We start from the raw sequence: 56,874 nt of genomic DNA, 5'->3' as shown, positions 1-56,874 counted from the left end.
GTACCTCGCATGCGGCTATCGTGAGCCGCGAGCTGGGGCTGCCCGCCATCGTCGGTGCGAGCAAGGCCACGCATCTGCTCCACGACGAGCAAGAGGTGACGGTGTCCTGCGCAGAGGGCCGGGAGGGTTTCGTCTACGAAGGCATCGCCGACTACGAAGTCGAGGAGATCGACTTCGACAGCATTCCCACCACTACCACCAAGGTCATGCTCAACCTCGCGAACCCGGCAGCAGCATTTCGCTGGTGGCGGATCCCGGCTGACGGTGTCGGGCTCGCGCGGATGGAATTCGTCGTCAGCAATCACATCAAGATCCATCCGATGGCTCTCGCGCGCTACGACTCGCTCAAGGACGATGCGGCAAAGCGGACCATCGACGAGTTGACCGCAGGCTACGACGACCGCACCGAGTATTTCGTGGACCGGCTCGCACGCGGCCTGGGACGAATCGCGGCGGTGCAGTATCCGCATCCGGTGGTGGTTCGCATGAGCGACTTCAAGACCAACGAATACGCCAATCTGATTGGCGGAACCGAATTCGAGCCGAAGGAAGAGAACCCCATGCTCGGCTTTCGTGGTGCGTCGCGCTACTACTCGCCGCGCTACCGGGAAGGCTTTGCGCTCGAATGCCGGGCGATTCGCCGTTTGCGCGACGAGATGGGCTTCAGGAACGTGGTCGTGATGATCCCGTTCTGCCGCTCGACCAAAGAGGCGGACCGAGTACTCGCCGTCATGGCCGAGAACGGCATCAAGCGCGGCGAAGACGGGCTCGAGGTCTATGTCATGTGCGAAATCCCGTCGAACGTGATTCTGGCGAAGGCCTTCGCTCGGCGCTTCGATGGTTTTTCGATCGGCAGCAACGACCTGACGCAGTTGACGCTCGGCGTGGATCGCGACTCCGCGGAACTCGCCGAGCTGTTCGACGAACAGGACGAAGCCGTTCGCTGGATGATCGAGAGTGTCATCATGGAGGCCCACAAGGCCGGCGCCGACGTCGGTATATGCGGGCAGGCGCCGAGCGATCATCCGGAGTTCGCCGGCTTCCTCGTCGAATGCGGGATTGATTCCCTGTCCGTCAGCCCCGACAGCTTCATCGCCGTCAAGCGCCGCGTCGCAGTCGCCGAGCAGACCGTACTGTCCGACATCTCCGAGTAGCCCCCCCTTTTGCAGCAGGCCACTAACAGGACCGACCATGACCGATATCGTGACAGTGACGCTGAATCCCGCGGTGGACGTTGCCACTTCTGTCGAGCAGATCACCGACACCCGCAAGCTCAGATGCAATGCCGCGCGCCGTGACCCGGGCGGCGGCGGGATCAACGTGGCACGCGTGGTGCAACGCCTGGGTGGCGACTGCGTCGCGCTCTATCTGTGCGGAGGCGCAACTGGTCATATGCTGCGGCAATTGCTTGATGCGGAGGGTGCGGCAGGTGTTGGCATCGAGATTGCGGGCGAAACACGCGAAAATTTCTCGGTTCAGGAAACCTCGACCGGGCGCGAGTACCGTTTCGTGTTGCCGGGTCCGACGGTCACGGAAAGCGACTGGCAGCGCTGCATCGACCACATCGACGCGTTGGGGGCGCCGCCGCGCTATCTGGTGATGAGCGGCAGCTTGCCCCCCGGTGCGCCCGCCGACGTCTATGCACGCATCGCGCGCTCGACTTGCGCGCCCGGTACACGTGTCGTGCTGGACACGTCGGGCCCCGCGCTTACCGCAGCACTTGAGGCCGGTGTCTGGCTGGTCAAGCCCAGCCTGAATGAATTGCGCGGTCTGACGGGCCAGCCTCTTGTCAGCGAGCCTGAGTGGATCGCCGCAGCGGAGGAACTCATCCGCGACGGCCGTGCGCAGATTGTCGTGCTCACGCTCGGCGAACTCGGCGCACTGCTGATGACGGCTGACCAGATCTTGCGGGCACCAGGGCTACGCGTTCGGGTGTCCAGTTCTATAGGCGCTGGCGACAGCTTCCTGGCTGCGATGGTTTGGGCACTGGCTCGCGATGCGAGTCTAGATGAAGCTTTCCACTATGGAATGGCTGCTGCATCGGCGACACTACTCAGTCCTGGCACGGGCCTTTGCCAGCGAACCGACGTCGAACGGTTCTACCGTGAAGTGTCGAGCCGCTGAGATGACTGGTCAGGGATCGGCTTAGGGAACGATATTCACAATCATGCGAAACAGCTTGTCGAGGTCCTCCTCGAGTTCGACGTCCTCGAAGGGATCTCGATTCGCGCCGAATGCCGCATCGATCTCCACCCAGTCTTCTGCGGTTAGCACGCGCAGCGCAACGGGTAAGATTATCTCTTCTTCGATCTGACGGTGGTTGGCGTAAAAACTTGCGTACTGCTCAACCAGGCTACGAAAATCCTGGAGTGCCCAGTCCCCCGCCAATTCGTAACGCGTCAACTCATGCTCGAGATCCCGGACCCTGGCTTCGCCTTCGGCATGCTGTCGGTTCAGATCGTCTAAAACCTTGTCGATCTCATGGGTTCGCGCTCGTATCCGCGTGAATAGATACTGCTCTTCTTTAGGATGATGAATCCTTTCTGGATATTCGCGGATGTAATAGAGCATCGAACGAAAAACCACGAAACTCGGCGTAACGTCACCTTTTTCGCGGAGTCGGACGAACTGCAGCATCGCACCGATCACTGTCGTCAGTTGCTGATGCTCCTTGAGGATGATACTGATCGCATCTCTGCGTCCCCAGGCGGTCATGAAAAGCTCCATCAGGCAGATCGTCTTCGTGGATCGCACCGGTGAGGCGGCCTTCGCCATCCAGGACAGGTGCGCCGCTCCTATGGTTGTTGGTCAGATTAGACTTCGAATGCGGGCACCGGTTTGACCTGGATCAATCGGTGGCTGACGGAGAGCGATAGATTGAAGCCGTGGTCATGCACGCTGTCATCGCGATGACCGAGTTCGTTTCTTGTTTCCCCGATCCGGGATATCGATGCAGCCGATTATCGAAACACATGAACTGATGCGCCGATTCGGCAACCTTACCGCCGTCGATGCGCTGACGCTCTCCATTCAGCCCGGGGAAGTCTTCGGGCTGCTTGGTCGCAACGGCGCGGGCAAGACGACCGTCATCAAAATGCTCACGACCTTGCTGCCGCCAAGCGGCGGATCAGCGACAGTCGGCGGCTTCGACATCGTGCGGCAAGCCGCAGCGGTCAGGCGCATCATTGGCTACGTGCCGCAGGCGCTTTCCGCCGACGGCGATCTGACCGGCTACGAGAATCTGCTGGTATTCGCGAAGCTCTACGACATTCCGCACGCCCAGCGAGAAGCTCGCATTCGCGACGCACTGGCCTTCATGGGCCTGAGCGGGTTCAGCGACCGGCTCGTCAAGACTTATTCTGGCGGTATGATTCGCCGCCTGGAAATCGCACAGTCCACGCTGCACCGCCCGCGCCTGCTGTTTCTCGATGAGCCGACAGTTGGACTCGATCCGGTTGCTCGCATTTCCGTGTGGGAACAGGTGGAGCGGCTGCAATCCCGCTTTGGCAGCGCGATACTGTTGACGACGCACTATCTGGAAGAGGCGGAGCGCTTGTGCGATCGCGTCGCCATTATGAATCGCGGCGCGATCGCCGCAATCGGTGCGCCCCAGGAATTGCAGAGCGCGCTGGGAATGAATGCCACGTTCGAAGACGTATTCGAGCGATACACGAGTGACGAAGCCGTGACCCAAGGGGCTTACGATGAAACCTCCCAGACCCGCCGTGCAGCCCATCGGCTTGGCTGACCCTGCGCCGCAGGAGCGGACGCAGCCACAGGCGCACCGCTGGCCGTTAGCCGGCTCTCTGCTCAAGACGATCGCCATTGCGGATATGGAAGTGCGCAAGTTGCGCCACGATCCAACCGAATTGCTGACCCGAGCGGTACAACCCGCGCTCTGGCTGCTGATATTCGGCCAGGTGATGAGCCGGGCCCGGGCAATCGATACAGCCGGCTTGCCTTACCTCGACTTCCTCACACCTGGCATCCTTGCGCAGAGCGTGCTGTTCATTGCAATTTTCAACGGCATTTCGATCATTTGGGAGCGGGACCTGGGGATCGTCCACAAATTCCTCGCCAGCCCGACGCCGCGCGCATCCCTGGTATTGGGCAAGGCGTTGGGCGGCGGCGTGCGCGCGTTGGTCCAGACCGCGGTAGTGATGGGTCTCGCGGCGGCGCTGGGTGTCAGAATGAGGGGCGATCCGCTTGCACTGGCGGGGGTCGTGCTGGTGGTCGTGCTCGGGGCGGCGGTATTTTCGAGTTTCTCGCTAATCATCGCGTGCCTCGTCAAAACCCGCGAGCGCTTTATGGGGGTTGGCCAGTTGCTGACCATGCCGCTCTTTTTTGCCAGCAACGCGATCTATCCGACCGCCATGATGCCACGCCCCCTGCAGATCGTCTCTCATCTGAACCCGCTGACCTATCAGGTCGATGCACTCAGGTTGCTGTTGCTGCCGGGATTCGCAGCAACACCACACCTGGGTCTGGGCATCGATGTGCTCGTGCTCACTGTGGTGCTTGCCGCGCTGGTTACGCTCAGTGCAAGACTCTATCCGCACATTGCGCAGTGATCGGGTTATCCCTGTGGGTCCACTGCGGTCGCAGGTAGCGGCACAGAGCCGGCCCGAAAGGTGAGCGCGATGGATATGAGGCAACCCCGTGGCCTACTCCTTTGCCTCGTCACGGCCGAAGGTTCGCGTCCGGTCGTCGTAGGTGAAGAGTTCTGCGTAACGCCCCCAGTCAATCGCGGTACGCAAGGTATTCTCGGCGTCCTTCCCGTTCAGATGGTCCTGCAGTTCGAGTTCGAAGCGTTCCCGCGGTGCGCGGTGCTCCTCGCGCTCGTCGAGGACCTGGTGGATATGCGCGACGAGCGGCACGAAGCGCAGCAGGTGTTCCTTGAAGAGGCGCTTGCGCTCGTCCATTTCGCTCTGCACGAACACGCGCCCAGCCGGCGTGAGCTTGATCGCGCCCTCCTTGACATCGGCAAACTCCAGGATTTGCAGCGCTACTGCAATCGGAAACACGTCGCTGCTTTTCAGGCCGAGCGGCGCGGCGATCTTCGCCAGTTCCGCTTGGCCGGCATACGCGGACGAGGCAAGGTTCTCCATAAATCCGCCGATCCGGTTGACCGACACATCAGGCAAATGCAGCGCCAGGCCCCCGTGAATCTGACTTTGCCGGTCAATCGCTTCAGCCATGCGCGAAGTCAGAATCGAGTAGATCTCGTTGACGATCGCAAGAAACGACGCATCGAGCCGGTTGCGCGGCTGAGGCAACGGAACCAGGATTTCGGCCGCAATGTGGCCGGGATTCACACCGAGGACCAGAATCCGGTCGCACATCATGACCGCCTCCTCGATGTTATGCGTCACCATCAGCACCGCCTGGGTGGAGAGTTGATGTTCGGTCCAGAGATCGAGGAAATCGGTGCGCAGGGTTTCAGCCGTCAGCACGTCCAATGCCGAAAACGGTTCGTCCATCAGAAGCAGCGTCGGCTCGCTGACGATAGCGCGCGCGAAGCCAACCCGCTGGCGCATGCCGCCAGAGAGCTCGCGTGGGAAGGCAGACTGGAAACCGTCGAGCCCGATCAGGTCGATGGCAGCCATCGCGCGGCGGCGCACTTCGTCCGCTGGCAGCGCGAGCGCATCGAGACCGAACTCGACATTCTCCAGCACGGTTAGCCACGGATACAGCGCGAACGTCTGGAACACGACCGCGATGCCCTCCGCTGGCCCCGTCAGCGGCACGCCGTGATAGAGCGCCTGCCCAGAGGTCGGTTTGATCAGCCCCGCAGCGATGCGCAGCAGGGTCGACTTGCCCGACCCCGAGCGTCCAAGCAGGCCGAGAATCTCGCCTTCGCGTACGGCCAGGTCGATATTCGCCAGCACCGGCAGCGGCTCGCCCGAAGGTCTGGCAAAAGCCATAGAGACCTTGTCGAACGCAATGGTCGGTGCGTGGATGACCGCAGGTGCGATTCTGTCCATGGGTTGCCTCTCAATCGAGTCGTGTGCGGCGTTCCGCAAAGGCGTACAGCGGGCGCCACAGCAGCCTGTTGGTGGCGATGACGAGCACCGACATCATCACGATGCCGAGCCCGATACGGGGAAAGTCCCCGGCCTCCGTCATTTGCGCGATGTAGGCGCCAAGGCCGCCGGCGTTGAGCTTCGTCGGCCCCCAACTGACTACCTCGGAAACGATGCTCGCATTCCATGCACCGCCCGATGCGGTGATCGCGCCGGTCACGTAGTAAGGAAAGATGCCGGGGAGCATCACATCGCGCCACCAGCGCCAGGGGCGCACGCGAAAGCTGGTGGCCGCTTCGCGCAAGTCGCTCGGAAAAGCACTGGCGCCGGCAATGACGTTGAACAGGATGTACCACTGCGTGCCGAGGATCATCAGCGGAACCAGCCAGATCCTGGGCGCGAGCCCAAAGCGTACGATGAAATAAACGAACACCGGAAACAGCAGGTTGGCGGGAAAGGCTGCCAAAAACTGCGCAACGGGCTGGACCCGGGCGGTCAACCGGGGCCGCAAGCCGACGGCCACACCGATCGGCACCCAGACCACGGAGGCGAGCAGCACGAGGAACGCGACGCGCGCGAGGGTAATCGCCCCGTTGCTCGCGACCATGCGTAGGTCAGCCCACGAAAGCGAGCCGCGCGCGAGTCCTGCGAGTCGCCATACAACGTAGGCTGCCACTGCGAGGATCGCTGCCAGCCAGAGCGCGTCCGTCACGCGGCGAGGCGCGGACCAGCGAGTCAGGTGAACGGAATGGGGCAACGCCAGCCTTGCGCGTGCCGCCCTCTGCATCCCTGCTGCAACAGGCCCCGCGAGCTGACCGGCAAGTCTCGAGCGGCGAAACAGATCGAGCATCCAGCTGCGCGGCACGGTTTGCGTGGCCGTATCCTCGGCGCGGAACTTGTCGGCCCAGGCGACCATCGGCCGGAACAGCAACTGGTCGTACAGCACGATGGCGATGGTCATCGCGAGGATCGCCCAGCCCACGGCCGCGAGGCTGCGTTGCTGGATCGCGATTGCGACGTACGACCCCACACCGGGAAGCGCGATCTGCAGGTTGCCGACGGAGATCGCTTCAGCGGCGACGACAAAAAACCAGCCGCCCGATATGGACATCATCATGTTCCAGATCAGCCCCGGCATGGCGAAAGGCACCTCGAGCCGCCAGAAGCGCTGCCAGACCGACAGGCGGAAACTGCGGCTCGCTTCGTCGAGGCTGATAGGGATCGTCTTGAGCGACTGGTAGAAACTGAACGCCATGTTCCAGGCCTGGCTGGTGAAAATCGCAAAGATCGCAGCGAGTTCCGGGCCCAGCACGTTGCCGGGAAACAGCGAGACAAAGAACACCACCGTAAAGGACAGATAGCCAAGAATAGGCACCGATTGCAGGACGTCGAGAAGCGGGATCAGGACCATCTCAGCGCGGCAGCTTTTGGCGGCGAGCGTGGCGTAAGTGAACGTGAAGAGCAACGAGGCGACAAGCGCGGCGAGCATCCGCGTGACGGTACGCAGCGTATACAACGGTAGCGCCGCGGGAGAGAGTGAAATGCCGGGCTGATGGGTAATCACGAGCGGGGCCACCATCTGCCGCGCACCCACACCCAGCAGGATCACCATGCCCAGCACCAGCAGCACCGCGGCAAGATCATGCCAACCTGAAGTGTGCCGGTACCATGTTCCCCCGCGCAAAACCTCGGCGTGATGCTCCATACCGTTACCTCATTCGAATCGGCACCTTGAGTATCGTGTCCGACTTCGGTACCTCCCGCTTGACCTGCATCAACCGGGACGGTACTACCCGGCCACCGGGTCCTTTACGGCGCCCGCAAGCGGGCGAGCCGTGCACAGAGATCGCCCAATGGTTCAACGACCCTGCGCACCGCACCTCGGTAGATTGCGCCGTCGTTGCCTTCGAGGGTCACTTCCTCGCCTTCGTGCATCACCACATCGCCGAGCTGCAGCGTGCGCTGCGCCTCGTCGAGGCGCAACGCCGTGCATCCCACCAGACACACCTTGCTCAACTGCCGCGCTACCACCGCCGCGTGCGAGGTGCTCGCCCCTCGTTGAGTAAGCAAACCGGTGGCGGCTTCCAGCGCGGCGATGTCGTCCGTCTCGGCGTCACGACGCACCAGCACCACCGCCGCACCCGCGGCGTGGCGTGCGCGCGCACGCGCTTCGTCGAACGCGATTTCGCCCACCGCGACGCCGTAACGCCACCAACAACAGAGCAAACTGCCGGATAAAATTGGGTCTGCGCATTTCAAGGGAGTGCCTGGCGCCGTGGTCCAGAAGCTGTTCCAAGGTTGATGTGGACCTCGTCCTTGAGACGGTCGCTCCCGCTGACAGGAAGGTGCAGCGATGACCCGAGGACGTAAAAAATGGCGCGTACGTCTGGCCTTTGAGCCGAACCGCTACGCCCAGGAACAGTTGCAAAAGGCGTACGAACAGATCAGTCCGATCGAAGCACGCGCAACGGCACAGCCGTCCGCTACGCGGCGCGCAGCGGCGAGGAAGGCGACCATCAAGCGAGGTGGACGATGAGCAAAGCTGCGATGGTTGCGCTCTATGCGCGGGTATCCTCCGAACAGCAGAACAAACGCGGCACCATTGAAAGCCAGATCGCTGCACTGAGGGAGCGTATTTCGGCTGACGGGGCGCAGATCGTCGACGACATGTGTTTCGTTGACGCTGGCGTGAGCGGCGCGACACTGATCAGGCCACAGCTGGAGCGACTCAGAGACTGTGCCGCGCTCGGTGCGATCGATCATCTGTACATCCTGTCACCGGACCGGCTGGCGCGCAAATATGCACACCAGGCGCTGCTGATGGAAGAGTTCACGGCCTGTGGCATCCAGGTGGTGTTCCTCAATCACGCAATCGGTACGACGCCGGAAGAGTCGCTGCTATTGCAGATGCAGGGCATGATCGCAGAATACGAGCGGGCGAAGATCGCCGAGCGTCACCGTCGTGGCAAGCTTCACGGCGCAAAACGCGGCAGCGTCAATGTACTGTCCGGGGCCCCCTACGGCTACCGCTACATTCGCCGGCAGCTCGACGGCACGCCGGCCCGGTACGTTATCGAACTGCCCCAGGCAGCGACGGTCCGGGCGATCTTCCAGTGGGTGGGGATGGACCGCCTGAGCATAGGGGAAGTGGTACGTCGCCTCACCGAGTCGGGTACGGTGACGGCGTCGGGCAAGCCGTACTGGGACCGCAGTGTGGTATGGGGCATATTGCGCAATCCTGCGTACATGGGGCGGGCTGCGTTCGGCAAGACGCAGTCGCGCGATCACCTGCAGGTACGCGTGCGTGCCCAGCGTCACAGTTCCGACGTACCCAGAAAACCGCACTCGACAACCCGCACCGACCCGCAAGACTGGATCGAGATTCCGGTGCCGGCCATCATCAGCGAGGCGCTGTTCCAGTCGGCTCAGGAACAGCTTGCCGAGAACCGCAAGCTGGCACGCCAGAGGCGCGAGACTGTGCCGCTACGCCTGCTACAAGGATTGACGGTCTGCGGCCAGTGCCGTTACGCCTACTACGCGAAGAAGGTTAGCAAGGCTGCGGCGAAGGGGCATCAGCGGGACTACGCCTATTACCGCTGTGTTGGAACCGACGCCTATCGCTTCGGCGGCCAACGTATCTGTGACAATCTGCAGGTACGAACGGACCGGCTCGATGATCTGGTATGGCAGCAGGTCGTGGAATTGCTAAGGCATCCAGAACGACTGAAGAGCGAATATGAGCGTCGACTGGATATGATGGAGCGCCATGAGACGCGTGGCTTTGACATGAGCAACCTTGAAAAGCAGCGGCTGCAGCTGGAAAAGGGCAAGTCCCGGCTGATCGACAGCTATTCAGACGGTATCATCGATAAGACCGACTTCGCCCCGAAGATGCAGCAACTGAAGAATCGGCTTGAGCAGATTGACCAGCAGATCCTTGAGTCCAGGCAGCAAGGGGCGGTGCAAAGTGAGCTGTATCTGGTGATAAACCGGCTCGAAGAATTTGCGAGCGCCGTCACCGAAAAACTGGATACGATTGATCTTGAAACGAAGCGCAAGATCGTGTTGGGTCTGGTCAAGCGTGTCGAAATCCACAAGGATGAAATCGTGGTTGTGTTCAGGATCGATCCACACCCGGGGGCTCTCGCCAACGAAAATCCGAATGATTCAGACGACGGAGTGAAAAGTATGCAACATTGTAGGCGGAGTAATTACTCGCACTCGCGGCGTGCGCCAGCGGTTTCAGCAGCTCGTTGTCAGTCGCGGCGAGCCGGACCCGCACCAAATCCGCCGACTGCAACGCTGCAGTGCGTTCGCGCGCGACCTCCGCACCGATCAGCCCCTCATCGAGCAGGTCCAGCGCGATGCGTGCGGTTGCTTGCGGCGTGCGCTTGCCATTACGGGTCTGCAACATGTACAGGCGGGCATCCCGCACTGTGAATTCGAAATCCTGCATGTCACCGAAGGCCTGTTCGAGCCGTGCAGCCGCTTCCTGCAGTGCTTCCCAGATGCAGGCATGGCGCGCGCAAGCGCCTCGTGCCCGCGCGCGCTGCGCCGGCCTGAGACGACATCTTCGCCTTGCGCATTAAAGAGAAAGTCGACCCAAAGCGCCGGCTCGCCGCTGACAGGGTCGCGCGTAAAACCGACTCCCGCGCCCGAGCGGCCACCTGCGTTGCCGAAAACCATCGCCTGGACGGTCACGGCCGTACCGATCGCATCGTTGATATCGCACTGACGCCGGTACGCGCAGGCCTTGGGGGACTGCCAGCTTGCGAGCACCGCCGCTATCGCCCCGCTCAGTTGAATCTGCGGATCTTGCGGGAATGGCTGGCCGGCGGAACGTTCATATGCGGCGAGGCAACGGTGTGTCAATTCGCGCAGTTCGGCAAAATCCAGCTCATGTTCGTAGCGTGTACCGGCCAGCGCGGCGCATTCGGCTTCGAAAGCTTGCGCAGGCACCCCGGCAACCAGTTCGCCATAGGTCGCAACGAGACGGCGATACGTGTCCCACACGAGGCGCGGATTGCCGGTCTGGCGTAGCATGCCTGGGAGTGTTGCATCGCACAGGCCCACGTTGAGCAAGGTGCCCATCATCCCCGGCATCGACACCGGCGCGCCCGAGCGCACCGACAGCAACAGCGGTCGTCGCACGTCGCCGAAGCGCGGCCCGGTGGTACGTTCCAGTTCCTGGAGCGCAGGCCCCCACACCATACTCGTGGTCGCTGCGGCACGCGCGTCGCCATCGCGGCAATAGTGCGTGCCGAGCACGAAAGCGGGCGGCACCGGCAGACCGAGAGCCGCCATGCGCAGCAGATTCCAGGCCTTGAACCCCACGGTTTGCGCCGACACTTTCGCCTCCTCTCGACTGGCTCCCACCGTGGGGCCGCATCCGATCACGTATACCTCGTCGGGCCAGGCTTGTACCAACGCTTCCTGAAGGCTGTTCATGGGCGTATTCCCTCTGCACCGAAGGCGACGTCGCGCAGCGCATAGCCGGCCACCAGCAAGCGGTCCGAGGCGAGCTCGAGCGTCCCCGCGAGATTGTCCGCAAGCATCAGCGCGGGTGCGTCGCGCACGGCGGCAAGGATTGCGCGACGCGCCGCGCGTAGTAATTCGTCGCACTGCCGCTCGGCATGCAGCACATTCCATGATGCCGCGAGGAAGGCGTCGCTGTCGGCCGTGTCGCTGGCGGTGCCGAGACAGCGCGCAATCGCAAGCGCCTTGACGTGCTCCTGGGTGGCCATCAGCACAGTTTGCGCGAGACGCGACAGTGATTCGTGAACCATCATATCCCACCCCTGCTGATGGTTGTTGGCGATCAGGCTCATCAGGAAGGTGGCTTCCTCGAGTGCGTCGGCAATGTCGTCGGACAGTTCGAGCAGATGCTCGAAGGGTTGCCAGCGCGGCTGGCGCAGGGCCTGCTCACGCGCTCGCATGACTAGGTGGTCCGCCTGCCGCTCCCACACCTTGGCCCGCACAGCCAGTTGTTGTGCCGGGGCAGACCCCGGGGGTGACGCGCTCATGATGTCGTGTGTCAGACCGTCGCTAACCGCTTGCGCGAGCGCATGGCAGTAGGCGGCGTGTTCGTCCAGCAGATCGAATTCGCTGCTGCGCTGACACACGCGCCGCGCGAGCAGCAGACGTACCTCATCGGCGACCAGTGCATCGGGCTGACCGGCGCGGCGCGCCTTGCTGGCGAACTGCAACACTTCAACCAGGAAGCCTCGCGCATCGGCTGCGCCAGCACATCGTCGAGGCGATCCCCGATTCGAAACGCGCCTTGCCCGGCCACCTGCATCGCTGCGTAGACAAGCTGCTCGCCGCCCGCTTTCAACCACGCCACGTGCCCCGCATCGCGCTGGGCCGCGATGTTCAGCACTTCGATGGCATCGCTCCTGCCGACGAACGGGAGCAGGCGCTTGCGCGCGCGATTCCAGTCGATCAGGAACACGATGCACGAGCAGATCCCTTCGAGGGTCGCGTCGAGCGTCTGCTCGTCGGCGCACTCGAAGCGCGCCGTGCCGAAGGTGAAGGCGCCGCCGTCATTGAGTGCCGCGCTGACCTTGGCTTCCAGTTCCGACCACTGCGCGCCGTACGGCGCCAGCAGCGACTGGAAGAACTCGAAGCGTGCGCGATGCAGGTCCGAATCACTCAGCGTGATCGTGCGGCCCTCGATCTGGATCACCAGCACGTGGGCGTCGTTGGTGCCAATGTCGTTCTGCGGGAGCAAACGTTCGCCATCGCGTGTCGCAGCGGTGTCGAGCCCCGGGTGATCGAACTTTAGCGGCGCGGTGCGGTTTAGCCCGCGCATGAACGCGGTCACGCGCGCACGGTCCGGCGGCTGCAATTGCCAGACATGGGCGCCATCGATCTCCTCGCTCGACAACTCTCCAGCCAACCGGTTGAGCTGGCGATGCAGGTCCATCACCAGCAGATGCAGACTGTCAGCGCCGCCCGTGCACTGGCCGCGGGTAAACGCCTGCAATTGCGCGGCCACTAGACGCTCACCATGCAGGGCGTGCAGCCAGTCCAGCCAGTACTTGACGCGCTCCCCTAGGGCGTCGGCATGGTGACCCGCATCGAGCAACGGCTTGGCCATCGTCTTGAGGTCGGCGGCAAGGTGCTCGATGAGAAACTCCAGGTTCGGCACCAGTAGGGTGCCGTCGACCAGCGACGCGTTGGCGGACAACTCCCGCAACCACGACGCTTCGGCGCGCGCGGCGCCCAGTTCTCCGCTCAGGTCGAGCGCCTCGGCTTCCCGATGTTCGGCATGCGCAAAGGCGGTTTGCAACACGCTCAGGTAAAGCTTGAGCCGGTCGTTGGCGGACAGCGCCGCCTTGATCCATGCCGGCAGCAGCAGGCTGCGCTGGCCCATCGATTCAACGGCTTCGGTCTTTTGCATCGGGGGCGTCCGGTGGCCTGGTGGATAGCCCCAGTGTTCGCAGGCCGTGTGTCACGGCGTTGACAAGTACCGCGTGGCTCGCGACATTGCTTGATATGTATCAAGCGGGCGTCGATTCGGGACGGGCAGGCTTCTCTCGTGGCTGGCCGATGTAGCAGTGCAATTCGCCTCCCGCGCCAATCTCTGCAACATCGTCCGGCGAACCTGTCGCTACGCCAGTGATGCTATGCGATATATCCGCTTCATCGCCGCTAATCAGTTTCAGCAAAGTCGCGTGGTCGATCACTTCGCATTCGAGCAGCCGCTTCGCGATGCGGTCCAATTGCACACGCTGCTCACCAAGCGTCCGCATGACCCGCTCGTGAGCGTCGGCGAGCACATGACGCACTTCATCGTCGATGACCTTCGCCGTGCTCTCGCTGTAGCGCTCGCCGCGACCGAAGCCTGGGAAATATCCCGCTCGCGGCTCGTCGTCACCCAACGTCACCAGCCCCATCTCGTCACTCATGCCATAGCGCGTCACCATGTGCCGGACCAACGCGGTCGCGCGCTCCAGATCGTTTTCCGCACCGGTCGAGACGTCACCGAAAGCGATTTCCTCGGCCACGCGTCCACCGAGATATGCATCGAGCCGATCCAGCAGCTCACTCTTGCGCAGTACATAGCGGTCCTCGGTCGGCACCTGCTGGGTATAGCCGAGCGCTGCCACACCACGCGGAATGATCGATACTTTCTTGACCGGATCGCAATGGGCCCGGCTCTGGGCCACAAGCGCATGACCAGCCTCGTGGTAGGCAATCGTGATTTTTTCCTGTTCGTTCATCACACGGCTCTTGCGTTCCATTCCGGCCATTGCACGATCGATAGCCTCGTCGAAATCCGCCATGGCAACCGCCGATTTGTCCAGTTCGGCTGCATGCAGCGCTGCCTCGTTGACGACATTGGCCAGATCCGCTCCGGCGAAACCGGGTGTGCGCGAAGCAATTTCCCCAAGGTCGACATCGTCCGCTAGCGGCACGTGTTTCACATGAACCAGAAGAATCTGCCGGCGTCCCGCGAGATCCGGACGATCGATCGCAATATGCCGGTCGAAGCGGCCAGGGCGCAGCAATGCCGGGTCGAGAATCTCGGGACGATTCGTTGCCGCCATGATTATGACACCCGAATTCGCGCGAAATCCGTCCATTTCCACCAGTAGCTGATTGAGGGTCTGTTCGCGTTCGTCATTGCCTGATGTCGCGCCTGCACCGCGCACCTTGCCGAGCGCATCCAGTTCGTCGATGAACACAATGCACGGCGCCTTCTTCTGTGCCTGCTCGAAGAGATCGCGAACCCGCGCCGCCCCAACGCCGACGAACATTTCGACAAAGGCCGAACCGCTGATCGAGAAGAACGGCACCGCCGCCTCTCCGGCTACGGCCTTGGCGAGCAGCGTCTTGCCGGTACCCGGCGCGCCGACGATCAACACCCCCTTCGGGATCTTGCCGCCAAGGCGGCGATAGCGCTCAGGGTTGCAGAGGAACTCGACGATCTGCTTGAGTTCCGCCTTGGCTTCGTCGATGCCGGCAATATCGTCGAACGTGACTTCGGTTTCCTGTGGCACGTAGAGCTGCGGCTTGCTCTTGCCGATACCGCTGAAGTCACGCAGGCTGCCGCCAGAGCGCCGCATGAAAACACTCCAGACGACCGCGAGCATCAACAGCGGGACAATCCATCCCAGCAGCGTGGAAACCCACGTGGTGTCCGCCAGACCTGTATAGCGCACGCCCGCCGCGGCCAGATCTTCCGTCAGATGATCGTCAGTGACACGCACGGTCGAAAAGCGCCACGGCGCTCCGTGGCCGGCGAGTTCACTTGCGGCGGACGCCGGCAGCAAGGGAGCGGCAGCTGGCATCTGGATGCTGCCTGATATCTGTTCGGAACCGATCTCAAGGTTGTCCAACTGCCGTGCGACAAGCAACTTGTGAAAGTCGCTGTACGCGATCGTTTCAGACGGCACCCGATACAGGAAAAGCTGCGCGGCCATCAGCGTTATGAAGCCGATTACGATCAGAACGCTGGTTAAACTGGATTTTTCGTTCATGGTCGAGAGCGTGGATCATTGGGGAACCGGCAACACCGATAATCCTGGACATGCGCACAGCATAGGGATGCCCGTCTGGCCTTTCATGATCCAGATCAAGTGAACAACACCGGCATGCCGCGAGGCACTATACGTGGATGGTGTTTGCTCGCTTAAGCTCGATCCACACCATCCCTTCCCGCAATCCCTCGAGGACCGCTTCGCGTTCCGTTGCGAATACCCTGCTGTGCTTGAATTCGTGTGCAAAGACGCCTTTCGGCGTGCGATGACTGACCCGAATCCGGCAGTCGAAGCCGCCAGCGGCCTCGTAGACCTCGGTGGAAACGGACCAGTCGGCTTCACTAACGTTGCCTGAGATTGTCATGAAGAATGCCTCGACATGCAGTAAATGCGCCTATACTTCGCCCGATATGCCGCGCGTGGGGCGCAAGGCCACGCACGGCTGGCGTTCGCACACTACCCGATCGTGAGATTGTCGACGACCGCGTGCACCCCGGGCGCCGACCATGCCGCTCCCCTTGCGGCCAATCGCTCCGCATACGAGCCCACCTTGCCGGTCAGGGTGACGATACCCTCATGCGCGGTGACCCCGACGTGATTCGCTTCGCGCTCGGCATGGCGTTTCAAAGCCTGGCTGATCTTCTCGCCAATGTCGTCTGCCGCCACCTCGCCGCCCACGTCGATCAGATTCGTGACACCCACGACGCCGCGCATGTGGTTGATCGTGCGTGTTGCCACGTGCCGCTGGAACGCCCTGTCGACTTCTCCGCGCAAGGTTACCCAGCCCTTCTCGACCTGGACCTGAACCGAGGCTTCTGGCAGTCCGACGGTCCATTTGAGGATCGAGCGAACCGCGTTGGCAACTTCTTCGTCGGTTCGTGTGTCGCCGTGCGGCAGCCGAACGCTCATTTCAACGACCACCGCCTTGACGCCGGCGACCCGTTGCGCCGCCTTCTCCGCCGCCAGCTTTTCCGCATAGCTGGCCGGATGCCCCGACAGCGTGACCACCCGCTCCTTCACTTCGACGCCGATATCCGTCCCGGTAACCGCTGAATCCCACGCGAGCTCATCCTCGACTTCCTGCTGCAATTGCTGATCGGTCTTCATAACCCTCTCCTTTCATGTCCATGGTCACGTCATTTGCGTCGCAGCTCAGCGCCAGCGCTTTCGCATGATCTAAGTTATCGCTGCAGCCGGGCGACTGACTGATATGGGTCAAGGTTTTGCGCTCCAGCAGCGATAGGGTGAGGAAACCTGTCCACCGAGGGAACCGGTCATCATGACGTTTACACTGATTGCGATAAATATCGTCGCGTTCTTCCTCGAACAGCGCGATCCAAACCTGCTCATCGGCCTACTCGCGCTCTGGCCGCCGTCGCCCGCCGTTGCGGCCGACGAACCTGTCTTTCACTTCTGGCAGTTGCTGACTTACAGCGCCCTGCACGCGAACCTCACGCACCTTCTGTTCAACATGTTCGGCCTATACGTGTTTGGCCGTGAAGTCGAACGGACCATCGGACACCTGCGCGTGGCTGCACTGTATGTCGCCAGCGTTGTGAGCGGAGCGCTCGTGCAAATCGCCGTATCGTTTGCCAGCACGCACAGCTATCCGACAATCGGCGCCTCGGCCGGCGTGTTCGGGTTGCTGGTGAGCTACGCGATACTGTTCCCGCACCGCCGCGTGGTCTTGCTGTTCCCGCCCATTCCGATGCCGGCGTGGGTGTTCGCGACAGGTTACGGTGTGCTCGAACTCTTTATGGGCGCGAGCGGCGAAGAAGCAGACGTCGCTCACTTTGCACACATAGGCGGCATGCTCGGCGCCATCGCACTCATGGCCTATTGGTGGCGATCCCGGCACCACTCGTGGATTGACTGAGATCAACAGGTGCGCTAGCGCGCGAACTATCGTGAAGATGACGCCGCACCGGCGCGGATACGTGTAACGTTGAGAGGAGTCTGAGATGCCTGAGATGCTATTTTTGACCTACGAAGCGTTGCCTGATGCAGAGCCCGAATCGGCCGAAGGCGCTGCGCCAAAAACCATCGCACTGCCGCAGCCCGACCAGCGTTCGGGTCTGCCGCTGATGACGGCGCTGTCGTTTCGAGCAAGTACTCGCGAGTTCGCACCGACCCCGCTGTCGATGGACTCGCTCGGCGAATTGCTGTGGGCTGCGGACGGCGTCAACCGGCCGATCAGCGGCGGGCGCACCGCACCATCGCCGCATGCTTTCAACGAAATCGACATCTATGTGGCGCTGCCCAATGGGGTCTATCGGTACGATGCGCCCAACCATCAACTACTGCTCAAGCACGCGATCGATGCGCGCAATCTGACCGGCTATCAGGATTTCGTCGGCAAGGCGCCGCTCGACCTGGTGTATGTGGTCCGCACCTCCAGTCTTCTGGAGATGCCGCAGCAGCAGCGCGAACGGTTCTCAGCCGTCACAGCCGGTGCGATCGCGCAAAACGTCGGGCTCTATTGCGCGTCAGCCGGGCTCGTCAACGTGATCCGGGGCTGGATCAATCATCGGCTGCTCGCCGACGCGTTGCGGCTCAATGAAGATGAACTGCCGATCCTCGCGCAAACCGTGGGTCTGCCGAAGCAACAGCCTGCTTGAGATTGAGGCTTGAGATTGAGACCGGGAGGCGGTCATGGCAGGATGCGCAACCCCAAAGCGCATGCTCCCCCGGTTCGCGTTGAGAACGTACATTCGCCATCGCCGAGGATCAACATGTATCGACATATTCTAGCCGCCATCGACGGCAGTGAAACATCCACAAGAGCGTTCGAGGCCGCCCTCCAACTCGCCCGCGAGTCCAGCGCTGAGTTACAGCCACTTTACGTCGTCGACGTGCCGATAATGGCTTACGACTCCCCCGGCTACGATTCGAGCATCGTGCGCGACGCGCTCCTCGAGGAAAGCAGGCATCTGGCCGACTACGCACTCGAGCGGATGAAGCAAGAGAGCGTCCAGGGGGCGCCCCGGATCGTCGAGACCAATCCGGTTGGCGATGATTTCGATGTTGCTCACTGCATCCTTCACGCGGCCGCGGATCTGAAAGCGGATCTCGTCGTGATGGGTACGCACGGCCGGCGCGGCGTTCGGCGGCTTGTGCTCGGGAGCGTCGCAGAGCGCTTTTTGCGGATTGCGCAATGTCCGGTCCTGATGATCTCGGCGCACGGCGTTCCCGATGTCGCCACTGACACTACTGGCACAGCCGAAAACGAGAAAGCGTCGACGTGACCCGCCGGACCCGGGTCATGCATATTGGCCACAGCGCCCATGGAAATGCTCGTGCCAAGTTTGCACTCCATCCGGATCAGGCTTTGCCCGGCGGTGGCCTCGCCGTCCCTGACGATGCGGCGAGGCGTTACTGCGATCTCCCACGGCGACTGGGCCGTCACGGCTGATCCTGCCGCGTACATTGAGGTTGTGGTCCAGGCAGCGATCCAGCACCTCGCGGACGTGTAGGAATCGCCCTACACGCCTTCCAAGCCACCTACCTGAACTTCATTCGCCGCCGATTTCATTTTGAGACGGCGCCGCCGATACTTCCCTTCACCAACACCAATACCGACTATGGCACACCATGCCGGAGAAGGTTGGCGCGGCACGCAACACGATAGAGCAGATTGCCCGCGAGCGTCTCGCCGGCGCCCATCCATGAACTGGAGCAAGCCATGTCGGATGTCCTCGATTACCCCGCCGTTATCCCTGTTGCGATTCCTGCGCCGCACGCCCTCAAACCAACGCACCCGGCCGCGCCGGCTCGTCCAGCCGTCCGTTGTTCCAGTTGTGCGATGCACGCGATCTGCATGCCGCAAGGACTCACGCCATTCCAGGCGGCGCGCCTCGACTCATTGATCTGCTCTACACGCATGGTCAAACAGGGCGAAGCGCTATACCGCACCAATGATCAATTCCAGAGCATCTACGAAGTGCGGGCAGGCTCGTTCAAGACGGTCCTGATGCACCGCGACGGTCGTGAACAGGTTACCGGCTTTCATCTCGCGGGCGATTCGCTCGGTCTGGACGGGATCGGCCCAAGCCGACATAGTTGCGATGCGATCGCCATTGAAGACAGCAACGTATGCATCATCCCGTTCAGTCTGCTTGAAGCGATGTGCCGCGAAGTCAAGCCAGTCCAGCAACATGTGCACCGTATGATGGGCAGCGAGATCGTCCGTGAATCCGCGCTGATGATGCTGCTCGGCACGATGTCAGCGGAGCAGCGCGTCGCCTCGTTCCTGCTCAATCTATCGGAACGTCTCAAGGCGCGCGGCTATTCGCCGGCGGAATTCAACCTGCGGATGACTCGGGAAGAAATCGGCAGCTATCTCGGGATGAAGCTCGAGACCGTCAGCCGCATGTTCTCGAAGTTCCAGCGTGATGGCCTCATCGATGCCTGCGGCAAGCAGATTCGCATTCTCGACCTGGACGGGCTCGCCCGCGTCTAGGCGCCGCAGGATCCGCTGGCCAGCAGCGGGACAAAATCAGGACGAAGCTCAACGGATCGGTTGTTCAGTCCGTGGACGTCTCGCCAAGAATGGACTGCACGCATTCGTCGACACTTAACTCCCTCAACGCATCGCGAGGCAGCGACTCATTGGCAGCCCGCTCGAGCACGGCCAGCGCGCGCGGCTTGAGCCGTACGAGCAGCAGCCGTTGTCCGCGTGACTTCAGTTCCGCAGCAAATATGCACAATGCCTCGATAGCCGAACTATCGACATCCGGCGTTTCCTCGAGGCTCAGCATCACCGTATGCGCCGGCGTTGGCTCCCCGCGCAACATCGCGCGCACCTTGCTCAGCACGCGCTCGGCATTGGCAAAGAAGAGCGGCACCTCCGGCCGCACGATCGCGATGCCTGGAATAAGCACCGCATCTGCATGCGCGGACACGTCGACGAAATCGCGGGTCTGCCTCAGGCGGCCGAGCACCGAGACCGCCGGCTCCGACAGCCTGCGCAGCGTCAGAAGCAGGCTCACGCCGATGGCCGCCAGCAAACCATGCAGCACGCCAAGCACGAGCACGGCAAGCAGCGCCGCAATCGCGACCAGCCGGTCGCGTCGCCACGTCCAGTAAGGCTTGAACACATCCGGATGCAGTGAGTGGCTCACCGCAAAGATCACGATCGCCGCGAGCACCGGCTCAGGTATGCGCGACAGTAGCGGCCTCAGCAACAGGACAATCAGCGCGATCACCAGCGCAGCGCACAGCCCCGCGAGACGGCTTTGCGCACCGGCTGCTTCGTTGGCGGACGTCGCCGAGTAGCCGGCACCAGCCGGCATCCCGTGCAACAGTCCGGAGACCAGATTCGCGCAACCGAGCGCGACGAGATCCCGGTTCGCCGAAACGGTGTCGCCGTGTTTCAGCGCGAAGCTGCGGATCGAACCGTACGATTCCGCATAGAGAATCAGCATTAACGCGAATGCCAGTTCCGCGGTTTGCAACCACTGTGAACGATCGAACACCGGCAAGCCGAAACTTATGTTCTGCAGATCGATTGTGCCGACCACCCCAATGCCATACCGCTGCCAGTCGGTCCAGTAACCTGCGGCAATGCCCAGCACAATCACCACCAGGGTCGCTGGGATGCGAGCACGGCGACCGAGCGCAAACAGGATCGTGAGCGCGGCCGCGCCGAGCATCACGCTATGCACGTTCCAGTTGGGTGCCTGGTTGGCGAGATCAAAGGCTATACGAAGAGTGTCTGCATAATGCGATGACACACCGAGGATCTTGGGCAGTTGTTTGATCGCGATCGTCAACGCAAGGCCGAACGCAAAGCCACGCAGGACAGGCTTCGAAATGAAGTCCGACATGCCGCCCATACGCGCTGCCCCCGCCAGTATGAACAGGATGCCCGTCGTCGCGACGAGGGCAGCGGCGTAAGCCATCTGCGCGCCGGCGCTATCCGGGCCGGCCCGTACCGTCGCCGCCAGCACTGCCGCTGACGATGAGGTCGCCGACACAATTGCGAACCGGCTGCTGCCGGTCAGCGCATACACGACTAGACCCGCAAGCAACGCAATCAGGCCCGCCTGGGGCGGCAGATTCGCGATCCCCGCATAGGCAACTGCCTCAGGCACCAGAAGCCCGGCAAGCGACACGCCCGCGAGCACGTCGTGCGCCGTTCGCACACGACGCGGCGGTAGTGTCTCCCCTAGACTTGCATAATGTGCCGGATCCTGCAGGTGTACAGCGGCGGCATGCCCGGTATCGATTGTCATCTTGGAAGTGCTGAACGAAAAGTCGAGGTTGGGGAATGTCAGCGCTTGATGATCTTTCGATCCTGCCGGGCCATCCGCCGATGCTTTAACGATATAAACAGTATATATCGTTGTTAGCCGTTGCCGGGCAATTCCCAGGCCGCCTTGGAGATTGACCTCCCGGCGAGAATTTGCGTGCTCGATGCGATGTGGCGGTGCTGAATCCGTTCGTTCGGGATCCGGAAAGACGCTGGGTAGCGCATTGGACCTATTTGGCGTCTTCGAGAGCAGACGGTCAGCAATGCCCGGATGTGATCAATGCCGCAAAACGCTTGTTGCGTTGCGGCATTGATACGCGTGTGGTGAGTCCCCAGTACGGTGACGTACCGACAAAGCGTTTCGAGCAGAGCATTCTGCTTTCAAGCGCGTCGGACATCCGGCAAGACCAATCTGTCGCGTCGTCAACTTGAGCTTGTGCAGGCCATTGCACAGTAGCATTGCAAGCGAGAAACTGGGAGCACAGTATGCCTTGAGCGCAACGCGCATCGGGCGGGCCAGTCAAATGGTTAAGGTCGCAATTTCAGATGCGCACCCCGTGATACATTGCGGCGTGCGCAATGTGCTTGAACGCGATAACGAATTCGAGGTCGTAGGGGAATGTTTTGACGGACCCAGTACTATCGAGCTAGTCCGCTCAACTGAGATGTGCGTGCTCACCCTCGGAATGTCGATGCCAGGAGTCCACGGCATAAGCCTCATCGAGCAGATCAAGTTCGAGAAACCGTTGGTGCGCATTCTCGTCCTGACAATGTACCCCGAAGAAACCTATGCGATCCGGGCACTCAAGGCAGGTGCCTCCGGCTTTGTGACGAAAGCCAGTGCGGGCGACGATCTGCTCGACGCGATCAGAAAAATGGCTTCGGGAGGTATTTATCTTAGCCTGGCGACGGCCGACCTCTTTGCGCAGATACTGCGCGCAGATACGGCCGCCTTGCCGCATCTGCGACTGACGGACCGCGAGCTTGACGTATTTGTCCGCATAGCGTCCGGTCAGACTCCAGCGTTCATCGCTCACGCACTGTCCCTGAGTATAAAGACCATCACCACGCACCGCGCGCGTATCTTCCGAAAAGCCGACTTTCCCCATGAGGCCGCACTCGTGCGTTACGCCGTGCGACACAAGCTCATCGCGGAGGACGACGCGTGGGCGCGGTGAAACCGGCAGTGAAACCTTCTCCCCACCCATCGAGATGGCGTCGCCGATGTCACACAGATTGATCATGGTCAATGTCCGCCGTTCAATAGCGCGCCTAATAGCCCATGGTGACGCAATCGGGCGTCATGTTCACCTTGTCCGCAGATCGGGCGCGCCTGATCGATGGGCATACCTCCTGGAGGTATCAGCATGAAACGATCTTTCGTCATTTTATCGATGGCACTGGCTGCCGCTGGCACGACACCGGCCTGGGCTCAAGGTACAGCCGCATCCGGCGCCCAGGCGACGGAAAGCACCGACAGCATTGTGCAGATGAGAAGCGAAATCCGCGCCGCCAATGCGGCTTATCGGGCGAAAGTACACGCGGCGGACCGTATCCGCGATCAACGGGTTGCGAGAGCCCGGGCCGAGCGAGACAAGGCCGTCGAGGCTGCACGGTCAGGGGTTAGCAGTAGCTGAAACCCCGCACACCCACCGCTCCTCTGAATGGCGATTCTCGCCTAACCGCTGGTTTCTTTCTGGCCGAACTGAGCTGCATGACAACCGACTCAGATCGGCTGGTTGAATCCGCGCCTCGCCTGCATACCCGGCCTTCTTGGGCAGAAAGAGCAATCGGAGAGCTTGTCGGCATCGCTCGAACCTTCTCGTGTAATAAGATGAATAGAAACTCACGAGACAGGGGGAGCCACGTCTTCACGCATCGTCACAGCGGTCGTGCAAGACGATACTACCCAAGGAGACAATGCCGCATGGCTGCCTTGGTGGAGCTATACGAAGACCGCTCTCGCGGCAGCCGCACTCGTGCTCGTCTCCGAAAATAGATTGTACCTGGACGAACCGGTGCGAGGGCGTTCCTTTACCCTGCGCCATCTGCTGCAACATCGGGCCGGACTCCCGGAGTACGGTCATCTTGCTGCCTACCACGCGGCGGTTGAAGCTGGCGAAACGCCATGGCCAGTCCCGGAGATGTTGCAGCAGGTTCAAGCAAACAAGCTCATGTTCGAGCCAGGGCGGGGGTGGGCTTACTCGAATGTTGGATATTTACTGGTACGAGAGCTGATAGAGGAAGCCATCGGAATGTCCATCGGACCCACGCTGGACCGCCTGGTGTTTGACCCTCTCGATATTCCCGGTGCCTGGATCGCAAATATACCAGCCGATCTGGATACAACCATTTGGGGAAACCCCATGCGTTACCATCCTGGCTGGGTCTACCATGGATTACTCATCGGTACGGCGGCGAGCGCCGCATTGCTGCTGCATCGTCTACTTGAGGGGTGGCTACTCGCACCCATTCTGCTTGCTGAGATGCTTGCGCCCTGCCCGGTTTGTGGCCCGATTCCCCCCGCGCCCCTGGCAAACATGCGGTTACGGCTTGGGTCTGACGACGGGTATCGGCGATCCCGCCGGGAACTATGTCGGGCGCAGCGGCGCTGGTCCCGGAAGCACCACGGCGGTTTACCAATGTGGAAAACAGGAACGCAACCGTACAGCCACTGTTTTCGCGCCCGATGAAAAGCCGGAAACTGTTGAACGGCGTGCGCCGACTCTCGCGTATCAACCTGCCTGACGGGAAATCCGCTCGAAGCTTGATAACAAATCGGGCACGCCAGTAAGCTGGGCAACTTTCATGCGATAACGGGGATTCAGGCAAATAAGTGTCAGCACAACGAAAGCACCCGGCAACGCAAGGAGGCTGAAAAATACGAGGCGATTAAACATGCTGCGCTCCTGAAGAGAATGTTATCGGTCTGCAGTCAGCTTAGAGGTCACTCCAGGGCGGGCGCTTGATCTGAGTCAGTCGATTCCTTGCTTGCACAGCAATGCCGCAAACTGGTAACGCGGCGCAAAAGGGTACGCCTGATCGACATCGTTTCGGGCCGCGATCAGGATTCGCTTAAACATACACGATTGCTGGTTAACGCCGATCGGTGGTAGGAGTCCGGTGGAAGGATCGAGACACTATGCAGATTGACATGGATCAACATGACGCCCGGCCAGATCCGGTCCACTCTGAACTGACGGTCGACGCACAATACGGCTGCACTGACTGGCGGGAGAGCTAATGAAAATAACTGCAGTCCAAACCATCGTCATGGCCACTCTAGGCGTAGCGTTGTTTGCGTTTGGGGCACTAGCGCAGACACCGCCGCAAGCCCCGGCGCAAGCTCTCGAAGCGGCGCCAGCACCATCAACCGCAGCGCTTGCACCTGCGGCGCTGGACCAGATGCTTGCGCCAATCGCCCTCTACCCTGACCCGCTGATTGCGCAAATCCTGATGGCGGCCACCTACCCACTGGAGATCGTCGAGGCTCATCGCTGGCTGCAGGATCCGAACAACGCCGCACTGAGCGGTAATTCGCTTGCGACAGCCCTCACGAGTCAACCGTGGGATCCGAGCGTGAAATCATTGGTCGCGTTCCCCCAGATTCTCGCCATGATGGATGGCAATCTCGAGTGGACCGAACGTCTGGGCGATACGTTTCTCGCTGACCAGGCCGCGGTGAGCAATGCCATCCAGCGGCTGCGCCAGACGGCTGCCGCAGCCGGAACGCTGAACACCACGCAGCAGCAAGTGGTCACCACCACACCGGAGGAGATCACGATCGAGCCGGCTATGCCGGACGTCGTGTATGTGCCGGTCTACGATCCGGAACTGATCTATGGCGTCTGGCCGTATCCAGGGTTCCCTCCCTACTACTTTCCCGGCTATTTCGACGGCGTGATCGTCAGCGGCATTGGCTTCGGATGGATCGGCGTAACTGTGATCGCGCCATTGTGGGGCTGGTGCCGATGGGACTGGCCACGACACCACATCGACATTGACCGTGGTCGCTTCGGTGAACTCAACGGTCATCATGTCCCGCCCACCGGGGTATGGCAGCACGACCCCGACCATCGCCATGGCGTTCCCTACCGCAATCCGCAGGTTCAGGCCCGGTATGCCGCAAGTGCCCGCGTACCGAAGGCGACCCGCGAACTGCGCGGCTTTCCTGTCGCCGGGACCCCGGCGGAGCGCGGCGCCGCGCCCTCCGATGCCGCTGGCGTACACACGGTCGTGCCTCGCGCCCCGGTGTCAACCGAGCCACGCGTTCCGCCGGTCTTCGAGTCGTTCGGCAATGGCGCAAATGTCCGCGCACAAGCTGAACGCGGACGTGAGAGCCGGATGACGATGCCGTCATTTCACCAGGCAACTCCCCAGCGCGGCATGCCTTCGGGCGGCGGTGGTCGCTACGCGCCGTCAGGCGGCGGGAGGGGACAGCGATGAATAAGGCCGCCATGAAGGGTCCGCGTAACGAGGATGCCATGAATAGTCAGACTATCGCTTGCCGTAGAGCCCGACCCTTTCGCCGCATCGTGGCATTGGGGATCTTGTCGATTGCGGCCGCAACCGGCAGCCTCTTCGCACCTGGCGCCGCAGCGCAGCAAACATTCGCCTCGCCGCAGCAAGCGGCCGCTGCGCTCGACGCCGCCTGGCGCAGCGGCAGCAATGCCCACGTGATCGCGATCCTGGGTGCGGGGGCCGAACGGCTTGTGCGATCCGGCGACCCGGTTGCGGAACGGCAGGCCAAGGACAGGCTCGCTTCTGCCTATGAGAACGCGCACCAGATCGAGTTCGCCGGCCAGCGCGAAGCGCATCTGGTCCTCGGTACCGAAGCGTGGCCCTATCCGATTCCACTGGTCGAGAAAAAAGGCGGCTGGCAGTTCGACGTGAAGTCGGGTGCGTCGCAGATTATCGATCGACGCATCGGCCGCAATGAACTGAGCGCCATCGACGTCTGCCGCGTCTATGTGCAGGCACAGCGCGACTACGCGGCGGCCGACCCGCTCGGCAACGAGCGGCACGAATACGCGCGCCGCATCGGCAGCTCGCCGGGCACGCGTGACGGCCTCTATTGGCAAGCCGCATCCGACGCGCCAGACAGTCCGCTCGGCCCGCTGGTCGCCGTCGCCGAAGCACACGGCTATGATCTTGGCAGTACTCACGGCAACGTGCCGTACCGCGGCTATCAGTTTCGCATCCTGACGCGCCAAGGCCACGGCGCACCGGGCGGTATCCGCAACTATATCGTCAGCGGGCATTTGACCGGTGGCTTTGCCATGGTTGCCTTTCCTGCGCGATACGGCGACTCCGGCGTGATGACATTTGTCGTCAACCAGGACGGTATCGTCTTCGAAAAGAACCTTGGGCCACAGACTGCCGCGATCGCGCAGCGCATGACTGAGTACGATCCCGACAGAACATGGAAGATCGTACAGCCGTAAAACGGCTGCCTCGCTAGCGTGAAACAGGACCGCTTATGCTCTGGGAAGCGATGAGTTCCGTGCGCGACATTCGACGTCTGCACGACATCGGTGCGATCCTCGTGCGTTACGGCTTTGGCGACATGGTGCGACGGATCGGCCTGGCCGACGCACTTGAGCGGGCCGGTCGTGTTCTACACTGGCACGACACCCAAGCGTACGCGCACATGGCTCCGCCCGAGCGTGTGAGACGGGCGCTCGAAGATCTCGGGCCGACCTTCGTCAAACTCGGCCAGGTTCTTGCAACCCGGGTCGATCTGTTCGAACTAGAGTGGATCACCGAGTTCGGCAAGCTGCATGACCACGCCCCGCCGTCGCCGTGGGAGGCGGTTCAGCAGCAACTCATCGAGGATCTGGGCGCGTCACCGGAGACGGTGTTCGCCGGATTCGATCCGCAGCCGCTCGCCGCGGCATCGATTGCGCAGGTTTATATCGCAACTCTGGAAGACGGCACGCCAGTGGTGATCAAGGTGCGCCGCCCAGGCATTCGCTCTATAGTCGAGTCGGATTTGCGCCTGTTAGCGCATGCGACGCAGATCGCTGAGGCGCAAAGCCCCGAACTACGCGCCTTCCGCCCGCATGAAGTCGTGCGTCAATTCTCGCAGTCGCTGCGACGTGAACTCGATCTCGCAGAAGAGTGCCGCAACGCCGAGCGCATCGCCGAAAATTTTGTCGGCTACACCGATGCCGATACACCAGGGTCTACGATCGCGGGGGCGGTCCCACCGTCCGTGATCGTTATTCCGCGCATTTACTGGCAATGGACCACCGAGCGGGTCTGCGTGCAAGACCGCATTGAAGGCATTCCCGGGACAAATCTGCTTGCTGTCCGGCAGACCGGGTTGGACACCAGCCTCCTCGCTCGGCGCGGCGCCTGCGCCGTGCTGAAAATGATCGTCGACGACGGTCTGTTTCACGCCGATCCGCATCCCGGCAACGTTTTCTATCTACAGGATAACCGGATCGCCTTCGTCGATTTCGGAATGGTTGGCCACCTCACCGAAGAGCGCCGCGACCAGTTGCTGAGCCTGCTTTTGGGTGTGTTCAAGAATCAGCCCCGACAGGTGGCCGATGTGTTGCTTGACTGGACTGGCGAGAACGTGACGGACGAAGCCGAACTGGTACAGGACATTGACTCGTTCGTCGACCGCTATCGCCGCGCGCTGCTCAAACAATTCCACCTCGCCGCCATGCTGTCCGATCTGGTGGCGATCTTGCGCCGGCATCACTTGATGCTACCCCCTGATTTGTCGTTGCTGGTCAAGGCCTTCATCACCCTGGAGGGTATGGGGCGTGAGCTCGATCCGGGGTTCGATATGGGGCAGGAACTTATGCCTGTGCTTGAACGCGCTGCGCGCGCCCGCTTTATGCCCGCCGCCCTGCTGCGTCGTGGATGGCGCGCGGGTGGGGACACGCTCGCGCTGCTGGCGAGCTTGCCGCGGGATCTGTCCCGGTTGCTGCGGGCCGCGCGCCGAGGACGACTCGAAATCCACGTCGACGTCCCGCGCCTCGTACAGGTGAGCGATCGACTGGACCGTGCAGTCAGCCGGCTGACTATCGGTATCGTCGTCGCCGCCTTAATCGTAGGCTCGTCCATTGTGATGACCGTGTCGGGTGGACCGGCCTTGCTGGGCCTGCCAGTGTTCGGACTGTTCGGTTTCGTCGGCGCGGTTCTGGGCGCCATCTGGCTGCTGGTGTCGGTGCGCAGATCCGGACGGGTGAGTGACGACGGTACATGAAGGGCACGACGGTACATGAAGGGCACGCCACGGTCGTGGCAACGATCATCAAACGTATCAGATTGTGAGAGTGAAATGGCCACTCAACTCGAGTCCCCACGGTTGTCGGATCTCTCGACTGTCCGCACGCTCCCGGCGCTTTTTGCCTGGCGCGTAGCCCTAACCCCGGAGACGGAGGCCTATCGACAGTACGATGATATAACCGCGCAGTGGGCCAGCTTCACGTGGCACGATGCGGGTGAGCGCGTCGCGCGGCTTGTGACATTACTCTCAGGTTTGGGATTACCGCGTGGTGTGCGGATCGCTATTCTGCTACCCAACGGACTGCATGCCGTTTGCCTCGACCAGGCAGCGCTCGCGCTTGGGTATGTCCCCGTGCCGATGCATGCGCTAGACAATCCCACCAGCATTGCTTACATCTTGAACGACAGCGATGCGTCTTTGTTGGTGGCAGCCTCGGATACTCAATGGCAGGCCATTGCCGGCACAGGTGTGTCTCTGCCCTCGTTGCGACAAGTGGTGGCGCTCACGAGGGAGCTACCCGGAAAGGCTATGACCGGGGAGCTGCCCGTGCTAACCATGGAGGAATGGTTAGCCAGTGCCACTGCTACTGCGTCGACTCGGGATCCGCGGCATGTCGCCGCGGACGATCTTGCCGCATTGGTTTATACGTCGGGAACGACAGGCAAGCCCAAAGGTGTGATGCTCACCCATGAAAACGTGGTATCCAACATCAAGGCCGCGCTGCAGCGGATTGCTCCCCGGGAGAGCGATGTTTTCCTGTCGTTCCTGCCTTTGTCACACACCTTCGAAAGAACGGCCGGGTACTACCTGCCGATCGCAACGGGGTCCTGCGTCGCGTTCGCGCGCACGGTCAAGCAGTTATCCGAGGATCTCAGGACCGTAAAGCCCACGATCCTGATCTCGGTGCCGCGCATTTATGAACGCGTGTTTGCCGGCATCGAAGCCTCAGTAGCGAAGTCGGCAGTGAAATCCTGGCTGTTTGACGCGGCGCAAGCGGTTGGTTGGCGCCGCTTTGTTCGTATGCACGGCTTCGCGGATGGAGGCGCTATGCGAGCAATCGTGGATGCGTGCGCCTGGCCTTGGTTGAACGCCTTGGTCGCGCGGCCAGTGCAGAACCAGTTTGGCGGGCGGCTGCGCTTAACCGTGAGCGGCGGGGCTCCCCTGTCGCAGCAGATTGCACGCTGCTTTCTCGGTCTTGGTGTGCCCGTCGTCCAGGGATACGGGATGACCGAAACGTCTCCCGTCGTGGCGGTCAACGCGCTCCAGGACAACGATCCGGCGACAGTGGGCCGGCCACTCACAGGCGTCGAAGTGCGCATAGGCGAGAACAAGGAACTGCAGGTTCGCGGCCCAAACGTCATGCGCGGTTATTGGAAGCGTGATGACGATACCGCCAGGTCGTTTGTCGATGGCTGGTTGCGCACCGGCGATCAGGCAACGATTGAAGCGGGTCGTATCCGCATCCTGGGTCGCCTCAAGGAAATCATCGTCACGTCGACCGGTGAGAAAATTGCGCCGGTCGACCTGGAGCTGGCCATCCTGGCCGACAGCTCATTCGAGCAAGCTTACGCATTTGGCGACAACCGCCAGTTCATCAGTTGCGTCGTTGTTCTCACTAACGCCTATTGGAGCCAATTGACCGCGAAACTGGAACTTGATCCCATGGATCCAGCCAGCTTGAATTCCCGCGCCGCGCGAGAAACCGTTTGCATGCGCATCCGGAAACTTACCCGCGACTTCCCCTACTACGCGCAACCGCGTGCAGTGATTCTCTCGCTTGAACCGTGGTCGATCGAGAACACATTATTGACCCCGACGTTAAAGCTCAAACGAAACAATCTGGCGGCGCATTTCGCCGACGAAATCGAACAGGTTTACGAGAATTAAACGTACCTATCAGGTACTTCGCCTCGTCCAGAGTCGATGACGAGGCGATCGACGACAACCCTTACACCGGGCGTTGAGCGCGCTGCACCGGACACGATTGACCGCTCAATGGACGAACTGATATGCCCCGACAGGATGACTTGACCGTCGTCGACTTCAACACTCACATGCTTCAACTCACGATCGGTATGACGCTGAATGGCTTTGCGGATGTTGTACCCGATGTCGAGTGGAGATGCCGAGCCACTGATCCTGATGTTGTTTGTCAGGCCAGTTACGCCGCGCATGTGAATGATGTTTTTCTCGGCGATACGGCTGCGGTAGCCATCGGCGACTTCACCGCTCAGTGTCACCCACCCTTTCTCGACCTTGATCTTGATCGTGTTCTCCTCGAGGCCGGCTATCCAGTTGAGGACCGCGCTCACGCTCAACGCGATATCCTCGTTGGTCCGCTGCTCGGACTCGTGAAGATGCACGTCGATATTCAGTACCACCGCGACTACTCCGGCGACTCTGAATGCGCATTTCTCGGCAGCGACTTTCTTTGCATAGTCTGGGACGTGCCCGCTGAGGGTGACGATGCCGTCTGCCACGGCAACGCCTATCCCGGTCGCATCGACGGCAGCATTGCCCATCAGTTCTTCCTCCACTTCCTGCTTCAGTTGACTGTCCGATTTCATGAAAATGTCCTCCGAAATGTTCGCCGATTGCGCCATGGCGTCAACGCGATGCTGGTTGAGCGCAGCATTCACGGGAGAACCCGCACCTGCCGGGTCAGAATGCATCACGTGCCCAGCCTAGTGCGAAGTCACGCAAAGCAATTGATCGAGGTCAACCGTGCTGTAGGGCAAGATGGGGCCTGATGGAAGAATCAAGCGCTTAGCAAGCTGGCAGCTTCACTCATCCCGCTTTTGCACCACTCGAGACTTGGCACGAGATCGTCTCTGCTTGCGCATCCTGCTGGCCGGTGCGCCCGGAATTGCATCGAGCTGCGCGATCAGATCGATAACTCGCTGCTGCAACACACCGTCCAGCGTAGCTTGCGTAGCCGCGTTCCGAATTCTGGCGCGCCAGTAGGCAGGGTCCATGACTGGGCTTTTCGTGTCCAGTGGCATGCGGTCCCGCAGCAGGACAATCATTGCAGAAATGTGGGCGAGTTCTCGCTCCAACTGACAGAATGCGGACACGGCTGCGGCCTCCTTTTGTCCCGTTTGGCAGTTTGGGGTTTTAAGAGACATTCTGAGGTGAACGTTCGGGGTGTTGCATGATCAGGATCAACTTAGGACAAGGGCGCCGTCATTTGACTGGCTCACCAAGCTCATGCCGCGGTTGCATTTGTTCCGGTCTGAAACAACACTGTGGTTGATTCAGATCAATCACCACTGCTCGTTGCGGAGTCCAATGAACCATGATGGCGTTATCGGTTCGTTGGGCACACGTATTGCCATGATTGTTCAATCCGGCGGAGTCGGTGTGGATAAGAAAATCCAGCATATCCTGAATCAGATCAGCACATTGGAAGATGACCTGAGAGCCGAGTTGCATCAACAGGAAACCAGGCTGTTCTATCGGGTAAGCGGCAAACGGGTGGAGTTCGACGAGGCGGTCAGAAAGCTTCATCGGGAGTCGAAAACCAGCATCGGCCGGTGGCTGCTTGACAGCGCGCCGCTGAACTTTGTCGCCGCGCCGTTTATCTACGGGCTGATTATTCCCCTGGCATTTCTCGACATCTGCATCTCGCTTTACCAGACGATTTGCTTTCCGATCTACGGCATGGTGAAAGTCAGGCGCGCCGACTACATTGTGATGGACCGCTGGCAATTGCGATATCTGAACGTGATGGAAAGATTTCACTGCGCATACTGCGAATATGGCAATGGGCTGATCGCCTATGCCACCGAGATCGCCGCTCGCACCGAACAGTACTGGTGCCCGATCAAGCACGCTCACAAGGTGCTCGGTACGCACGCGAGGTATCAACGCTTTCTGGTCTATGGCGAGTCCGAGCAATATCAGGGCCGTCTCAAGCAGTTTCGCGATGCCCTGCGCAAGCCGAACGACTGACGGCTGACTCCGCGAGACGGTCCACTTGCTCTTTCCTGAACAGCGATGCCCTACTCTTTCAATGCCGATCTGCCTGCGCCCGTACGCAATCATCTTCCCGAACACGCACAAGACATCTATCGCAACGCGTTCAACCATGCCTATGCAGCGCATGCCGGAGAGTCGCGTCAGGAAGAAATCGCCCATCGGATTGCGTGGGCTGCCGTCAAGCGCTCCTATGTCAAGCAAGCCGGCACGTGGGTGCCATGGGACCATGTCCCCCGCGGGATGGAGGATTGAATGGCCACCGAACTTCTGTCGGCGCAATCCACCGATCATTTCCCTTTGGACCGCGGCTATCTGTTCTCCGAGAACGGGGTGGGCCGCGAGATCGACGTGAACATAGCCATCGAATGGTTGAAGCATCGTGACGACGGCAGTACAGAATTTATCTGGCTGCATTTTCACGACATTCCTACCGTGCTGGAAGGTTGGCCGCTGCAACATGTGCAACTACCGGAAGCGTTCGGGGATACCCTTAGGGAAGGTTCTCGCTCAACACGAATTATCCATGTCCACCAGACCCTCATCGCGGTACTCAACGACGTCGAGTATGACCTTGAGCGGAACAAGCCGCTCAAGGTGGCGACGCTGTGGGTGAATGTCGGCGTTCGCTATCTGATTAGCGTGCGCAGTTCCCCACTGCGTTCAGTCAGTCAGTTGAGACAGGCCGTCGAAGGTGGGGAAATCTTCCGTAGCCCGATGGCTCTCCTGATCCATCTGTTGCAGGAACAGGCAGACGTACTCATCGGCATTGTGCGCGCGGCAGCGCAGTCGGCCAACGAGGTGGACGAAATGCTGCTTGCCGGCAGACTGCCTACCCGCTCGAGTCTGGGTGGCATTCGCCGCGATCTGGTGCGCCTACGCCGCCTGCTGGCACCTGAACCCGCTGCGCTTTTTCGCCTCGTCAACGGGCCGCCACACTGGGTGCTAGAAGAAGACGCCCAATCGCTCAGACAGTCCGCCGAGGAGTTTTCTCTGACCTTGCGCGACATGGCCGGACTTCAGGAGCGCATCAAGTTGCTCGAAGAAGAAATCGCCGACCGGGTCGCAGAGCATACCAATCGCAGCGTGCTGATCCTCACTGCGGTTACGGTTATCGCGTTGCCGGTCAATCTGATCTCCGGTTTGCTGGGTATGAACATAGGTGGCTTACCCTTGAAATACGACAACCATGGATTCTGGATCGTAGCTCTGATCGCGCTGTTGTTGACCAGCTTGGCCGCCTGGTTGATTTTCCGTCCGCGACGCGATTGATACGATCATGCTCAGTCCGGGCCAAAGTCGCGTCGATAGCAACCGCACGTTTTTAACCGGCGCGTGATTGATTGGTATCAATACATTTAGCGTGCGCTGCGCGACCCTATAACCTGTGCATCGCGCATGGTTGCGGGATGCGTTGCCCGAGGAGATAGAGATGAAGTCAGATGAGGCGCTCAAACATGACGTCGAGCAGGAGTTGCTGTGGGATTCCGCCATCGATGCCCGCAATATCACTGTAACGGTTCATGGGCGTATCGTGACACTCGAGGGCTCGGTGTCGAGCTATGCCCAGAAACTCGCCGCGCAGAAAGCCGCGCAGCGTGTTGCTAACAGCCGCGCGATCGTGCTGGAACTCGTCGTGCGGCCGCCCTCGCCTTCGAAGCACACGGATGAAGATCTGGCCGCGGCGGTCATGTCGACCTTGAAATGGCAGGAAGGTGTGCCGGAGAACGCGATACGGGTGGTCGTGGAGCACGGCTGCGTCACACTCAGCGGGGAAGTCGATCATGGCTATCAACGCCAGGCGGCCGAAACGGCTGTGAGCCGCATGCGCGATGTGGTTGGCCTGGCCAATCAGATCACTGTGCGCGGAGCCGAGGTTGCCACCGATATCCGCACGCAGATAGGTAAGGCTCTGGAGCGGCGGGCACAGCGCGAGTCAGCGCACGTCAACGTGAATGTACACGACGGCGTCGTCAGGCTAACCGGGACGGTCGATTCGTTGGCTGAAAAACGCGCCGTGTGCGGCGTGGCATGGGCCGCAAAAGGTGTCCGATGGGTGGTGGATCAACTGAGCGTCAACTGAGTATCGCGCCATGAATTCGAGCTGTTTCCGACAACACCCCGCCTCCTGACTGGCGGGTTCGTCATCGGAAGTGCCCGAACGTTGCGGCGCTGTCCGCGAGTAGCGCTACCTGCCCTTCCGTGGAAAGGGCTTAACCGTGGCCACCATGCCTAACCTGCGCAGCATCGATATGCACCGAGCGGACAAGCAACACAGGACAGGTCGAGATGCGCAGCAAACCCTCCGCCACGCTGCCCAGCAGGACTCTGCTCGCGCCGCGCCGGCCGTGCGTTCCCATTACGATGAGATCGACATTCTGCCGTCGAGCGCAACGTTCGAGACAGCTTGGGATATCGTCGGCCGCACTCTGCGTTTCGTCGATTTCGATAGCGCCCGGAATTCTCCGTTCGGCTATTGCCACGCGCACCGCTTCCAGTGCGATCCGGCCGTCTTCTCGCAGCACTGCGCCGAGCGCTTCCGGTTCATAGTAGCCGGCATACGGAGCGACACCCCATTTGCTTACGACGTATAAGGCATGCACGCGAGCGCGAGCGGCCGCTGCGATCCGGAACGCCTCTTCTACGGCTGGTTTCGATGCGTCGCTTCCGTCTACCGCCAACAGAATCTTCTGATACATGATGGTTCCTTCCTGCTAAAACAGTCTGCCCGCGAGGCCGGTGACACTCATCGCGAGCGCACCCCAGGCCAATACCCGCAACGTGCCCGGCAGGATCCGTGCGCCACCGATTTGCGCAGCGAGAGCGCCCACCAACGCCAGTAGGACCAGAGAAACCGACGCAACGACGGGTATGAGCGCGGCCCGCGTCGCCAAAGTCGCTGCAATGAGCGGCACGGCGCCTCCGCTCGCGAAGCTCAACGCCGAGGTCATGGCCGCAATCATCGGTCGCGCGCTGGTCACGTCGGATATGCCTATGTCGTCGCGCGCATGGGCGCCAAGTGCGTCAAAGGCCATCAGTTGCACGGCGACACGTTGCGCCAGCTCCGGTTCGAGGCCGCGCCGCACATAGATGTCGGCCAGCTCCGCCTGCTCCTGCGGAAACTCGTTTTGCAAGGACTGTTGCTCGACTGCGAGGTCGGCACGCTCGATATCGGCCTGCGAACTGACCGAAACATATTCGCCGGCGGCCATCGACAGCATCCCCGCGACGAGGCCCGCCACGCCCGCTACCAGAACGCCGTGCGGCTGCGTCTGCGCCGCGGCCACCCCGACCATCAGCCCGGACATCGACAGCACGCCGTCATTGGCCCCGAGCACTGCGGCGCGCAGCCAGCCTGAACGATGCGTACGATGGATATGCGACAACGCCATCGCTTAGCCCCCTGCCTCATCGCGCTCGAAGGTAAACCCCAGGAAGGCGTGACCGCAGAATCCCGGTGCGCTCACGCCGCGATCAACTTGCTTCGCTCACTTCTTCAACAAGGCAAGCAATGCCTGCTCGAGGGACACGAGCCGGGCATTCGTGAGCTCGGCATGGAGCTTCATTGCCCGAATCAAAAACTGGACATTTGCGTCCTCGCTTTTCGAGGCGAGATCATCAAATTCGGAAAATACTTTCTTGGCTGCATCGGCATTCATGGCTATTCCTTGCAAGGTTGGCAGAGGACTTGCGAATCAATTCGACTCCCGTTCCAGGAGTATCAAATCTGGCGCTGCCCCGATGGCTCCAGGGCAAACGCAAGCGCCTCAAAATGTTCACGCAGCGCCACACTCTTCCCACTGCCGGCATCGAGCGAGATATCGCTCAAAGCACAGCTGGTTTACTCGGCAATTCGTCATGCGTTTCCTGCTGAGCTGGAAAATGTCTTTTCAGCAACGCCGTCACCTCTTCGATACCGCGGAGTACTCCGGCCCGATAGTCGCCGAGCTTGAAAGCGGCCTCCATCTGCCGGCAAATGGCGTCCCACTCACCAGAGTTGATCCGGGCATGTGCCCCACGATCCGCAACGATCTCCACATCGTGATCGGCTAACAGGAGATAAATAAGTACCCCGTTGTTGTGTTCCGTATCCCAGACCCGCAACTCGGAAAAGACATCGATTGCACGTTCCTGCGCCGACATTCCTTCCAACAAAGCTCCGATATGCAGCGCACCTTCGACGGCAAACCGGATCTGCCCAACGTGGGTTCGATGATTTTCCCGGATGGCCTTTTCAATGGCGCGCAGCGTATCAGCCGGAAAAGCACGATTGACGTGCCACCGGGTCACGAGCAGATGTCTGAGGACGCGTTCGAGCACCATGGCTACCACCTGCCCGATGCGCCGCCACCACCAAATCCCCCGCCACCGCCCCTGAAGGTCGTCCGGCCCGAGCCGCTGCCGAATCTGCCTGGAGGGCCGCCGATAGTACGGCCTCCGGCGTAGGCGCCCAGGCCGCTGCCAAGCAACGTGTAAGCGAGGGCGATACCACCTGCCAACACCGCGACGAACAACGTGCCGGACAACAGCCACGCGACGGCAGCAACAGATCCGCCAGTCACCACAGACCCGGGCAACCGCCCCAATACCACGCGCAATACGCCGCCCGCCACGAGGGTGAGCACGAAAAGAATCGGTAAATAGCGCGCGAGTTGCCCGGACGCGTCATCCGCATGCTGTTGCGGAGGCGGCAGAGGTTCGCCATCGACCACACGCATAATGCTGTCGACGCCGGCCACTACACCGCCGTAGAAGTCACCTTGTTGGAATCTCGGAACAATGGTCTCGTTGATAATGCGGCTGCTGGTTGCGTCGGTAAGCGCACCCTCGAGACCGTAGCCGACTTCGATGCGCAGGGTCCGGTCGTCTTTGGCGATGATCAGCAGCACGCCGTCATCAACGCGCGTGCGTCCCAGCTTCCATTGCTCGACGACGCGCATCGAATACTGTTCGATCGTTTCCGGCTGGGTGGTGGGCACGATAAGCACCGAGATCTGGCTTCCCTTTTTTTCCTCGAAAGTCTGCAAGCTCTGTTCTAGCGCCGAACGCTGTTCGCCAGTGAGCGTGGCCGTCTCGTCGGTGACGTGCGCCGTCAGTGCCGGAACCGCCACCTCCGCGCCGGCGCCACACGGCAAGAATGTGAGGACGGCGAGCAGCAGCAAGCCGGCAGGTTTGACGATCTTCAATTTGCCGCTCCACTCGCCGGCATGGGCACCGTGCGGAAGTCGACCTGCGGAGGACGCGCGATCGCTGCCTCATCGGACACCGAGAAATTAGGTTTCTCCTTGTAGCCGAACATGCTTGCCGTGAGATTGGACGGAAATGACCGCACGGTCGTGTTGTAGTCCTGTACTGCCTTGATATAGCGGTTACGGGCCACCGTTATGCGGTTTTCAGTGCCTTCGAGCTGCGCCTGCAAGTCGCGAAAGTTGGCATCGGACTTCAACTGCGGATAACTCTCGGAGATGACGAGCAGTCGCGATAACGAAGAGGACAACTGTGCCTGGGCCGCTTCGAACCTGGCGAATGCCTGCGGGTCGTTAATGAGCTCTGGAGTGGCCTGCACCGACCCGACCCTGGCACGCGCCTCGGCCACGCTAATGAACACCGCTCGTTCCTGGCTTGCGTAGCCCTTCACGGTATTCACGAGGTTCGGCACCAGGTCAGCACGACGCTGGTACTGGTTGAGCACCTCCGACCAGCTCGCCTTCACCTGCTCATCCTGAGTCTGGATAGCGTTGTAGCCGCACCCGGAGACGGATAGCACGATGACAGCAAGCAACGCTAGACATAGAGTGCGCATATAGCCTTCCTGTTCGTCCCTGCACGTGCATGCAGACATGCCTCAGGCTACGCGTAAGGACCCGGTGTACGTTGACCAAGATCAATTGACCCGCCGGGCGAAAATCCCCTCGTGTGCGCTGCAGCACGTTCTCGATTACACATTAGCATCAACTTCCGGTTCGACCCACGGAGCGTGTCGCACCAGCAATACCGGCACGTCGGAGATGCGCACGAATGACTCGGCTACGCTGCCTAGCAGCAGCCGGCGCACGCCGTGGCGGCCGTGCGTACCCATTACGACGAGATCAGCCTCATGTCCTGACGCGGCATGGGCGAGGACCGCCGCGACGTCTTCGCCATAAGCATCGATTTCACGCACCGTGCCACGAAGGTGATTCGCTCGAAAGACCTGGTCAGCATGATCCAACGCCGCCCGGGCAGCTTCGTCATCCGCTTTGCTAGCAGGCCGTTCATCGACGAGACCGGCGCTGGTCTCGACGAGCCGGGCAGCGTGCATCACCACGTAAATGGCGGTGATCGTGGCACCGGTCGTCCGTGCAATCGTCACCGCCTCGTCGAGTGCCCGGCTCGCAGCCTCGCTACCATCAAGTCCCACCAGAATTCGCTTGTACATCATCGTCTCCAGAGCCAGCGCCCGCTCCCGTCAAATTGCACGGTCGCCCATCCACATAGGAGTTTTCAGTCTGTGTGCTCTATAGCACCTCGCTCTTGACAGAGATCAACCCCGCCTGGAAGGTCTGAAATCGAGCCGCATCAATACACGTAGCAGGAATTTCATGCCAGGGCCGTTGCGCGGCCGCCCCCGATCGATTGCCCGGCCCTGGCACTTCCTTGATCAAGCTAAAAGCTTATGAGCGGTTGCCATCCAGAATTCCCCTATTGAGTTCACGCCATCGGGCGCGGCATCGATCCGGGCATTCGACGGTCATATCAAGGAGGCAGGAAATGGCGCAGCACATGTGCGATCTATGCGGAGTGCGTCCGGCGTCGGTTCGGGTCGCGGTGCTTCAGGACGGCAAACGTCGGCAGATGGACGTTTGCGATTACCACTATGCGCAGCTTACCCGGCATCAGCGCCAGGTATCGCCACTCGAATCGTTGTTCCGTGGGGGGCTGCTAGACGATTTTTTCGGTGCGCCAGTGCACACGCCGTACGGCATGACGGGAGCCGCACCACAGGGCGTGGTGCCGGAATCCGACGGGGTCAACCTGCAGCAGCACTTTAGTGATCAGGCGAAAGAGATCCTCCAGCGCGCGGCCGAATGCGCAGTGCAGTTCGGCCGGCGCGAAGTGGATACGGAACATCTGCTTCACGAACTGGTCGATAGCGAAGCCGTGCAGCGGATTCTGGGTGCGCTGAAGGTTTCAGGCGCAGACCTCAAGGCATACATCGAGCAGCATGCGCTCAAGGAAGAAGCGGCGCCGAAGCTGGCCGACGGCGAGATTGCCGTATCCCCGCGCCTGAAGAGCGCGCTCGAACGAGCCTTCATCGCATCTCGCGAATTTGGCCAGAGCTATGTTGGTCCCGAGCAAATGCTGACAGGCCTCGCCGAAGTCACCGACAGCTTTGCCGGCGATCTGCTGATGAAGTATGGTCTGACGCCTCCGGCGCTGCGCCAGCAGGTGCTCAAGTTTGCCGGCACGGATGAAGCATCCTCCCAAACGCCGAGCGATACGCCACAACTCGACAAGTACAGCCGCGACATTACGCGACTTGCGCGCGAAGGCAAGCTCGACCCGGTCATCGGCCGCTCGAAAGAGACCGAGACCCTGGCCGAAGTGCTGGCACGGCGTAAGAAAAACAATCCGGTGCTGATTGGCGAACCGGGCGTCGGCAAAACCGCGATCGTCGAAGGCCTGGCGCAGCGTATGGTCAGCGGCGACGTGCCGGAGACATTGCGCGACAAACGGCTAATCGAGCTGAACGTGAATTCGCTTGTCGCCGGCTCCAAATATCGCGGGGAGTTCGAGGAGCGGGTCAAACAGGTCATGGACGAAATCGCCGCACACAAGGACAATCTCGTACTGTTCGTGGATGAAGTGCACACAATCGTCGGCGCCGGCCAGGGGGGCGGCGAAGGCGGTCTGGATATCGCCAATGTTTTCAAGCCACCCATGGCGCGCGGCGAACTGAACCTGATCGGCGCGACCACCCTGGCTGAGTACCAGAAGTACATTGAGAAGGACGCCGCTCTTGAGCGGCGTTTCCAGCCGGTCCTCGTCGGTGAGTCGACGGTCGACCAAACCATCAGCATTTTGCGCGGTTTGCGCGACCAGCTCGAGGCGCACCATAAGGTGACGATACTCGACGAGGCGTTCATCGCAGCGGCCGAACTGTCCGATCGCTACATAACCGGGCGCTTCTTGCCGGACAAGGCCATCGACCTTATCGACCAGGCCGCGGCGCGCGAGCATCTGTCGTCGACCTCGCGTCCCGCCGAGATACTTGAACTCGAATCCGAGATCGCGCAGTTCAGGCGCGAGCAGGATTACGCGGCTTCGCGCAAACACTTCGAGCGCGCGAAGGACCTCGGTGACCAACTCGCCGCCAAGGAAACCCAACTGGCCGGTGCAACCGCGCTTTGGAAGCGCCGCGTGAGTTCGAGCAGCGCCGAAGTGAGTGCCGCGCAGGTGGCCGAAATCGTCGCCAAGATGACGGGCATCCCGGTCGCCGAGCTGACGCAGGAGGAAAAGGACAAGCTCCTGAAAATGGAAGCACGGCTGCATCAGCGCGTAATAGGCCAGGGGGAAGCGATCGGCGCGGTGAGCGATGCGGTGCGACGCAGCCGCGCCGGCCTGCAGAGCAAGCATCGACCGGTCGCCGTGTTTCTGTTCCTCGGCCCAACCGGCGTCGGCAAGACCGAGCTGGCGAAGGCGCTCGCCGAAGTCGTGTTTGGCGACGAGGATGCAATCGTGCGCATCGACATGAGCGAGTACATGGAGCGACACGCCGTCGCGCGTCTGATCGGCGCCCCGCCCGGCTATGTCGGTTATGAAGAGGGGGGCCAGTTGACCGAACGGGTACGCCGCCGCCCGCACAGCGTGATCCTGCTTGACGAAATCGAGAAGGCCCATCCGGACGTCTATAACGTGCTCCTGCAGGTTTTCGACGATGGCCGCCTGACCGACGGCAAGGGTTGCGTCATCGACTTTGCCAATACGCTGATCATTGCCACCAGCAATCTCGCCTCCGACGTCATCATGGGGACCCAGCGCAACCGGCCCGGGTTCGTCGCGGTCGACGGCGACGGCGCCAGCAGGAATGGCGCGGACAGCAAGCGCGGCAAGCCGGATGCGATGCGTGAAGGCGTGATGACCGTCTTGCGATCCCACTTCCGGCCCGAGTTCCTGAACCGGATCGACGAGATCATCATCTTCGAATCGCTGACGCAGCACCAGATCCGTTCAATCGTGCGGCTGCAACTCGACGAGGTCGCCCGCGTGACGAAGAGCCAGGACATCGACCTGGTATTCGACGAGAGCATCATCGAACAGTTGGCGCTCGAGGGCTATCGGCCGGAATACGGCGCTCGCGAACTGCGCCGGCGCATTCGTCAGGTAATTGAAAACCCGCTTGCAAAGGAACTGCTCGACGGGCGGATCAAGGAGGGCAGCCGCATCTGCTGCCGTTTCGACACACAGCAGGACGACGCGGTATTCGAACCGAGTCCGCAGGCGACCGGCGAACGCGAAACCACGGAGGAATCGCGTGAGTCGGAAGGCTCGGCAATGGTCAGCGAAGCCGGCAAGAAGCCGCGCCGGCCGGCGCGCAAACGCGGCAGTACGGAGAGCCCTGCAACGGTTGCGAAATGAGTATGCCGGCGCTCGTTGAGGTCGGGACGCTCTGCGCTCCCGACCGCGGCGGCCGCTGCATGCAATCGCTTGCGCGTCGTGCCGCGATTGTCAGTTCTGCGTTCTGGCTGTTTATTGCATTTGATCTGGATCATCAAGTGCATCCGGCATGTGTCAATCATGAAGCTAGTTGCAAAGCGGAGACACCTGATCTCTCTCTGAGCGGGGCATTTCATGATTGAAAAAACCGTTGTCACCTCGATGCCGTCCGCGCCTCAAGCCGATCTCAGGGTTCAGCGCCTCGTCGAAAGCCCGAGCTACCGGCAGGCCGATGAAGATCTCGCTTTCCTGCAGCGCCCGGAAATGTGCGGCGTGCGCCTGCAACTGGATTACTGGAAGGCTGAAGAGCTGCTGCAGCGCCACCAGATCGACCATACCGTCGTCGTGTACGGAAGCACGCGCCTCGTCGAACCCGGCGTGGCGCAACAGCGGCTTGAGACGGCACAGCAGGCATTAGACAACGCACCAGTCGATCCGCTCTGCAAGCGCAACGTCATGGTCGCGCAGCGCGTTCTGGAAAAGAGCACCTACAACACGGTTGCTTGCGAGCTTGGCCGTCTCATCGGACGCGCGGAGGCAACGCTCACGCTGCCCAAGCTGACAGTCGTCACAGGCGGTGGGCCAGGCATCATGGAAGCAGCCAATCGAGGCGCGTTCGAGTCCGGCTCGGCGAGCGTCGGCTTCAATATTTCACTGCCACATGAGCAGTTGCCGAATCCCTACCTGACACCGGATCTCTGTTTCCGCTTCCACTATTTCGCGATCCGCAAGCTGCACCTGCTCGAGCGAGCGAAGGCAGCGGTCTTTTTCCCGGGCGGCTACGGCACCTGTGACGAACTCTTCGAAGTATTGACACTCCTGCAGACAGGCAAGATCAAGCCGCTTCCCGTGCTGCTCGTGGGTGAGCGCTTCTGGCGCCAGGCCTTCGACGTCCAGTTCCTGATCGACGAGGGCATGATCGCTGCGAGCGATGCAGACCTGTTCTGCATCGCCGAAACGGCTCAACAGATCTGGCAAATCATTGTGCAGTGGTACGAACGGTCCAACACTCAGGGATAGCTGTACCACCCGGAATGAATTGCGCCCTATCAACGCGTCACCTCGTGTAGGAGAACGCTGACACATATGTCAGGTGGCTTACGCAAAGTTCAGCGCCACCTGATTTGCGTCCTCGCGAGTGTGACCAATACTGGATTCATGGAACCGCAATTCTGATGACAGGCGCCGTCAAAGTGCACCGCGCGGTCACCGGACCTCTCCAGGGAGACGATCATGTCGAACCAGTCTGCTTTTGCCCGCCCAGCCATCACGACCATGGCCACTACCGAAGGCGCTCAGGGATGCACCGAACTCGATCAAATACTCGCGCTCGCCCACGAAGCGGGCATGTTGATCACACTAGACGGACAGATCGGGCGGGAAAAGTACCAGAGCATCGCTGGTTCCCTCGCATCGTTCAGGCGGTTTGCCGAAGCCCTGCGCACGACCCTGACAGCGTGATGCCGAGCTGGCGATGTTGAAGGAGAAGCAAATGAAAAGTGGCGAACAGTCCCTGCGTTGGCTGGTAGAAAAATGGCTGGCGCCGGTTGCGACCCCGGTTCATGTCACGCGCGCCAGGCGGACGCCCGCCAGTCAAACGCGCAGCGTACGCGTCGAGACGATTCGCAAGGATGGTCCGGTTGCGATCTTCTTCTTCCAGCATGACGATGGCGCGTGGTGCGTGTTTCCGCCTGCGATAGCACGCCTGACGATACGGGCTAACCCGTACTCGCCATGAGTGGCAGGCAAACCTCACCTCATCTCCCCATTTGAAGGTGCTCTTATGAAGCTGACATTTCTCGGTGCCACGGAAACGGTCACCGGATCGAAGTATCTCCTCGAAGGCGCCGGCCTTCGCCTCCTGATCGACTGCGGGCTGTTCCAGGGCACGAAGAACCTGCGCATGCGTAACTGGAATGCGCTTCCTGTACCCATCGAAACGCTCGACGGCGTCATCCTCACGCACGCCCATCTCGATCACAGCGGCTATCTGCCGGTGCTCGCCCGCATGGGGTATCGCGGCCCGATCTACTGCACTAGCGGCACCCGCGACCTGTGCGAGGTGATGCTGCGCGACAGCGCGAAGCTGCAGGAAGAGGAAGCAGACTTTGCCAACCGGCATGGATTCTCAAAGCACCATCCTGCGCTGCCGCTTTACACGCTCAAGGATGCGGAAGACGCCCTCCGGCTCCTCGTGCTGCGTGACTTCGACGTGCCGACGATGCTCAACGACCACGCCTGTTTTCGCCTGTTGCCGGCTGGCCATATCCTCGGCGCGGCGAGCGTGGTGCTCTGCATGGAGGGCAAGGTCATCGCCTTCTCCGGCGACCTGGGCCGCCCGCACGACCCCATCATGCGCGCGCCGATGCCCCTTGCGCACGCTGACTACCTGGTCGTCGAGTCCACCTACGGCGACCGCCTGCACAGTGCCGTCGACCCGGCCACCGAACTTGCCGACGTGTTCTCGCGAACATTCCGACAAGGCGGTATGGTCGTGATTCCGTGTTTCGCGGTCGGGCGTGCGCAGTCGATTCTTCACTACATCGCGGAACTCAAGGCGAGTGGGCGGATGGCCAACGTGCCGGTCTACCTCGACAGTCCCATGGCGTGCAGCGTCACTGACCTCTATCGACATCACGCACGCGAGCATCGCCTGACGATGACTCAGGCCAATGCACTGAGCCACGCAGCGGAGATGGTGCGCACCGTCGATGAGTCGAAAGCAGTAAGCAGCCGGCGCGGACCCATGGTGGTCATCGCCGGCAGCGGCATGGCCACCGGCGGGCGGGTGCTGCATCATCTGAAAGCGTTTGCACCCGATAGCCGCAATACGATCGTGCTCGTCGGCTACCAGGCAGCCGGCACGCGCGGCGCAGCACTGGCCGCCCATGCCCCTTCAATCAAGATTCATGGGGAATATATTCCGGTTCGGGCCGCGGTCGAATCGATTTCGTCGCTATCCGCCCATGCCGACTATAGCGAAACGCTGGCGTGGCTAGGAGCCATTTCCGCCCCCCCGGAGCGAACCTTCATCACGCATGGCGAGTCGGCTGCTGCCGACGCACTGCGCCGCCATATCGAAGAGACGCTGCACTGGCCATGCACCATACCGACGTATCTCGAAGCTGTCGAGTTGCCGGCATCTGCCACTGGCGAAAGTTTCCATTGTTGCGAGGCAAGCCCGGGCGCACACACGGTTGGCGAAAGCTGATCCAGATCAACCGGTTGGGGTAGCCGTCATGACCTAATCGATGCATCTCCAGACCTTAGAGTTCGTGACATGAAAAATCTCGCAGATCAACTGACAGGCACATCTGTCGCGCCCTCCAATCAGACGCCAACTACTTCGACTGGACCGAAACAGTTGAAGCTCGGTTTGCTGACGTCCCTTGTCGTCGGTTCGATGATCGGCAGCGGGATCTTTTCGCTTCCGCAGAACATGGCCTCCGGCGCGGGTGCCGGCGCCGTGCTGATCGGCTGGCTCATCACCGGCGTCGGCATGCTGATGCTCGCGTTCGTCTATCAGGCCCTGACCACCCGCAAGCCCGATCTCGACAACGGTATCTACGCCTACGCGCGTGCCAGCGCCGGCGAATTCGTCGGTTTCAATTCGGCGTGGGGATACTGGGTGAGCGCGTGGCTGGGCAATGTCGGCTATCTGGTCATCGTCTTCGGCACGCTCGGTTACTTCTTCCCGATCTTCGGCGACGGCAATACGCGCGCCGCAGTGCTCGGTGCATCCATCGTCCTGTGGGCGATGCATTTCGTGATCCTGCGTGGGGTTCGTGGCGCGGCAGTCCTCAATGCGATCACGACCGTCGCCAAGGTCATTCCCCTGCTGCTCTTCATCCTGCTGGCGCTCGTGGCGTTTCGCAGCCACGTGTTCGCGCAGGACTTCTGGGGCGATCCGAAGCTCGGCAACGTATTCACCCAGGTGAAGAGCACGATGCTGATCACCGTGTGGGTCTTCATCGGCATCGAAGGTGCGAATGTGTTCTCGGCGCGCGCCCAGCATCGCGAAGACGTCGGCCACGCCACGGTGTTCGGCTTTGGAATCGTGCTGCTGTTGCTGATGGCCGTGTCTTTGCTGTCGCTCGGTATCGTCCCGCAGGGCGAACTCGCGGCGATGAAGAACCCCTCGATGGCGGGTGTGCTGGACAAGGCGGTCGGCACCTGGGGCGCGGTGCTGATCAGCATCGGGCTGCTGGTTTCGGTGGGCGGCGCCCTGCTCGCCTGGACGCTGCTCGCGGCTGAAACCTTGTTCACGCCAGCCACCGGCCGCGTCATGCCGAAGTTCCTGTCGCGTGAGAACGGCCATGGCGTACCCGCCAACGCACTCTGGGTAACGAATGGCCTGGTTCAGTTGTTCCTGATCATCACGCTGGTATCCAATGCGACATATCAGGCACTGATCTCGCTCGCGACCTCGATGATCCTGATCCCCTACCTCTTTTCGGCCGTGTACGCCACCCGCGTCGCCATCGCCGGAGAAAACTATGCGGCTGGAGATCCGGCACGCGGGCGCGACATGCTGATCGGCGCGCTGGCCACGGTCTATTGCTGCTGGCTGCTGTATGCGGCAGGTCCGAAGTACCTGCTGCTCTCCGCGCTGCTCTACGCCCCCGGCGTCGTCCTCTATGGCTGGGCCAAGCGCGAACAGCGCGTGCGTCTGTTCAGGCCGTTCGAAGCCGCCATTCTGGCTGCGCTCGTCGTACTCGCTGCCATTGCAGCCTGGCTGCTGTCGAGCGGCGCGCTCGGTCTATAACTGACAAGGGACCTATCATGGGATTCGGTGTTTTCTCCGAAGTCGGCACGCTGCGCAAGGTCATGGTCTGCAAGCCTGGGCTCGCTCAGGCCCGTCTGACTCCGCTCAACTGCCACGAGCTGCTGTTCGACGACGTGTTGTGGGTCGCGCAGGCAAAAAACGACCACTACGCTTTCGTCAGTGCGATGCAGGATCACGGAATCGAAGTGTTCGACACCCATGATCTGCTCGCCGATATTCTCCGCGAACGTCAGGCTCGCGACTGGGTGCTCGAGCGGAAACTGTCGCCCGGCACTGTCGATGCGGAATTGTCCGCGCAGCTGCGTCCGTGGCTCGACGAGATGAAGGCGGACGAGCTCGCAACGCGCCTAATAGGCGGCATCGTGCGTGGCGAGTTGCCGTTCGAGCCGGCGGGCCTGCTGGCGCGTTGCGTGGATCACGCCGGCTTTCTCCTGCCGCCGCTGCCCAATGCGCTGTTCACGCGCGACAACAGTTGCTGGATCAACGAGTCAGCTGTCCTCGGTTCGATGTACTGGCCCGCCCGGCGGCAAGAGACCTTGCTAACCGCGGCAATCTATCGCTTTCATCCCCTCTTCAATGGCGGAACAAACATCTGGTGGGGCGATCCGGATGTCGATCACGGTGGTGCCACCCTCGAGGGTGGCGACGTGATGCCGCTCTCACGCGACGTCGTTCTGATCGGTATGGGTGAGCGAAGCTCGCCCCAAGGGGTCGCTCAACTGGCTCGCGGGCTTTTCGCCCGCGAATCGGTGAAGCACGTGATTGCCGCACAGCTACCCCGTTCGCGGGGCGCGATGCATCTCGATACCGTATTGACTTTCTGTGACCGTGACCTCGTCACGATCTTCCCGGAAGTCGTGAACGGCATTCGCTGCACAAGCCTGCGTCCGGGCGAGCGGGCCGGAGAACTCGACGTTCGCGCGGAGACCGCGCCTTTTCTCGATGTCGTCGCACAGGCCATTGGCCTGAAGACCTTGCGCACCGTCGCCACGGGCGGCGACGAATGGGAGGCCGAGCGCGAGCAGTGGGACGACGGCAATAACGTCATCGCGCTAGCTCCAGGCGTCGTCGTGGCCTACAACCGCAACGTTTATACGAATACGCTGCTGCGCAAGGCCGGCGTCGAAGTCATCACCATTCCGAGCGGCGAACTGGGCCGCGGACGCGGAGGCGGCCATTGCATGACTTGCCCGCTGGAACGCGACCCCATCTGACGTATCACTCATTCCAAGGACCTGGCACTATGGCATTCAATCTGCGCAACCGAAGCCTGCTCAACATGCGGGACTTCACGCCTCGCGACATCCGCTTTCTCCTTGACCTCGCCGCCGAACTGAAGCGCGCGAAGTACGCGGGCAACGAGGTGCCGAAACTGAGTGGCAAAAATATCGCACTGATCTTCGAAAAGACTTCGACGCGCACGCGCTGCGCATTCGAAGTCGCCGTCCACGATCAGGGCGGCCATGTCACTTACATCGATTCGGCGAGTTCCCAGCTCGGACGCAAGGAGTCTCTCAAGGACACCGCGCGCGTACTTGGACGGCTGTACGACGGCATCGAGTATCGAGGCTTTCATCAGAGCGTGGTCGAGGATCTGGCCACGTATTCGCATGTGCCGGTCTGGAATGGCCTGACCGATGAGTTTCACCCGACCCAGGTGCTCGCGGATCTGCTGACCATGGAAGAGTTCGGCGAGAAACCCTTGCACGAACTGTCGTTCTGTTATCTCGGTGATGCACGTTTCAACATGGGCAATTCCCTGCTGATCGGCGGCGTGCAGATGGGCATGGACGTGTGCATTGCCGCGCCGCGCGAACTGTGGCCACACGCCGATCTGGTCGCGCAAATGCGCAGCCTCGCCGAACGGACGGGCGCGAGCGTGACGATCACCGATAACCCGCATGACGCGGTGAACGGAGTCGACTTTCTCTATACCGACGTTTGGGTGTCGATGGGCGAGCCGATCGACGCCTGGGGCGCTCGCATCGAGTTGCTCAAACCCTATCAGGTCAATGCCGCGCTGATGAAGGAAACCGGCAAGGTCCGCACACGCTTCATGCATTGCCTGCCGGCATACCACAACCTGGAAACCGACACAGGCCGGGAGATTCACGAGCGGTTTGGCCTGGCGGAACTGGAAGTCAGCGACGAAGTCTTCGAATCCGACGCGTCCATCGTGTTTTCGCAGGCTGAAAACCGCATGCATACGATCAAGGCGGTGCTCGTGGCGACCCTCGGATAGGAGGATGTCATGCGTATCCTGATTGCATTGGGCGGCAATGCGCTGCTGCGACGCGGCGAACCGATGACAGCCACCAACCAGATCGCCAACATCCGTCGAGCCGCCACCCAGATCGCGCGCCTCGCCCACGGCAATCAGCTGATCGTCGCACATGGCAACGGCCCGCAGGTGGGGCTGCTCGCCTTACAGGCCGCTGCGGTGGGTGCGCGTTCCGCCATGCCGCTCGACGTGCTCGACGCGGAGTCTGAAGGGATGATCGGGTACCTGCTCGAGCAGGAACTGGCCAATGCATTGCCGAACGACCGCGAGGTTGCGACCTTGCTTACACGCGTCGAAGTTCAAGCTGACGATCCCGCCTTCGATCATCCAACCAAGCCGATCGGGCCGGTCTATGCGAAAGAGGACGCCGAACGCCTTGCCGTTCGCCACCGTTGGAGCATCGCCGCCGATGGCGCGGGCTACCGGCGCGTCGTCGCTTCTCCGAAGCCGCATCGCGTCGTGGAACTGCGGGCGATCCAATGGCTGCTCGATCGCGACGCGATCGTGATCGCCGCGGGAGGCGGCGGGATTCCCGTGACGGTTGCCGCCGATGGGAAGGCGCATTCAGGCGTCGAGGCTGTGATCGACAAAGACCTGTGCAGCGCGTTGCTGGCGGCCGACCTGGGCGCGGACTTGCTTCTGATCGCAACTGATGTCGATGCCGTCTACGAGAACTGGCACACCTCTCGCGAATCCGCGCTGCGTGAAATAACGGTAACGGCGCTGCGGGCAATGTTCTTCCCTGCCGGCACGATGGGACCAAAAGTCGAGGCGGCTGCTGAATTCGTGTCGCGCACCGGACAGCCTGCCGTCATCGGCTCGCTCGACCAGATTGAACAAATGGCCAATGGCACGGCCGGCACGCGCGTCACCCGTGGTGCGTAATCAAGGCGTGGCGCTCACAACACTGCGGCGCAAGCCGCGGCGCAACCAACCAGGCGGATGGACGATATGTACGGAAAAATCATGGTGTGTATCGACGACAGCGACGCTCGCTATCGCGTACTGGACGAGGCGATCTGCCTTGCAGCCGCGGATCGCGCTCAGCTTCATATTGTGCATGTGATCGATCTGCCTTATCTGCTGGTGACGGTCAGCTTCTATGACCCCGTTACGCTGACTGCGTCGCTCCGCGCCAAGGGTGCCAAATTGCTCGAAGAAGCTCAGCAACGCGCAAGCTCCGCGTCTATGCCTTGCACGACACAGCTTGCGGAAACCGAGCAACTGACGGAAACCATTGCGGCGCGTCTGCAACGGTGCGCCGAAGATTGTGGCGCCGCGCTGGTAGTGCTCGGCGCACACGGACATCGCAGTCTGGATGCGGTCCTGCCCGGCAGCGTAGTCAACCGGCTGGGCCGGATCGCTACACATCCGATCTTGCTGGTACCTGCTCGCACGCAGCGACCCTCCGCGGGGACGCTCGCATGAGCGCTCCGGGCTGGCGCGCCTTACGCGCGGTAGCTGTCTGCGTGTGTTGGCTGATGTGCCTCGCAAGTGCACAGGCGCAGACCGCTGAACCGCGCGTCGCGATCCTTGTTTATCACCGCTTTTCCGACACCGCAGACGACTCGATGACAGTGCGCGTCACCACCTTCGAGACGCAACTGCAGTTCCTGCGCGAGCACGGCTATCACATCGTGCCGCTGCGCGACGTGGTGTACTGGCTAAAAGGTTCAGGCATCGCGCTGCCCGCCAAACCGGTGGTGATTACGGTCGACGACGGGCATCGCTCGGTCTACGGGAAGCTGTTGCCGATCGTGCTGCGCGAGCGCTTTCCGGTCACCTTGTTTGTCTACCCGTCGGCGATCTCCAACGCGCCCTATGCCCTGACCTGGGACCAGTTGCGCAGTCTCAGGCAAACCGGCCTGTTCGACGTCCAGTCGCATACATACTGGCATCCGAACTTCAAGATCGAACGCAGGCGCCGCAGCGAGGCGGATTTCCGTCAGTTCGTGCACACCCAGTTGAATACCTCGCGACGTCGCATAGAGTCCGAGGTGGGCACTCACGTGGACATGCTTGCGTGGCCATATGGAATCTACGACGACGAGCTGACGGCGCTTGCAGCCGACGAAGGCTATGTCGCAGGCTTCACGCTTGATGCCCGCAAAGCCGACCGCCATTCGCCCTTGCTCGCGCTGCCGCGCTTCCTGATGATCGACGCATATGGCGCCGGGGCACTCGCGCGGCTGCTCGACGAACCACAAACACCAACCACACCGGTCTCGGGGAACACGCGATGATATGTAGAAACGTCATAAAGGGCGGCACCGTCGTCGCCGCACTCGCCTTGGCAACGCTGCTTGCCGGCGCGCACGCTGCCGTGGTCACCGGTGTCGTAATCGACGCCAGCACGCTCGATCCCGTGCCCGGCGCGATCGTCACCAGCGCGGCCGGCGTGACGCACACCGACCAGCGCGGCCGGTTCGAAACCGATCAACCCAGCTCGACGATCGCCGCTCGTGCGCCTGGCTATCTACGCGCCCAAACCGGCGTATCCGCCGGAAAGGCCATCACGCTGACGTTGACGCCGTTTCGGGCAAAAGCCGTCTATCTCTCGGTCTTCGGCATTACCAGCACAACGCTGCGCAAGGCAGCAGTCGGCCTGACCCAAACCACTGCGGTCAACGCGCTTGTGATCGACGTCAAGGGCGACCGCGGTCTCACGCCATATCGCAGTGCGGCGCGCGATGCGGTCGGCGCGACCGCCCAGATCAAGGAACGTGCGCCTCTCATGCAGGACTTCCCGGCATTGCTTGCCGAACTGCATCGCCAGCACCTGTATCTGATCGCGCGCATCGTCGTCTTCAAGGACGACCCGCTTGCCGACGCGCACCCCGACTGGAGCGTGCACGACGCAAGCGGCAAGCCGTGGCGCGACCGCGAGCACCTGCAGTGGACGGACCCGTTTTCACACGAAGTCTGGCAGCACAACCTCGATATCGCCGAGGAAGCCGCGCGCATGGGGTTCGACGAGGTCCAGTTCGACTATGTCCGCTTTCCCGACGCGAGCGGACTGCGTTTCGCGCTGCCCAATATCCGGGCCAACCGGACTGCCGCGATCGTAGGGTTCCTGCAGGCCGCGCGCGCCCGGCTGGCCCCCTACAACGTCTTCGTGTCGGCCGATATTTTCGGTTACGTGTGCTGGAACCTCGACGATACGGCGATTGGCCAGCAGATCGAAGACCTGGGCGCGCCGCTCGACTATATTTCACCGATGCTGTACCCGTCCGGCTTCACGTGGGGCTTGCCTGGCTGCACCAACCCTGTCGCGGACCCCGGACAGATTGTCAGGCGCTCGTTAGCCGAGGCCATGCAGCGCACCAAACTCCCGAGCGTGCGCTTTCGTCCGTGGTTGCAGGCATTTCGCGACTACGCCTTCGATCGTCGTCCGTTCGACGCTGCGGCGATCAGTGCGCAGGTAGACGCCGCCGACGCCGCAGGTACCGATGGATGGATGCTATGGAATCCGCGCAATCACTACGAGCCGGACGTGCTGCCACGCCCCTGAGCCGGCTGATGAGGCGCGGTGCGCTGCTGCTTGGACTCGCCATCGCCGCGCGCGCGACATACGCCGGCAGTCTCGATGCTGCCGCATGCCGGCAAGTTGAACAGATCGTCGATACAGAGATCGCCGCCGGCCGGATTCCCGGCGCGGTCGTGCTGATGGGCGATGCCGGACAGGTGTTCTATCGCGAGGCATTCGGACAGCGCGCACTGACGCCCGCCTCCGAGTCGATGACGTTCGATACGGAATTCGATCTGGCCTCGTTGACCAAGGTGATCGCGACGACTACCGCGATCCTGCAACTGGCCGAGACCGGCCGCCTGCGGCTGGATGCACCCGTCGCGCAGTACTGGCCGGCCTTCGCGGCGAACGGCAAAGAGGCCGTGACGGTGCGCGAGTTACTGGCGCATACCTCCGGCCTGCGGGCCGACTTGCGCAGCCGCCCGGCTCGTTCGGGCCGCGACGGTGTCTTGGGCGCCATCGTGGCGGAACACCTGCTCAGCGAACCCGGCGAGCGGGTCGTCTATAGCGATCTCAATTTCGTGGTGCTTGGCGAACTGGTGCAGCGCGTCACGCATCAGTCGCTCGATGCGTATTGTCAAACGCATGTGTTTGCGCCACTCGGCATGCGCGATACGGTCTTCCTGCCCGGCGCCTCGCGCGCAGCGCGCAGCGCTGCAACGACCGCCGATCAGGCCGGCATGCGCCGCGGGCGCGTGCATGACCCGACAGCAGCGTGGATGGGCGGCGTCTCCGGCAACGCCGGATTGTTCTCCACCGCCGACGATCTCGCCCGCTTTGCGCAAATGATGCTCAACGGCGGGCAGTACGGCGCCACCCGCATTCTTCAGGCGCAGAGCATCGCTGCGCTGGCTGCGGCCGCATCCCCACTTTCGGCTGTCCCATGGCGCGGCCTGGGCTGGGAACTGGCGGCACCGCTGGTCTCGAACCGTGACCGTCTGCCGCCGATCGGCACGATCGGCCACACCGGTTACACTGGCACGGGTATCTGGATCGATCTGGCAACGCGCCAGTTCGTAGTGATCCTGACCAACCGCGTGCATCCCGACGACCAGGGCGACGCCCGGTCAGTTCGTGCGCAGCTCCTCGCGCTGCTGGCAAGCCATACGGCACCGCTATCCGTGGCCGAAATCGGGCGATTGTTGCCGGAGGCCTTGCCGGCGCTGGCTGCGGCAACACGCTTGCCGGTGTCGACAGGGCCGGTGCAGGTGGGTATCGACGTACTCGAAGCGCAGCAGTTTGCTCCGCTCTCCGGCATGCGAGTCGGATTGATCACCAATCGCAGCGGCTTCGACTCGGCCGGCAGACGCACCGTCGACGTGCTCTCACACGCACCCGGTGTCGCGTTAGCGGCCCTGTTCTCGCCGGAACACGGCCTGAACACCGACGTCGATGCGAAGGTCGGCGACACGACCGACCCGGCAACGGGCCTCGTCGTGCACAGCCTCTACGGCAAAGACCAGCGCTTCCCGGCCGCTTCGCTCGACGCGCTGGACGCCCTGGTGTTCGACGTTCAGGATGCCGGCGTACGATTCTTCACTTACGAGACAACCCTCGGCTATGCGCTCGAAGCCGCTGCCGCACGCGGCATTCCGCTGTTTGTGCTGGATCGTCCAGATCCGCTCGGCGCGGACCGGTTCGGCGGGCCGGTCCTGGACGCCGGTCGCGAGTCGTTCACCGGATATTTTCCGCTCCCACTGTTGCCTGGCATGACGGTAGGCGAACTCGCCGATCTGTTCAACAGCGAGCGCCACATTGGCGCTGATCTGCACGTGGTGCCGATGCAGGGATATCGACGCGAGATGCGGCTAGCGGACACCGGATTGGGTTGGGTGCCGCCATCGCCCAACCTGCGCACGCCGGCTCAACTAGACCTGTACCCCGATGTCGCCTTGCTCGAAGGGGCGAATGTGAGCGTGGGCCGCGGCACACCGCATCCATTCGAGTGGATAGGCGCGCCATGGATCGACGGCGTGATGCTGGCACATGTGCTGAATGCGCTTGGTGCCGGCGCGCATTTCGAACCTGTCGATTTCGTTCCGACCGAGTCGATCTGGCGAGGCCAGCTTTGCCATGGTGTGAGTATGGTTCGCGACGCCATGCCAACACCGCGTCCCCCGGCGCGCCTCGGATTGGCCTTGTTGTCTACATTGCAAGCACGCTATCCCGCCACGTTCGACATGGCCGCGACACGCGAGTCGATCGGCTCTGCAGTGCTGTGGCAGGCAGTTCAGGACGGCGCTGGATCAGAAATGCTCGAGGCGATCGAAGCAGCGCAATTAGTACCGTTCTCGCTGCTGCGGGACAAATACTTGCACTATTGAAGTGCAGTCCAATCCAACAGTCTCACTGTCACCCCCAAGATCGCGACAAATGCCTAGACATGCTGTAAATTGCAATAGCCTAGACTAAATCTGACAGTGGTCGGTTTCTCGTGCTGTTGCGCGTGGGCGTGGAGGACGTAGTCCGAAGCGGCAACGCGCGCGGCAAACCGCAAGGAGTCAACCATGACTCAGGAACAGAAAGTCATCCGTGCCAAGGTCGGCATGCTCGAACTGGCTCGGCAACTGGGCAATGTCAGCCAAGCCTGCCGGGTAATGGGCTATTCCCGCGACAGCTTCTACCGCTTCAAGGAACTGTACGACAAGGGCGGCGAAGCGGCCCTGCAGGAAATCTCCCACCACCGCCCGCTGCTGAAGAACCGCGTGGATCCGCGGGTCGAGGCGGCGGTGGTCGAACTGGCCCTGGAACTGCCCGCTTACGGCCAGATCCGTATCGCCAACGAGGTGCTCAAACGCCACGCCCTTAGCGTCTCGCCTCAGGGGGTGCGTAGCATCTGGTTGCGCCATGACCTCGAGACCATGAACAAGCGCCTGAAGGCGCTGGAGGCCAAGTCCGCCCAGGAAGGACTGGTGTTGACTGAATCGCAGTTGGCGGCGCTTGAACGCGCCAAACTGGAAAAGGAAACGCACGGCGAGTTCGAATCTGAATGCCCCGGCTACTGCGGCGCCCAGGATACCTTTTACGTTGGTACGCTCAAGGGCGTGGGCCGGGTCTATCAGCAAACCTTCGTCGACACCTACTCGAAGGTGGCGTTCGCCAAGCTTTACGACCGGAAGACACCGCTGCCGGCCGCCGACCTGCTCAACGATCGCGTCGTTCCGTTCTTCGACAGCTATGGCATCCCGCTCGTGCGCGTGCTCACTGACCGGGGTACCGAGTATTGCGGCAACCCGGAGCACCATGAATACGAGCTTTATCTGGCCGTGGAGAACATCGATCACACCCGCACCAAAGCGCGCTCTCCACAAACCAACGGCATCGTCGAGCGGCTTCACAAGACCATGCTCAACGAGTTCTATCGCATCGCCTTCCGCCGGAAGATCTACGATTCGATCCCGACCTTGCAAAGCGATCTCGACGCATGGCTTGACCAGTACAACAATGAGCGCGAACATCAGGGGCGATGGTGTTATGGCAAGACGCCTATGCGTACCTTCCTCGATTCGCTTGAACTCGCCAGGGAGAAACTGATTCCTCGCTGAATCGTGTTCCTTACCTCACTTCCCCGACTACCTGTCAGATCCGGTCTAGGCTAATACA

The 56,874-nt window shown here is 61.5% G+C and carries 55 protein-coding genes and 2 pseudogenes (1 of these 57 only partly in view); 35 read left to right on the top strand and 22 right to left on the bottom strand.

Annotated features, from left to right (window positions below):
- Together ppsA and BLQ92_RS32510 are read left to right on the top strand one after the other, a co-directional pair.
- Positions 1-1,154 carry the 3' end of a phosphoenolpyruvate synthase gene (ppsA, locus tag BLQ92_RS32515; RefSeq protein WP_090692370.1) on the top strand. Its footprint begins 1,252 nt before the window's first position, so only the last 1,154 of its 2,406 coding nucleotides appear in the window; its start codon lies beyond the left edge, outside the window; the stop codon is at positions 1,152-1,154.
- 37 nt (positions 1,155-1,191) lie between these two features.
- Positions 1,192-2,124: a 1-phosphofructokinase family hexose kinase gene (locus BLQ92_RS32510; RefSeq protein WP_090692366.1), complete on the top strand. Its 933-nt coding sequence runs from the start codon at positions 1,192-1,194 to the stop codon at positions 2,122-2,124.
- A gap of 21 nt (positions 2,125-2,145) precedes the next feature.
- Here BLQ92_RS32510 and BLQ92_RS32505 read toward each other — a convergent pair whose 3' ends face one another.
- On the bottom strand, positions 2,146-2,715 hold the full coding sequence (locus BLQ92_RS32505) for a hemerythrin domain-containing protein (RefSeq protein WP_090692655.1): 570 nt from the start codon (positions 2,713-2,715) through the stop codon (positions 2,146-2,148).
- Positions 2,716-2,950: 235 nt separating this feature from the next.
- Here BLQ92_RS32505 and BLQ92_RS32500 point away from each other — a divergent pair, with 235 nt between their 5' ends.
- The gene (locus tag BLQ92_RS32500; protein WP_090692363.1) at positions 2,951-3,748 is read left to right on the top strand and encodes an ATP-binding cassette domain-containing protein; all 798 of its coding nucleotides are present in this window, start codon (positions 2,951-2,953) and stop codon (positions 3,746-3,748) included.
- On the top strand, positions 3,705-4,571 hold the full coding sequence (locus tag BLQ92_RS32495) for an ABC transporter permease (RefSeq protein WP_090692359.1): 867 nt from the start codon (positions 3,705-3,707) through the stop codon (positions 4,569-4,571). The genes BLQ92_RS32500 and BLQ92_RS32495 overlap by 44 nt, the downstream gene beginning before the upstream one ends.
- Positions 4,572-4,664: 93 nt before the next feature.
- Here BLQ92_RS32495 and BLQ92_RS32490 read toward each other — a convergent pair whose 3' ends face one another.
- The 3 genes from BLQ92_RS32490 to BLQ92_RS32480 all read right to left on the bottom strand — a co-directional run bounded on the left by BLQ92_RS32490 (position 4,665) and on the right by BLQ92_RS32480 (position 8,216).
- Positions 4,665-5,984: an ABC transporter ATP-binding protein gene (locus BLQ92_RS32490; RefSeq protein ID WP_090692354.1), complete on the bottom strand. Its 1,320-nt coding sequence runs from the start codon at positions 5,982-5,984 to the stop codon at positions 4,665-4,667.
- A gap of 10 nt (positions 5,985-5,994) precedes the next feature.
- Positions 5,995-7,728, bottom strand: a complete 1,734-nt coding sequence (locus tag BLQ92_RS32485; RefSeq protein WP_090692351.1) for an ABC transporter permease — start codon at positions 7,726-7,728, stop codon at positions 5,995-5,997.
- A 104-nt stretch (positions 7,729-7,832) separates the two neighbouring features.
- Positions 7,833-8,216, bottom strand: coding sequence for a PEP-utilizing enzyme (locus BLQ92_RS32480; protein ID WP_244106523.1), 384 nt, complete (start codon positions 8,214-8,216; stop codon positions 7,833-7,835).
- Between the two features lie 160 nt (positions 8,217-8,376).
- Between BLQ92_RS32480 and BLQ92_RS39680 the strand changes: the two genes are divergently transcribed.
- Both BLQ92_RS39680 and BLQ92_RS32475 read left to right on the top strand, forming a co-directional pair.
- A complete protein-coding gene (locus BLQ92_RS39680) occupies positions 8,377-8,559 on the top strand; it encodes a hypothetical protein (protein WP_143016716.1) in 183 nt (60 codons plus the stop codon).
- Positions 8,556-9,659: pseudogene (locus tag BLQ92_RS32475) on the top strand (recombinase family protein); the annotation flags it as partial. The gene BLQ92_RS39680 and the pseudogene BLQ92_RS32475, both read left to right, overlap by 4 nt.
- 481 nt (positions 9,660-10,140) lie before the next feature.
- On the opposite strand, the gene BLQ92_RS40895 reads toward BLQ92_RS32475, so the two are convergent.
- The 7 genes and pseudogenes from BLQ92_RS40895 to BLQ92_RS32450 form a co-directional block, all read right to left on the bottom strand.
- A complete protein-coding gene (locus BLQ92_RS40895) occupies positions 10,141-10,479 on the bottom strand; it encodes a PEP/pyruvate-binding domain-containing protein (protein WP_244106531.1) in 339 nt (112 codons plus the stop codon).
- Positions 10,480-10,631: 152 nt separating this feature from the next.
- Positions 10,632-11,234 (bottom strand): annotated as a pseudogene (locus tag BLQ92_RS40890) (PEP/pyruvate-binding domain-containing protein); the annotation flags it as partial.
- Positions 11,235-11,467: 233 nt separating this feature from the next.
- Positions 11,468-12,046 (bottom strand): hypothetical protein, encoded by a 579-nt coding sequence (locus BLQ92_RS40885; RefSeq protein WP_244896699.1) that lies wholly within the window; start codon positions 12,044-12,046, stop codon positions 11,468-11,470.
- 11 nt (positions 12,047-12,057) lie between these two features.
- The gene (locus BLQ92_RS32465) at positions 12,058-13,425 is read right to left on the bottom strand and encodes a hypothetical protein (RefSeq protein WP_244106524.1); all 1,368 of its coding nucleotides are present in this window, start codon (positions 13,423-13,425) and stop codon (positions 12,058-12,060) included.
- A gap of 100 nt (positions 13,426-13,525) precedes the next feature.
- The gene (ftsH, locus tag BLQ92_RS32460) at positions 13,526-15,508 is read right to left on the bottom strand and encodes an ATP-dependent zinc metalloprotease FtsH (protein ID WP_090692348.1); all 1,983 of its coding nucleotides are present in this window, start codon (positions 15,506-15,508) and stop codon (positions 13,526-13,528) included.
- 127 nt (positions 15,509-15,635) lie between these two features.
- The gene (locus BLQ92_RS32455) at positions 15,636-15,872 is read right to left on the bottom strand and encodes a UDP-glucose 4-epimerase (RefSeq protein WP_090692345.1); all 237 of its coding nucleotides are present in this window, start codon (positions 15,870-15,872) and stop codon (positions 15,636-15,638) included.
- Positions 15,873-15,964: 92 nt separating this feature from the next.
- Complete coding sequence (locus BLQ92_RS32450) at positions 15,965-16,615, bottom strand: BON domain-containing protein (RefSeq protein WP_090692341.1); 651 nt, start codon at positions 16,613-16,615, stop codon at positions 15,965-15,967.
- Between the two features lie 172 nt (positions 16,616-16,787).
- Here BLQ92_RS32450 and BLQ92_RS32445 point away from each other — a divergent pair, with 172 nt between their 5' ends.
- The 4 genes from BLQ92_RS32445 to BLQ92_RS32425 all read left to right on the top strand — a co-directional run bounded on the left by BLQ92_RS32445 (position 16,788) and on the right by BLQ92_RS32425 (position 19,967).
- Positions 16,788-17,384, top strand: a complete 597-nt coding sequence (locus BLQ92_RS32445; protein ID WP_090692337.1) for a rhomboid family intramembrane serine protease — start codon at positions 16,788-16,790, stop codon at positions 17,382-17,384.
- 85 nt (positions 17,385-17,469) lie between these two features.
- On the top strand, positions 17,470-18,126 hold the full coding sequence (locus tag BLQ92_RS32440) for a nitroreductase family protein (protein ID WP_090692333.1): 657 nt from the start codon (positions 17,470-17,472) through the stop codon (positions 18,124-18,126).
- 114 nt (positions 18,127-18,240) lie between these two features.
- Positions 18,241-18,753: a universal stress protein gene (locus BLQ92_RS32435; RefSeq protein WP_090692329.1), complete on the top strand. Its 513-nt coding sequence runs from the start codon at positions 18,241-18,243 to the stop codon at positions 18,751-18,753.
- Positions 18,754-19,190: 437 nt separating this feature from the next.
- Positions 19,191-19,967 (top strand): helix-turn-helix domain-containing protein, encoded by a 777-nt coding sequence (locus tag BLQ92_RS32425; RefSeq protein WP_090692322.1) that lies wholly within the window; start codon positions 19,191-19,193, stop codon positions 19,965-19,967.
- A gap of 64 nt (positions 19,968-20,031) precedes the next feature.
- Here the strand turns inward: BLQ92_RS32425 and BLQ92_RS32420 are convergent, their stop codons facing one another.
- Entirely contained in the window at positions 20,032-21,741 is a 1,710-nt protein-coding gene (locus tag BLQ92_RS32420) for a SulP family inorganic anion transporter (RefSeq protein ID WP_090692318.1), read from the bottom strand.
- Between the two features lie 541 nt (positions 21,742-22,282).
- On the opposite strand from BLQ92_RS32420, the gene BLQ92_RS32415 reads away from it, so the two are divergent.
- From BLQ92_RS32415 to BLQ92_RS41490, 3 genes are all read left to right on the top strand, one after another.
- Entirely contained in the window at positions 22,283-22,936 is a 654-nt protein-coding gene (locus BLQ92_RS32415) for a response regulator (protein WP_090692313.1), read from the top strand.
- Positions 22,937-23,125: 189 nt separating this feature from the next.
- Positions 23,126-23,395, top strand: a complete 270-nt coding sequence (locus tag BLQ92_RS32410; protein WP_090692310.1) for a hypothetical protein — start codon at positions 23,126-23,128, stop codon at positions 23,393-23,395.
- 255 nt (positions 23,396-23,650) lie between these two features.
- Entirely contained in the window at positions 23,651-24,451 is an 801-nt protein-coding gene (locus BLQ92_RS41490) for a serine hydrolase domain-containing protein (protein ID WP_175773072.1), read from the top strand.
- A gap of 42 nt (positions 24,452-24,493) precedes the next feature.
- On the opposite strand, the gene BLQ92_RS40255 is transcribed toward BLQ92_RS41490, so the two are convergent.
- Complete coding sequence (locus tag BLQ92_RS40255) at positions 24,494-24,658, bottom strand: hypothetical protein (RefSeq protein WP_175773073.1); 165 nt, start codon at positions 24,656-24,658, stop codon at positions 24,494-24,496.
- A gap of 343 nt (positions 24,659-25,001) precedes the next feature.
- On the opposite strand from BLQ92_RS40255, the gene BLQ92_RS32400 reads away from it, so the two are divergent.
- The 4 genes from BLQ92_RS32400 to BLQ92_RS32385 all read left to right on the top strand — a co-directional run bounded on the left by BLQ92_RS32400 (position 25,002) and on the right by BLQ92_RS32385 (position 30,891).
- Entirely contained in the window at positions 25,002-26,204 is a 1,203-nt protein-coding gene (locus tag BLQ92_RS32400; RefSeq protein ID WP_090692301.1) for a DUF3300 domain-containing protein, read from the top strand.
- Positions 26,205-26,242: 38 nt separating this feature from the next.
- Positions 26,243-27,202 carry a DUF2950 domain-containing protein gene (locus tag BLQ92_RS32395; RefSeq protein ID WP_175773074.1) on the top strand — a complete coding sequence of 320 codons (960 nt, stop codon included), beginning with the start codon at positions 26,243-26,245 and terminating at the stop codon, positions 27,200-27,202.
- Between the two features lie 35 nt (positions 27,203-27,237).
- Positions 27,238-28,980, top strand: a complete 1,743-nt coding sequence (locus BLQ92_RS32390; protein WP_090692294.1) for an ABC1 kinase family protein — start codon at positions 27,238-27,240, stop codon at positions 28,978-28,980.
- A gap of 75 nt (positions 28,981-29,055) precedes the next feature.
- Positions 29,056-30,891 (top strand): AMP-dependent synthetase/ligase, encoded by a 1,836-nt coding sequence (locus BLQ92_RS32385; RefSeq protein WP_090692290.1) that lies wholly within the window; start codon positions 29,056-29,058, stop codon positions 30,889-30,891.
- Here the strand turns inward: BLQ92_RS32385 and BLQ92_RS32380 are convergent.
- Together BLQ92_RS32380 and BLQ92_RS32375 are read right to left on the bottom strand one after the other, a co-directional pair.
- On the bottom strand, positions 30,888-31,571 hold the full coding sequence (locus BLQ92_RS32380; RefSeq protein WP_090692649.1) for a BON domain-containing protein: 684 nt from the start codon (positions 31,569-31,571) through the stop codon (positions 30,888-30,890). The two genes, BLQ92_RS32385 and BLQ92_RS32380, sit on opposite strands and share 4 nt — an antisense overlap.
- A 216-nt stretch (positions 31,572-31,787) precedes the next feature.
- Entirely contained in the window at positions 31,788-32,078 is a 291-nt protein-coding gene (locus tag BLQ92_RS32375; protein ID WP_090692285.1) for a hypothetical protein, read from the bottom strand.
- Between the two features lie 70 nt (positions 32,079-32,148).
- Here BLQ92_RS32375 and BLQ92_RS32370 point away from each other — a divergent pair, with 70 nt between their 5' ends.
- The 4 genes from BLQ92_RS32370 (at position 32,149) to BLQ92_RS32355 (ending at position 35,062) form a co-directional block, all read left to right on the top strand.
- Positions 32,149-32,955: a hypothetical protein gene (locus BLQ92_RS32370; protein WP_244259661.1), complete on the top strand. Its 807-nt coding sequence runs from the start codon at positions 32,149-32,151 to the stop codon at positions 32,953-32,955.
- A 45-nt stretch (positions 32,956-33,000) separates the two neighbouring features.
- A complete protein-coding gene (locus BLQ92_RS32365; protein ID WP_090692281.1) occupies positions 33,001-33,234 on the top strand; it encodes a ChaB family protein in 234 nt (77 codons plus the stop codon).
- Positions 33,235-34,251 carry a transporter gene (locus tag BLQ92_RS32360; RefSeq protein ID WP_090692273.1) on the top strand — a complete coding sequence of 339 codons (1,017 nt, stop codon included), beginning with the start codon at positions 33,235-33,237 and terminating at the stop codon, positions 34,249-34,251.
- Between the two features lie 160 nt (positions 34,252-34,411).
- Positions 34,412-35,062 (top strand): BON domain-containing protein, encoded by a 651-nt coding sequence (locus BLQ92_RS32355; RefSeq protein WP_090692269.1) that lies wholly within the window; start codon positions 34,412-34,414, stop codon positions 35,060-35,062.
- 130 nt (positions 35,063-35,192) lie between these two features.
- Here BLQ92_RS32355 and BLQ92_RS32350 read toward each other — a convergent pair whose 3' ends face one another.
- The 7 genes from BLQ92_RS32350 to BLQ92_RS32325 form a co-directional block, all read right to left on the bottom strand.
- Positions 35,193-35,678, bottom strand: a complete 486-nt coding sequence (locus tag BLQ92_RS32350; RefSeq protein ID WP_090692265.1) for a universal stress protein — start codon at positions 35,676-35,678, stop codon at positions 35,193-35,195.
- Between the two features lie 15 nt (positions 35,679-35,693).
- On the bottom strand, positions 35,694-36,371 hold the full coding sequence (locus tag BLQ92_RS32345; protein ID WP_090692262.1) for a VIT1/CCC1 transporter family protein: 678 nt from the start codon (positions 36,369-36,371) through the stop codon (positions 35,694-35,696).
- Positions 36,372-36,467: 96 nt separating this feature from the next.
- Complete coding sequence (locus BLQ92_RS40250; RefSeq protein ID WP_175773075.1) at positions 36,468-36,638, bottom strand: hypothetical protein; 171 nt, start codon at positions 36,636-36,638, stop codon at positions 36,468-36,470.
- A gap of 166 nt (positions 36,639-36,804) precedes the next feature.
- Positions 36,805-37,302, bottom strand: a complete 498-nt coding sequence (locus BLQ92_RS32340; protein ID WP_090692258.1) for a TPM domain-containing protein — start codon at positions 37,300-37,302, stop codon at positions 36,805-36,807.
- 2 nt (positions 37,303-37,304) lie between these two features.
- Complete coding sequence (locus BLQ92_RS32335) at positions 37,305-38,165, bottom strand: TPM domain-containing protein (protein WP_090692254.1); 861 nt, start codon at positions 38,163-38,165, stop codon at positions 37,305-37,307.
- Entirely contained in the window at positions 38,162-38,782 is a 621-nt protein-coding gene (locus BLQ92_RS32330) for a LemA family protein (RefSeq protein ID WP_175773076.1), read from the bottom strand. Before BLQ92_RS32330 ends, BLQ92_RS32335 begins: the two co-directional genes overlap by 4 nt.
- Before the next feature lie 135 nt (positions 38,783-38,917).
- Entirely contained in the window at positions 38,918-39,397 is a 480-nt protein-coding gene (locus BLQ92_RS32325; RefSeq protein ID WP_090692248.1) for a universal stress protein, read from the bottom strand.
- Between the two features lie 332 nt (positions 39,398-39,729).
- Between BLQ92_RS32325 and BLQ92_RS32320 the strand changes: the two genes are divergently transcribed.
- From BLQ92_RS32320 to BLQ92_RS32250, 14 genes are all read left to right on the top strand, one after another.
- Entirely contained in the window at positions 39,730-42,597 is a 2,868-nt protein-coding gene (locus tag BLQ92_RS32320) for an ATP-dependent Clp protease ATP-binding subunit (protein ID WP_090692243.1), read from the top strand.
- A gap of 213 nt (positions 42,598-42,810) precedes the next feature.
- The gene (locus tag BLQ92_RS32310; protein WP_244106528.1) at positions 42,811-43,695 is read left to right on the top strand and encodes an LOG family protein; all 885 of its coding nucleotides are present in this window, start codon (positions 42,811-42,813) and stop codon (positions 43,693-43,695) included.
- A 213-nt stretch (positions 43,696-43,908) separates the two neighbouring features.
- Positions 43,909-44,136 carry a hypothetical protein gene (locus BLQ92_RS32305; RefSeq protein ID WP_244106529.1) on the top strand — a complete coding sequence of 76 codons (228 nt, stop codon included), beginning with the start codon at positions 43,909-43,911 and terminating at the stop codon, positions 44,134-44,136.
- Positions 44,137-44,167: 31 nt separating this feature from the next.
- Entirely contained in the window at positions 44,168-44,413 is a 246-nt protein-coding gene (locus tag BLQ92_RS32300; protein WP_090692233.1) for a hypothetical protein, read from the top strand.
- A 45-nt stretch (positions 44,414-44,458) separates the two neighbouring features.
- Positions 44,459-45,886, top strand: a complete 1,428-nt coding sequence (locus BLQ92_RS32295; protein ID WP_090692230.1) for an MBL fold metallo-hydrolase RNA specificity domain-containing protein — start codon at positions 44,459-44,461, stop codon at positions 45,884-45,886.
- 69 nt (positions 45,887-45,955) lie between these two features.
- On the top strand, positions 45,956-47,440 hold the full coding sequence (gene arcD / locus BLQ92_RS32290) for an arginine-ornithine antiporter (protein ID WP_090692226.1): 1,485 nt from the start codon (positions 45,956-45,958) through the stop codon (positions 47,438-47,440).
- A 17-nt stretch (positions 47,441-47,457) separates the two neighbouring features.
- On the top strand, positions 47,458-48,675 hold the full coding sequence (locus BLQ92_RS32285) for an arginine deiminase (protein ID WP_090692222.1): 1,218 nt from the start codon (positions 47,458-47,460) through the stop codon (positions 48,673-48,675).
- Between the two features lie 29 nt (positions 48,676-48,704).
- Positions 48,705-49,703, top strand: coding sequence for an ornithine carbamoyltransferase (gene argF / locus BLQ92_RS32280; RefSeq protein WP_090692219.1), 999 nt, complete (start codon positions 48,705-48,707; stop codon positions 49,701-49,703).
- Between the two features lie 9 nt (positions 49,704-49,712).
- Entirely contained in the window at positions 49,713-50,627 is a 915-nt protein-coding gene (arcC, locus tag BLQ92_RS32275; protein ID WP_090692215.1) for a carbamate kinase, read from the top strand.
- A gap of 66 nt (positions 50,628-50,693) precedes the next feature.
- On the top strand, positions 50,694-51,170 hold the full coding sequence (locus BLQ92_RS32270; RefSeq protein WP_175773078.1) for a universal stress protein: 477 nt from the start codon (positions 50,694-50,696) through the stop codon (positions 51,168-51,170).
- Positions 51,167-51,985, top strand: a complete 819-nt coding sequence (locus BLQ92_RS32265; RefSeq protein WP_090692208.1) for a polysaccharide deacetylase family protein — start codon at positions 51,167-51,169, stop codon at positions 51,983-51,985. Before BLQ92_RS32270 ends, BLQ92_RS32265 begins: the two co-directional genes overlap by 4 nt.
- Entirely contained in the window at positions 51,982-53,253 is a 1,272-nt protein-coding gene (locus tag BLQ92_RS32260) for a putative glycoside hydrolase (RefSeq protein WP_090692203.1), read from the top strand. The genes BLQ92_RS32265 and BLQ92_RS32260 overlap by 4 nt, the downstream gene beginning before the upstream one ends.
- Entirely contained in the window at positions 53,205-55,595 is a 2,391-nt protein-coding gene (locus BLQ92_RS32255) for an exo-beta-N-acetylmuramidase NamZ domain-containing protein (protein ID WP_175773079.1), read from the top strand. The genes BLQ92_RS32260 and BLQ92_RS32255 overlap by 49 nt, the downstream gene beginning before the upstream one ends.
- 183 nt (positions 55,596-55,778) lie before the next feature.
- The gene (locus BLQ92_RS32250) at positions 55,779-56,816 is read left to right on the top strand and encodes an IS481 family transposase (protein WP_090691711.1); all 1,038 of its coding nucleotides are present in this window, start codon (positions 55,779-55,781) and stop codon (positions 56,814-56,816) included.
- The last annotated feature ends 58 nt before the right edge of the window (positions 56,817-56,874 follow it).

The organism is Paraburkholderia phenazinium (assembly GCF_900100735.1).
Lineage (GTDB): Bacteria > Pseudomonadota > Gammaproteobacteria > Burkholderiales > Burkholderiaceae > Paraburkholderia > Paraburkholderia phenazinia.
The sequence above is the reverse complement of the archived record's forward strand: the minus strand, read 5'-3'. Positions and strand labels throughout refer to the sequence as shown.

Excerpts from the sequence above, each read along its gene's own strand:
- BLQ92_RS32510 (WP_090692366.1), top strand. The coding sequence starts at position 1,192 with ATGACCGATATCGTGACAGTGACGCTGAATCCCGCGGTGGACGTTGCC.
- BLQ92_RS32505 (WP_090692655.1), bottom strand. The coding sequence starts at position 2,715 with ATGACCGCCTGGGGACGCAGAGATGCGATCAGTATCATCCTCAAGGAG.
- BLQ92_RS32500 (WP_090692363.1), top strand. The coding sequence starts at position 2,951 with ATGCAGCCGATTATCGAAACACATGAACTGATGCGCCGATTCGGCAAC.
- BLQ92_RS32495 (WP_090692359.1), top strand. The coding sequence starts at position 3,705 with ATGAAACCTCCCAGACCCGCCGTGCAGCCCATCGGCTTGGCTGACCCT.
- BLQ92_RS32490 (WP_090692354.1), bottom strand. The coding sequence starts at position 5,984 with ATGGACAGAATCGCACCTGCGGTCATCCACGCACCGACCATTGCGTTC.
- BLQ92_RS32485 (WP_090692351.1), bottom strand. The coding sequence starts at position 7,728 with ATGGAGCATCACGCCGAGGTTTTGCGCGGGGGAACATGGTACCGGCAC.
- BLQ92_RS39680 (WP_143016716.1), top strand. The coding sequence starts at position 8,377 with ATGACCCGAGGACGTAAAAAATGGCGCGTACGTCTGGCCTTTGAGCCG.
- BLQ92_RS40895 (WP_244106531.1), bottom strand. The coding sequence starts at position 10,479 with ATGCAGGATTTCGAATTCACAGTGCGGGATGCCCGCCTGTACATGTTG.
- BLQ92_RS40885 (WP_244896699.1), bottom strand. The coding sequence starts at position 12,046 with ATGAGCGCGTCACCCCCGGGGTCTGCCCCGGCACAACAACTGGCTGTG.
- BLQ92_RS32465 (WP_244106524.1), bottom strand. The coding sequence starts at position 13,425 with ATGCAAAAGACCGAAGCCGTTGAATCGATGGGCCAGCGCAGCCTGCTG.
- ftsH (WP_090692348.1), bottom strand. The coding sequence starts at position 15,508 with ATGAACGAAAAATCCAGTTTAACCAGCGTTCTGATCGTAATCGGCTTC.
- BLQ92_RS32455 (WP_090692345.1), bottom strand. The coding sequence starts at position 15,872 with ATGACAATCTCAGGCAACGTTAGTGAAGCCGACTGGTCCGTTTCCACC.
- BLQ92_RS32450 (WP_090692341.1), bottom strand. The coding sequence starts at position 16,615 with ATGAAGACCGATCAGCAATTGCAGCAGGAAGTCGAGGATGAGCTCGCG.
- BLQ92_RS32445 (WP_090692337.1), top strand. The coding sequence starts at position 16,788 with ATGACGTTTACACTGATTGCGATAAATATCGTCGCGTTCTTCCTCGAA.
- BLQ92_RS32440 (WP_090692333.1), top strand. The coding sequence starts at position 17,470 with ATGCCTGAGATGCTATTTTTGACCTACGAAGCGTTGCCTGATGCAGAG.
- BLQ92_RS32435 (WP_090692329.1), top strand. The coding sequence starts at position 18,241 with ATGTATCGACATATTCTAGCCGCCATCGACGGCAGTGAAACATCCACA.
- BLQ92_RS32425 (WP_090692322.1), top strand. The coding sequence starts at position 19,191 with ATGTCGGATGTCCTCGATTACCCCGCCGTTATCCCTGTTGCGATTCCT.
- BLQ92_RS32420 (WP_090692318.1), bottom strand. The coding sequence starts at position 21,741 with ATGACAATCGATACCGGGCATGCCGCCGCTGTACACCTGCAGGATCCG.
- BLQ92_RS32415 (WP_090692313.1), top strand. The coding sequence starts at position 22,283 with ATGGTTAAGGTCGCAATTTCAGATGCGCACCCCGTGATACATTGCGGC.
- BLQ92_RS32410 (WP_090692310.1), top strand. The coding sequence starts at position 23,126 with ATGAAACGATCTTTCGTCATTTTATCGATGGCACTGGCTGCCGCTGGC.
- BLQ92_RS40255 (WP_175773073.1), bottom strand. The coding sequence starts at position 24,658 with ATGTTTAATCGCCTCGTATTTTTCAGCCTCCTTGCGTTGCCGGGTGCT.
- BLQ92_RS32400 (WP_090692301.1), top strand. The coding sequence starts at position 25,002 with ATGAAAATAACTGCAGTCCAAACCATCGTCATGGCCACTCTAGGCGTA.
- BLQ92_RS32395 (WP_175773074.1), top strand. The coding sequence starts at position 26,243 with ATGAATAGTCAGACTATCGCTTGCCGTAGAGCCCGACCCTTTCGCCGC.
- BLQ92_RS32390 (WP_090692294.1), top strand. The coding sequence starts at position 27,238 with ATGCTCTGGGAAGCGATGAGTTCCGTGCGCGACATTCGACGTCTGCAC.
- BLQ92_RS32385 (WP_090692290.1), top strand. The coding sequence starts at position 29,056 with ATGGCCACTCAACTCGAGTCCCCACGGTTGTCGGATCTCTCGACTGTC.
- BLQ92_RS32380 (WP_090692649.1), bottom strand. The coding sequence starts at position 31,571 with ATGAAATCGGACAGTCAACTGAAGCAGGAAGTGGAGGAAGAACTGATG.
- BLQ92_RS32365 (WP_090692281.1), top strand. The coding sequence starts at position 33,001 with ATGCCCTACTCTTTCAATGCCGATCTGCCTGCGCCCGTACGCAATCAT.
- BLQ92_RS32360 (WP_090692273.1), top strand. The coding sequence starts at position 33,235 with ATGGCCACCGAACTTCTGTCGGCGCAATCCACCGATCATTTCCCTTTG.
- BLQ92_RS32355 (WP_090692269.1), top strand. The coding sequence starts at position 34,412 with ATGAAGTCAGATGAGGCGCTCAAACATGACGTCGAGCAGGAGTTGCTG.
- BLQ92_RS32350 (WP_090692265.1), bottom strand. The coding sequence starts at position 35,678 with ATGTATCAGAAGATTCTGTTGGCGGTAGACGGAAGCGACGCATCGAAA.
- BLQ92_RS32345 (WP_090692262.1), bottom strand. The coding sequence starts at position 36,371 with ATGGCGTTGTCGCATATCCATCGTACGCATCGTTCAGGCTGGCTGCGC.
- BLQ92_RS40250 (WP_175773075.1), bottom strand. The coding sequence starts at position 36,638 with ATGAATGCCGATGCAGCCAAGAAAGTATTTTCCGAATTTGATGATCTC.
- BLQ92_RS32340 (WP_090692258.1), bottom strand. The coding sequence starts at position 37,302 with ATGGTGCTCGAACGCGTCCTCAGACATCTGCTCGTGACCCGGTGGCAC.
- BLQ92_RS32330 (WP_175773076.1), bottom strand. The coding sequence starts at position 38,782 with ATGCGCACTCTATGTCTAGCGTTGCTTGCTGTCATCGTGCTATCCGTC.
- BLQ92_RS32325 (WP_090692248.1), bottom strand. The coding sequence starts at position 39,397 with ATGTACAAGCGAATTCTGGTGGGACTTGATGGTAGCGAGGCTGCGAGC.
- BLQ92_RS32320 (WP_090692243.1), top strand. The coding sequence starts at position 39,730 with ATGGCGCAGCACATGTGCGATCTATGCGGAGTGCGTCCGGCGTCGGTT.
- BLQ92_RS32310 (WP_244106528.1), top strand. The coding sequence starts at position 42,811 with ATGATTGAAAAAACCGTTGTCACCTCGATGCCGTCCGCGCCTCAAGCC.
- BLQ92_RS32305 (WP_244106529.1), top strand. The coding sequence starts at position 43,909 with ATGTCGAACCAGTCTGCTTTTGCCCGCCCAGCCATCACGACCATGGCC.
- BLQ92_RS32300 (WP_090692233.1), top strand. The coding sequence starts at position 44,168 with ATGAAAAGTGGCGAACAGTCCCTGCGTTGGCTGGTAGAAAAATGGCTG.
- BLQ92_RS32295 (WP_090692230.1), top strand. The coding sequence starts at position 44,459 with ATGAAGCTGACATTTCTCGGTGCCACGGAAACGGTCACCGGATCGAAG.
- arcD (WP_090692226.1), top strand. The coding sequence starts at position 45,956 with ATGAAAAATCTCGCAGATCAACTGACAGGCACATCTGTCGCGCCCTCC.
- BLQ92_RS32285 (WP_090692222.1), top strand. The coding sequence starts at position 47,458 with ATGGGATTCGGTGTTTTCTCCGAAGTCGGCACGCTGCGCAAGGTCATG.
- argF (WP_090692219.1), top strand. The coding sequence starts at position 48,705 with ATGGCATTCAATCTGCGCAACCGAAGCCTGCTCAACATGCGGGACTTC.
- arcC (WP_090692215.1), top strand. The coding sequence starts at position 49,713 with ATGCGTATCCTGATTGCATTGGGCGGCAATGCGCTGCTGCGACGCGGC.
- BLQ92_RS32270 (WP_175773078.1), top strand. The coding sequence starts at position 50,694 with ATGTACGGAAAAATCATGGTGTGTATCGACGACAGCGACGCTCGCTAT.
- BLQ92_RS32265 (WP_090692208.1), top strand. The coding sequence starts at position 51,167 with ATGAGCGCTCCGGGCTGGCGCGCCTTACGCGCGGTAGCTGTCTGCGTG.
- BLQ92_RS32260 (WP_090692203.1), top strand. The coding sequence starts at position 51,982 with ATGATATGTAGAAACGTCATAAAGGGCGGCACCGTCGTCGCCGCACTC.
- BLQ92_RS32255 (WP_175773079.1), top strand. The coding sequence starts at position 53,205 with ATGGAATCCGCGCAATCACTACGAGCCGGACGTGCTGCCACGCCCCTG.
- BLQ92_RS32250 (WP_090691711.1), top strand. The coding sequence starts at position 55,779 with ATGACTCAGGAACAGAAAGTCATCCGTGCCAAGGTCGGCATGCTCGAA.